Below are 45,437 nucleotides of genomic sequence, written 5' to 3'. Positions count from 1 at the left end.
TTTATCTTCCAAGAAAGTGTAAGTTTTCGTTACGGATATAAAGGCTTATTTCTTAAAAATAAATTGTTCAACGACATGAGCGACGCCGTCTTCCATGTTAGAAAGTGTAACAAAATCAGCAATTTCTTTAATATCTTCAGGCGCATTACCCATGGCAACGCCTAATCCTGCGAATTCAATCATCGCTTGATCGTTGTAACTATCACCAACAGCGATCACTTCTTCACGTTTGATGTCGAGTTGTTTGATCAGAAAATCTAAACTTGTGCCTTTGGTCACTCCTTTTTCAGTGAACTCTAAAAAGTAAGGCTTGGAGCGCACCACACTAAAGCGATCACTTAAAGTACGTTGTAACTTTCGCTCAAGTGATTTTAATATCTCCGGATCTTCTACCATAAGGATTTTTACCGGTTCTTCTGTAACCGCTGCAACAAAATCTTCTACTTCGATTACAGGTAAACCAGTAATGTCAGCTTCAATGGTTGTATAAGGGTTATTTTTCTCAGTCACAATCACATCTCCAACATATGTATGAATATGAACTGATTCTTTTTTGCTGATGTCATATAAGTCTTTAACATCTTTAGAACGCACCGTGCTACTGAAAATCGTTGCATTTGTCTTACAGTTAGTTACTTTGCCACCGTTAAATGATACGATATAACTCCCGAATTGATGGAGTTCTAATTCATTAGCGAGTTCGCGCATGGCATAAGTAGGTCTACCAGATGCTAACACAACGTAGATGCCTTCTTCTTGAGCTTTGATTAATGTTCTTTTCGTTAGTGGTGAGATGGTGTGGTCTTCCATAAGTAATGTGTCATCTAAGTCCAGTACAATCATTTTATAAGTCATCGTTATGCTTTAAAAGCTGCCCCCTTATGTTTATATCTATTTTCTTGAACTACGTTCCATTTTACTTTAAAACACACAAAGAAAGTAGCCTTTTCGACGATTTTCGTTAAATTATTCACTTATTTATCTAGTTTTGTGCCGCAGGCTATGGTTTAATAAAGCTAGTGAATCACATCAAGCTATCTGTGAAGTAGTTGTACGTTAGCTCTTGTTTTGATAGGTAATAAAAGTATATGTAATTGAGGGATGCTAGTATGAAGCCATTTAAAAAATTCTACTTAGAAATAACGAGTGTGTGTAACTTAGCGTGCACATTTTGTCCAGAAACATTGCGCCCTAAAAGCTTCATTTCAGAAGATGACTTTATCAAACGCTTAACTGAAATAAAGCCCTATACGGACTATTTAAATTTTCATGTCAAGGGTGAGCCGTTGTTACATCCAAAGCTTGATCAGTTGCTTAAGCATAGCGATGCGTTTGGTTTTAAGGTGAACATCACTACAAATGGCACCTTGCTTCGAAAAAAGAGACAACAACTATTAAATCAACCTGCACTCAGACAACTAAATATTTCTTTACATAGCTTTGAAGGACAACCGTTTAAAATAGATAAAGCACGGTATTTAGAAGAAATCTTAACCTTTGTTGATGAATTAACTGAGAATCAGAACACGATTGTCTCATTTAGATTATGGAACTTGCAAAGCGAGGGACAACAAACGTTTACTGAAGAAAATCATGATAGTTTGGTGCGTTTATGTTCGCATTTCAATCTTGATTTCAGCGTCTTTGATGACTTATCGCCAGAGTCTGGTGTGAAATTGAAACAGAATGTCTATTTGAACCAAGATTATCAGTTTACCTGGCCGAGTCTTGATGAACAAGAAGATGAGGGCCAAGGCTTTTGTTATGGTCTGAGAAACCAGGCAGCCATTTTAACAGATGGTACTGTTGTTCCTTGTTGCTTAGATGGTGAGGGCGTGATTAATTTAGGAAATATAAAAGAAACAACCTTTCAGTCGATCATCGAAGGGGAGCGTGCTACTGCAATCGTTAATGGGTTCTCAAATCGCACAGCTGTTGAGGAACTCTGTCGAAAGTGCGGCTTTAGAAAGAAATTCGGCTAAAACAATGATGTTTAATTCTTTTAATAACGGTAATACTATATGAGAAGACCAAATCAGAAAGGGTGTTTTCATGAACGTATTAGTTATTGGTGCCAATGGTCAAATTGGGCACAAGTTAGTCGATCGACTCCAAGCTACCGAAGATGCTCATGTTAGGGCAATGGTTAGGAAAGAAGCACAAGTAAAAAGTTTTGAGGACAAAGGTGTAGAAGCAGTGCTTGCTGATTTAGAAGGCGACTTAGATCAATTAGCTAAAGCATTTGAAGACATTGATACGGTTGTGTTCACGGCCGGTTCAGGACCTAATACAGGTTTTGATAAAACGATGGCTGTCGATTTAGATGGGGCGATTAAAACGATGCAAATTGCTGGCGGCCTAAAAGTAAACCGTTATATTTTGATTAGTTCCTTCGACACAAGCAGAATAGCGATTCAAAATGCACCAGAAAGCTTTAGACCTTATGTAATAGCAAAACACTATGCGGATGACTGGTTAAGAAAAAGTAACTTAGCTTATACAATTGTTCATCCTGGTCGGTTAACTGATGATGAAGAGACCGATCAAGTAACCATTAAGGAACAAGTTGAACCTGGTAATATCTCGCGCAGTGATGTCAGCAAGGTACTGTATGAAACAATCTTTGATGACAACTTAAAAGGTAAAGAGTTTCAAGTGGTTGAAGGTAAAACGTCAATTGTTGATGCATTAAAACAGTTATAAAATGAAATATTGCAGTTTAAACATTCAAATCAAACACCCGCCGTTTAATTATTTACTTAAACGGCGGGTGTTTCGTTAGGGAAATCTTTTAGCAACAAGGATCTTCATCATTCATATCTACAAGTGTTGTCTCAAACTGACCAGCTAGAATTTCATCCTTCTTCTGGTTAATAAAACGCTGGAATTTATCTGATTGCTTATCTAATTGACTTAAGGGGAAATAAACAAAACCTTCTACATGATCTAAAATAACGATATCGATATCGTCATCTTTTTGTTTAGTTGTAACAATGTGGCATCTATCTTCTGTGTGTTGCGTTTTAGGTTCCACCAGAATAGCCTCCTTGATATTTTTTTCACAAACTAGTGTAGCATATAAAAAAAGAAAGGTTGCGGATTTTTTTAAAAATAAGAAAAAAGATGCACAATTCAGACGTAAAAAGGGTATATAATGATAACAACTTTTGTTTGACCTCGTTCATTAGCACTATAATTGTCTGATGACTGAAAAAATCATGAACGGAGGCTTAACCCATCATGCGAGCATTTGATTTGCTATTCAATCAACCCTTTTTAATAATTACACTCATCATTTTATTTGTCTTATTTCTTGTTGCGGCTTATCTTTTTGCGCGTTTCCGGAAGATAACGGAGCTACATAGGCTTAAGGTACAACAGCTCCGCAAAGTGAATGACCGTTTTGACTTGTTAACTTCTCGTAGTGATACGTACTTTTGGGAAGTCGATTTAGATGGTAAATATACCTATGTAAGTAAAAGTGTTATTGGATTACTAGGATATAAGCCAGATGAGCTGGTTCAACACCATTATTTCTATGATTTAATTGCGCCCCTTAGTCAACAACAAACAAAAAAATTGGGGCTGCATTACGTGAAGAAGAGTTTACCCATTCGTGATTATGAAAATCCTCAATTGACAAAAGACAATGAGGTGAGATGGTTTATTACCGATGGTCGGCCTGTTTATGATGCAGATAATCGGGTGGTTGGCTATCAAGGTTATGACCGGGATGTTACTAAAGAGCGAACCGAAGAATTAAATCGGTTAACGCAAGTAGCAAGATACCGCACCGTTATTACTGTGTCTAATACTGGTGCATGGGAGTATGACAATGCAAGCGGTGAACTATGGACCAGCCCAGAATATTACGCTATGCTTGGATACAATGATGACCAAATCAAAATGAAAATCAATAACCACGATTTAAATAGTTGGGTCGAATTAATGCATCCAGAAGATCAAACAGAAGCCGTCCTAAAATTTAAAGAATATCTAAATAAACCATCGCAGAAAATGTATGAGAGTCATTTTAGATTGAAGCGTGCGGATGGTAATTATGCATGGATTTGGTCACGGGGGAAAACGATTAAAGATGAATTGAATCAATATTCGACAATAACGGTAGGGACGCATATTGATATCACAGAAATGAAAACGTTGGAAGAAACAATGTATCTCGAACGCGAACACTTTAGAAAAACAATTTTATCGGTTTCAGATGGTGTAATTCTAATAACTAAAGAGGGACAGATTACCTTAATGAATCAAACAATGACCAATTGGTTAAACCATGATTTGGTAGGTGATTATGTTCACGAAGTCTTTACCTTGCTCGACGGATACAATCAAGAACGCCATATCTTTGATCAAGATGATGATGGTGAACTAACTGAAAGAACACTTGTTGTGAATGGTCAAACGCGTCCAATCGAATATACCCTGTCTGCTGTAAGTGACGCTCAAAATGAGATCAATGGATATGTGATGGTTTGCCGTGATATTAGCGACAGACTTGAACGCGAACAAGAGGTTTATGACCTAAGCTATCGTGATCAATTGACTGGGCTATATAACCGACGCTTCTACGATTCGTTAATGCGAAAGTTTAATCACAAGCAGTATTTACCGGTTTCAATTGTGATGGTGGATGCTAATGGTTTAAAATTAATGAACGATGTTTTTGGTCATGATCAAGGTGATGATATGCTCAAGAAAATTGCGAATCATTTGACGGCCGCTGTTGATGAAGAAGGTTATGTGTGTCGAGTGGGTGGCGATGAATTTGTCGTTATGTTACCACATACAAAACAATTAGAGGCGAAAGCTTATATTGAAAAAGTGAATGACACGTTGGAACGCGATCGTACACACTTTTTACCGTTAACAATTTCGTATGGACACAGTACGAAAACAACCGTTGATTTGCCACTGCAACACGTTTACCGTGATGCAGAAGATAAAATGTATGTGTACAAGATGAGCAAAAGATCAGAATTAAGAGAACAAATGGTTGATGCAATCTTGCAAGAGCTTGATCATCTTTACCCTGGAGAAACGGCTCATGCAGGACGTGTAACCAAGATGTCGATTCAAATCGCAGAACATGTGGGATTGAATAAATCAGAAATTTTGCAACTTGAAGCGGCAGCAAAATTCCATGATATCGGCAAGATTGTACTAGGTCCAGAATTATTAACAAAAGACACACCACTACTTCCACAGGAACGTTTAGCAATTAAACGTCATCCAGAAGCAGGTTATAGCATTCTGAGTGCAGTTAATCGCTATGCACATCTGGCTGATTATATTCTATATCATCATGAACATTATGATGGAACAGGCTATCCAAAAGGTCTTAGTAATAGTGAGATCCCTATTTTTTCACGAATTATTCATTTAGCAGAAAGTTATGATCACATGCGGTCACACCATAGCTATCGTCAAGCACTTCCAAGAGAAGAAGTCATTAACATCATTACAGAACAGTGTGCCAAGCAATTTGATCCTCGAGTTGTTGAATCGTTCTTAGCCGATACCATCGAAAAGTACTAAAGGATCACCCGTTATGAAAGACAAATGAAAGGTATATATGGTATAACAAGAGTAGGCATCAATCAATGTTGATGTCTATTTCTTGTTGTATATTAAAAGATCGCTAGTGAACTGAATAATCAAGTGGAGGGAACTATGGTAAATATACTGATTGCAGATGATGATCAACATATTCGAGAATTAATGCGGCTATACCTAAATAAAGAAGGTTTTAATATTGTTGAAGCGAGTCATGGGAATGACGCCATCGAACTGTTAGAGACAGAAGCAATTGATTTAGCTGTGATTGACGTAATGATGCCAGAATTAGATGGGATCGCCTTAACGAAAGCAATCCGACTTTATCATGCTTTACCCATTATCTTGGTAACAGCAAAGGGCGAATCGCATGATAAAGTGTTAGGATTTGAAGCAGGAGCAGATGATTATCTGGTAAAACCCTTTGACCCCGTTGAACTTGTTTTACGCGTGAAGGCACTGCTCAAACGTTACCGTCTGATCGGCAATCATTTGATTGATTTCAACGGGATTATGCTTAATAAAAACACCTTACTCGTAAAGGCAGATAATGAAATAATCGCGTTAAAAAATAAAGAGATGAGCTTGTTGTTTGAGTTAGCAAGTGAACCCGGTCGCATTTTCACTAGACAGCAATTACTTGATAAAGTTTGGAGTTATGACTATGAGGGAGATGAGCGAACGGTCGATGTTCATATTAAACGCTTACGTGAGAAACTAAGAACCATCGAAAGCATTCAGATTACTACCATTCGTGGACTTGGGTATCGACTAGAGGATGCCTTATGATGAAACGCAGTCTCTATTGGAAGTTTGTATTTATTTTTATTATCGGTGTTGGTTTAAGTGTGATTATTTCTTATGCGATTACTACACATTTTTTTCAAAATCAAACAGCATTTAAAGCGGAACTTAACAGTGCCACGCAGGGAGTAACCGCTATTATAGAAACGGTTGACCCTGAAGAACACGAGGAATTGTTACCGATTTTTGAAGATTTAGGGTTAGCGGTTGAGGTGCTGAGCCATGAAGAACTGGTTATTTTTGGCCTGCAACATAAATATTTAGAAGAACCGCTTCATGAAAGTGAAATCAACACATTGACAAGTCGTTCGGCACGTATTATTGACTACACCGATACTGAGCTACGACGCGATATCGTAACCCTTGTTGACGTTGAAGGCGAACCCATGTATGCGAGGATTACTTTAGATTATTATGAGGATATGCAGGCAATTCGACGGCTTATGATTCAAGTTTTGATTTTTGTCTTATTGAGTGGGAGTGTCATTATTTTATTTATTTCACGATACTTTGTTCGTAGTATCCAACAAATAACTCGAGCAGCTGAACAATTAACTCACGGTGATTTTGAAGTGAATTTAAAAACAGAGCGTGAAGATGAACTAGGTCAGTTGATGGAGCAATTCAATCAAATGGCACAAGCGCTCAAAAATGTCGATGAGATGCGAAAAACATTCGTGTCTAATGTTTCTCATGAAATACAATCACCACTCACCTCGATAAAAGGCTACACAAGAGCGATTAAGGACGGTGTTGTTTCAGTTGATCAACAAGATAAATATTTAGGGATTATCTACGATGAAGCTGATCGATTGTCACGCTTGTCAGAGCATTTATTGAAAATGACTAAACTTGATCAAGATGCTTATCCGATAAATAAACAACCGTATCGACTGGATGAACAAATCAGACGAATAGTGTTAAAGACTGAACCACAGTGGCAAGAAAAGCATATTTTGGTAGAGCTTAATCTTGAGCCGCTGACCCTTGCATTGGATGAAGATCTAATGGAACAAGTCTGGTTAAACCTTATCGTTAATGCGATCCGGTATAATAAACCAGGAGGAAGCATTTATATTAACCATTACCAAGAAGAATCAAATCATGTTTTTAGAATCAACGACACTGGTATTGGTATTCCGGATGAGGAAATTCCTTTTGTGTTTGATCGTTTTTATAAAGTAGATAGTTCAAGAACTGGTGTCGATTCTGGTAGCGGCTTAGGTTTATCCATTGTCAAACGGATTGTAATGTTGCATGAGGGACGAACGGACTGTATTAGTCAAGAAGGAGTCGGAACGACATTTTTTGTCCGATTACCAAAAAGTTAACTGAAGTTCACATTCAGTTCATATTGTTGTCGTAAACTAATCTTAACCGATAAGTAAAGGGGACATGATGGATGTGTACGACCGATGAAGCGAGAATCAAACAACATTATTTACACTATTTGAAAAAGGGATACTCGAAAATGACACAAATTAAACAAGCCTTAGAAAAAGAAGGCATTGATGCTGAAGTTATTCAGTTTAATCACTTAAACGAAGGGTGTGACTGTTCATGATTTTTCATGAAATGGATATATTTATTTTTATTGCTTTTGGGGTTGCGATGTGGGCACAATCAAAAGTACAATCTAACTTTGAACGCTATGCAAAAGTAGGAGCCAAAGCGCAAGTAACCGGACTACAAGTTGCTCGCAAATTACTCGATGAGCATGGGCTATATGATGTTAAAGTAGAACTGAGTAAACGCGGGAGTTTATCTGATCACTACGACCCGCTGAAACGCGTCGTTCGTTTATCACAGCCAGTTTATTCACGGGCATCGGTAGCTTCCTTGTCAATTGCGGCACACGAGGTGGGCCATGCAATTCAGCATGCGGAAGGTTATGCAATGCTGAAATTTCGTTCATTATTATTTCCGGCTGCGAACCTCGGTTCACGTTCAGCGCCAATTTTATTGATTTTAGGTTTTGTAATGAAATTTTCGCCACTTATCGGTATTGGTATTGGACTATTTTCTGTTGCAGTTCTCTTTCAACTCGCCACATTACCTGTCGAGTTTGATGCAAGTAACCGGGCGAAGAAAGAATTGTACCGCTTAGGGTTCGTATCAGAGACAGAAAGAACGGGCGTTAATCGTGTTTTAAATGCTGCTGCACTAACGTACGTAGCGTCAGCTGCAATTGCTGCATTACAGCTATTAAAATTTGTGATGATCTTTGCGGGTGGTCGAGATTAAAGAGAAGTCATAATGAAAAGGTACACGTTTTTGCGTGTACTTTTTTTTTGCTTTAACAGGTTGATTTTACGATATCCGGTTACATCGGAGCGAAGGATAAAGAGACGCTATTAAATCGGTATGCGTACCTTTGGCAAGCACCGCTTAAGGGGCATTTTTACAGTGGAACACCCAGTAAAATTAACATGCATCAGAAAATGATGCACGTGCATGTTTATAAAAGAAAAGGATTTGATGACTATATAAATGCACGCTGAAAAGTCAATACGATTCATTGTTTGTTCTAACCTAGATAGGGGAATGAAGGATAGTACTAAGGGATATACAAACGACCTAGGTATTTTCGAATAGACTTTTTAATGAGCGGATACCGTTGATGTCCATGATATACTCGTGATACCTAACAATATTTATAAATAGGGTAGCTTTGAATAGGGTAGTTAATTCCTTAAATGATAGAAGTGGGTGATGAAGATGCAGTCAAAAGAGACACTTAAAGCAGCGTATCAAAAGGCTTTATTAAGTGGGCAGACGAAAGAAGCCTATGCAATTATTCAAGGTGCCTTTGAAGAAGAACGGTCACTCATCGATGTCTACACGGTTATTGCCGACGCGATGTACGGAATTGGAGATCTATGGGAGACAAACGAAATATCGATTGCTCAGGAGCATGCAGCAACTGCAATTACTCAATTTGTCTTAACACAAATCAGTGCACAATCAATGCAGCACTTTAATCCTAGCAGTAAAAAAGCAGCAGTTTTTTCGATTGAATCGAATACACATTATTTAGGTATACAAATGATTAAGAATTTATTTAATGTGCATAACATTTTAACCTATGATTTTGGTCCTAATGTACCTAATAAAGACATTGTTGAACAAATCAGCGCATTAGATATCGACTATGTCGCTTATTCGGTAACGATGGCTAGCCATCTGGAAAAAGCGATTGACTTAAGTGAGCAGTTAGAAGAAATCGATGTGGTGGATCGGCCAATAATTTTTGTTGGTGGTTTTGTCTTTCGGAATAATGAGCAGTTATTAGAGGATATCTATTACGATTATTATTTTGAATCAATCAGTCAAATGAGTGATTGGTTAAATAACGATCAGACTAAGAGCGGTATATTCAACTAGGTAATCGAAAGTGTAGAGGGGGGGAGGTAAGTGATGGCAATTAACTATACTGATTTATTAGCGATGCTCAATGATGTGAATGTCTCCGTTTTTTATGTAAACAAAAGCGGTGAGATACTTTTTCACTCAGGCGAAGATGAAGCGGAACAAAAGAGGATCGGAACCTCAATTTATCAATACGTTGATGACTTTTCGGAAAAACGATTAGAGAACGTTATTGCCGGTAAGACAACACAAACAATTGGAACAACAGATATTTACATGAAAACGAACCAAACATCAGTTGCTTGTTTCCTGAAATATAAACGCGATCAAGTGAATTGTTGGTTGGTCATGATTCCTTACCCTTCAGATTATAATGAAATGGTTGAAAATGTGTTAGGAACTAATGCTGAATTGGCACGTCTATTTGATGAAAAATTAAATTTAGAGATGGAATTAAAACAAAAAATTCATGAATTGAAAATAGCAAGTATAACTGATCCGTTAACAAAATTGTATAATCGCCAGTACTTTTATGAGTATTTGTTTGAGTATCTAACTAAAGACAGTTGGTCAGCGCTTAGTATTATTATGATAGATTTTAATGATTTTAAGCAAGTCAATGACAATTATGGACATAAAGCAGGTGATGAATTGCTCATTCAGTTTGCAGAGATGATTCACCAGCACTGCCATATGGGGTTCCGATTTGGTGGCGATGAATTTGTGATTATCTCCGTTGATCACGATCAATCGTACATAAAAGAGAAGCTAGATACGATTAGCAGAAGCTTTAATACGCAAACATCAATTGTTACTTTATCCTATGGCATGACATTTATTGATCAAGAACAACGAAAGACAATCAATAGTAAAGCGGATATTGATTATTTGCTGAAAGTGGCTGATGAACAGATGTATCGTAATAAACGTCAGGTGAAAAAAAACGAAAGAAAAAAGCAACGGGGTTCTAAAGGTTATGTTAATAAACGATAAGTTAGACAACAAGCAATAGGTGTATGTCGAAGTTCCACATATTTCTAGCCTTTCAGTTGAACTATCTTAACCTAATGGTTAATATAGTTGTTATAGGGGAGTGAAAAACATGTTTAAATTAGCAACGAAGGAAATGGGTTTTTCCAAAGTCAAATATGGTTTAATTGGATTGATTTTATTTTTAATTGCATCACTCGTATTAATTGTGAGTGGTCTAGCTAGGGGTCTATCGAATGATAACATTGCAGCACTTGAAACAATGACAGTCGATGATTTCTATGTGAGCGAGGACAGTGAAAATGTGTTGGATCAATCGGGCTTCCTACTTGAAGACTTAATTGCAGAAGTAGAACGCGGTCAGGGATGGGAACCACTTATTACACAAAGTTTACGGTTGGATCACGCAGAGAATGAATCGAAATTAGCGGTGACTTTAATTCCTGTTCTTCCTAGCGATCAGCTTTATCCTGGGGTAATTGAAGGTGAAGATTTACAGGCGAATGATCAATTAAATGTCGTCATTGATCAAACAATGAAAGCAGATGGTGTCAGCATTGGTGACACCTTGCATGCTGAAGACCTCGAATTATATTTTACAGTGATTGGGTTTACTGAAAATCAAACCTATCGACATGCACCAGTCATCTACATGTCTGAAGAAGCATTCTATGTCGAAGAAATTTCTCCTCATAAAGTGGCAAATGCAGTGGTTTTAACTGAGTCAAATGAAGAAGTGAGAAAGACGATTTCAGCAACCCTTGCCGACGGGGTATGGGTGAATCGATCAGACATTGTTGACGCTGTACCAGGTCATTCTTCTGAGCAAATGTCATTGAATATGATGATTTTTTTCCTTATCGTAATTTCAGTGTTTGTTCTGGGAGCATTTTTCTACATTTTAACCATTCAAAAGTTGAATCAGTTTGGTGTCTTAAAAGCAATTGGAGCTAAAAATAAATTCTTGATTGGCACAACGCTGTTACAAGTGTGTATCTTAACGATTATTAGTTTAACTTTAGCTGTTTTATTTACCTGGTTTACATCAACCATTTTACCTGAGGGTATGCCGTTCGACTTTAATCTATTGAACATTGCTATCTACACTGGGTTGATGTTAATTGTGTCACTGCTAGGTGCTCTTATTTCCAGTCGTCGCATTATTAAAGTAGATCCGCAGCAAGCCATGGGGAGGGCTGAATAATGAGATATCCTTTAGAAACAAAGCAATTAACGAAACGTTTTAAAGATGGTGACGATACGATTGAAGTATTGAACGCTGTTGACTTTCAGTTAGAACAAGGAAGCTTTACAGCGGTAGTCGGACCCTCTGGTTCTGGGAAAAGTACCTTCTTATCTATTGTAGGGGCATTATTATCGGCCGATGAGGGACAATTAATTGTTGATGGTAAAGATATTTCTACGATGAAAGACCAACAATTATCAGATGTGCGTTTGAAGTCAATGGGATTTATATTTCAATCAGCGAATTTAATTCCCTATTTAACAGTAAAAGATCAGTTGCAGCTAGTGGCAACATTAAATAAACAGACTAAGAAGCAAAGTCTTGAGAAAATAAAAGCGATGCTAGATGACGTAGGTTTATCACATCGAATCAATCATTATCCACATCAGCTTTCTGGTGGAGAAAAACAGCGGGTTGCCATTGCGCGTGCTTTTATTAATGACCCCGCAGTTATTCTTGCGGATGAACCGACTGCAAATCTTGACGAAGAACGCAGCAAAGAAATTGTTGCGCTAATTAAACAAGAGGTAAAAGCGAATAATAAAGCTGCAATTATGGTTACCCATGATGAAAGTTTATTAACTTATTGTGATCATGTTTATGAGATGGATCACGGTCATTTGAAGCAACGCTAACGTTGTCGCATACGTTAAGCAATTGACTAGTTTAGAGAGGAAAACTCTTTAAACTAGTTTTTTTTACCTAATTGTACGCAGATTGGTTAAGGTTTAACAATTGTCGTCGATATAAATAGAAAGAGTAGTCAAGAGGAGTTGGCATTTATATGGATGTAAGTCGTGTTTTACAAGGAACAGCCACGCCTGTTCGTTCACCGCAAACAGAGGTAGGAGAAGTTACATCACGAGCACCCATTCATCAAGAATCGAGCCAATTAAATACATCAACCGAAAAAGAACCAGCGCAACGAAAGATATTACCATATTCTAAGGAAGATCGTGCTAAAATGGAAAGTATGGTTGAAGGTTTAAATGAATTTTTAGAACCTGTCGAAACATCGGTGAGGTTTGAATTGCATGATAAGCTCGAACGTTATTATGTTACAGTTGTTGATAAGAATACCGATGAAGTGGTACGAGAAATACCACCAGAAAAAATGTTAGACATGTACGCAGCGATGGCTGAATTTATGGGCATCCTAGTCGACGAAAAAGTATGAGGAAGGTGTAAGATATGAGAATTTCAGGTTTTGCCTCAGGTATGGATATTGATCAAACAGTAAAAGATTTAATGGCAGCTGAACGTATTCCCTTAGATAAAATTGAACAAGATCGAACATCCATCGAGTGGAAGCGTGATGCCTATCGTGAAATGAATGTGAAATTTAAAGAGTTAGATGATGCTTTGTTAAACATGCGGTTAAAAAACACATACACGTCAAAAACGACAACATCATCAAACAATACAGTAACAGCAACGGCATCTTCATCCGCTTCAAACGGTAGTTATAATATGGAAGTTACAGAGCTTGCTTCGGCAGCGATTAATGTGACACAAGGAACTATTTCAGCATCTGCGACAGATAAGGTCAGTCCGTTCGCGTCAATAAAAGATCAGATTACCGCCGGTAAATTTAGCGGTTTGGCTGAAGCTGATTTTGGAGCAGAAGAAACCTTAACGTTCAGTACACATCATAACGGTGAGTTAAAAGAATTTAACTATGCTGTTTCTGCAACAGATACAATAGATACAGTTTTAACACGGTTGACCAATGATGATAATGGTGTGCGTGCTTTTTATGATATAACACAAGATAAAATCATTATGGAAAAAACAAGTGCAGGAGACTATCTTGATGGGCCTGAAATTCAGTTTGCCGATGATTCATTTATGTCGAAGTTGTTTGGCATGAATGCAGATCCCACTGCAGATTCAACAACGGTTACTGAACAAGGTGGTACCGACGCAACCTTCAAATATAACGGTGTTCAGTTAACGTCAAAAACAAATCAAACGACCTTAAATGGAATCACCTTTAACTTTAACAACGTATCAAATGGAACGCCAACTTATGTGAACGTGAACAGTGACACCGATGGTGCTGTTGAGAAAATCATGGACTTTGTTGAACAGTATAACAGCATGGTAGATGAAATTACTTCGCGCACAAGAGAACCACTTTATCGTGACTATCATCCTTTGAATGAGGAACAGATGAGTGATATGAGCGATCGTGAAATTGAAATGTGGGACGAAAAAGCGCGAAGCGGCTTATTGAAAAGCGATCAAATTTTACAAAGTGGCTTAACACAAATGCGTCAAGCTTGGACAAACAGTGTTAATAACGACGGTGCGTTTAAGCATTTAACTGAAGTGGGTATCAATACGACCCGTGACTATATGAATGGTGGTAAGCTTGAAGTTGATGAAGATAAATTGCGAAAAGCGTTGAATGATGACCCTGAATCAGTGAATAAGTTATTTGCGAATAGCACAGCTGGTGAAGAAGGTATCTTTAACAAATTAAATACAGCCATTGACCAGACAGTGAGTCGGATTAATGAACGAGCTGGACGGACAACGAGTCAAGCGCACCAGTATACATTAGGTCGTCAATTATCGAATATGGATGAACGCATTAATAATTTCAATCGTCGCTTGACGCAAGTGGAAGATCGTTACTGGAGTCAGTTTACTGCCATGGAGAAAGCAATCCAAAAAATGAATGAACAATCGAACTACCTGTATTCACAAATGTCAGGTGGCCAACAATAAGCAAGAAAGTAGTAGAAAGGATGTCTTTTGATTATGATGCAGCAGCAACAACAAGCATACAAGACAAATTCAGTAAATACAGCAACACCTGGTGAGTTAACATTAATGTTATACAATGGCTGTCTTAAGTTTATGAAGTATGCGAAAAAGGGAATGGAAGACAAAGATATTCCAATGAAAAACACGAACATACAAAAAGCACAAAACATTATTAGTGAATTAATGATTACGCTTGACCATGATAGTGCAATCGCTAAAGAAATCATGCCACTATACGAATACATTAATCGTCGTCTCTTGGATGCGAACATTAAAAATGACGTAGAAATTCTTATGGAGGCCTATGCGTTAGTTGAAGACTTTAGAAACACCTGGAAAGAAGTTATTAAACAAACGCGTACACAAGCTTATAGTCAAGGTGCTAGAGCCTAATGCGTGAGATTGATCAATTGAATCAAATTACAGATGAGATGGTAGTGCTGCTAACAGAAGCGGTAACCACAAAGACACGCGAAAACCTTATTCAAGTATTCAATCAAAAACTTGATCAGCGTGATCAACTTATCAAGCAATTGCAACCACCTTATAGTGACAGTGATAAAAAAATGTTAGCTGATCTTCTAGAAAAAGATAAAGTCATCAGCGAACGATTAGGTAGCGTGTTTGGTGATTTAAAAAATGAGATACGTCATGCGAAGAAACAAAAAAATTCAAATAAACAGTATTTAGACCCTTATCGTCAGGTTGCAACACTTGATGGGTCCTATTTAGACAAAAAGAAATAAACAATGTAATGAATAGTAAAAGGCTCCTCGCTATCTAAGATTTTCATCGGATAGCGAGGAGCCTTTTAGATAGGGTCTAATCAAACGGCTAGTGCGGGAGGGTTACTCATCAACAAGTAACTGTAAAAAGTCCTGAGTGGCTTCTTTTTCGGGGTTTACAAGAATATTCTCGGCGGGACCTTCTTCAATGATGACCCCATGGTCCATAAAAAGCACGCGGTCGGCAACTTTTTTAGCAAAATGCATCTCATGTGTGACAATGACCATTGTTTGTCCTTCTTTTGCTAAAGTCTCAATGACCTTTAACACTTCACGAACAAGTTGTGGGTCAAGTGCTGAAGTGGGTTCATCAAATAACATCACATCAGGCTCCATCATTAAAGCGCGTGCAATGGCAGCTCGTTGCATCTGTCCACCACTTAATTGATCAGGGTATTTGTTTCGGTGCTCAAGTAAGCCTACTTTATTGAGTAATTCTTCAGCTTGTTTAACTAAAGGTGCACGCTTTTGCTTCTTTACAATTAACGGTGCTTCGATTAAATTTTCTAACACTGTTTTATGGGGGAAAAGGTGAAACCCTTGAAAGACCATTCCTGTGTGTCGGCGCAAGTTGTTGATTGGATATTTTTTTTGTTTATGTGAGAAGGCTATCGAATCACCATTAATAGTAATTCGACCAGACTCAGGAATCTCGAGACCATTTAAGCACCTCAGGAGTGTTGTTTTTCCAGAACCTGATGGACCAATTAGACAAACAACTTCACCTTTATCTACTTCAAAATCAATCCCTGTTAACACAGTCGTGTCAGCGAAGCTTTTTTCAATTGCTTCTAGTTTAATCATTTGATGCACATCCTTTACCTAGTATATAAATAGCGACTATAACGTTTTTCTAAACGTTGTTGGAAGAAGCCGATGATGATACATACTGCCCAATAAATTAGTGCAGCAGCGACATACATGGTCATACTTTCGTAGGTGCGTCCCGCGACAATACGGGCAGAATATAATAATTCATGGACAGTAATAACAGATGCTAATGATGTCCCTTTGACAATATCCATAAAGATATTGAAAATAGGTGGCAATGCGATTCGGGTGGCTTGAGGTAAAATAATACGTCTTAATATCTGAATATAGCTCATTTGTAAAGATTGCGCAGCTTCCCATTGCCCGCGAGAGACGGAGGAAATGGCCGAACGAATAACTTCTGCATTATAAGCAGCAAAGTTTAAACTCATGCCGACGATACCAGCAACAATCGGATTGGTAAACTGAATGCCGATAACAGGAAGTCCATAGTAAAGAATGAAAATAAACACCAAAAGAGGTGTTCCGCGCATAAAAGAGATATAAAGTCGTGCAGGTAAATCAAAGATTTTAAAGCGTGACATCCGCATAATCGCCACAACTAAACCTAGTATTAATGAAAAAAACATACTAGAGAAAGCAATAATTATTGTAATTTGTAATCCTTCCAACAAGAGTGGTAAGGAATCGTAAGCAAGTTCAGGATTAAATAAGTAATGCCACTGTATATTGTCAAATCCTTCTATCATGTTGACCCTCCTAAAAAATCGGAGAGAAATAATTTCTCTCCGACCCAATTAACGATTAAATATCAAACTCTACAACATCAGCACTATCAACAGGTTCAGATGCATCTTCACCTAAGAACTCAACTGATAACCGCTCTAATGTTCCATCTTCTCTTAATGCATTAATTGCTTCATTTAATTTTTCAACTAATTCGTCGTTTCCTTTTAAAGTAGGAATTGCACTGGTTGTCGCATGGTACTTAACTTGATCATGGACAATTAATGCGTCTTCACCAAACTCTTCGACAGTGTGTGCAAGCACGAGTCGATCATTTAGATATGCATCACGATTGCCATTTAAGATGTCACGTAATATAGCTTCTGTTCCGCCATCATAAGCAATGCCGTCAGCACCAATCTCTTCAGCGAAGCGCGCGTAATTACTAGTTAATGATCCTAACGCAACAGGTACACCCTCTAAATCATTGGCATCTTCGTAATTGTCGTAATCTTCTTTTCTTATGATGATAGAACCATAAGAATATTTATAAGGTTCAGTGAAATCGAAAATTTCAAGGCGTTCATCGGTTATCGTAAAGTCATTCGCAGCGATATCGATTTGCTCATTTCTCAAAGCAGGAAGGATGCCATCAAAATCCATGGTTTCAAACTGCACATCAAGTTCTAGATAGTCACCAATTGCTCGAATGACTTCGACATCATAACCCGTGAGTGTGTTCTCTTCGTTATAGTAGGTTACAGGTCGATAAGTACCTGAGGTTCCGACGACGAGCGTGCCTTCTTCAGAAATACGATCCCAAGCAGTTGTTGGCGTATCATCAGTCGTGTCACCAGTGCTGTCTGTAGCTTCATCATTGCCACAAGCGACCAACCCTAGTACAATAATTAAACTTGTAAGTAAACCTATTATCTTTTTCATTTTGTTTTCCCCCTCGGCTTTAATCCTGATTTAATTAATCGGAATAATATGTATTAAAATATCATGAATGAAAGGTAAAGTCAATGAAAAAATTATAAATTAATTTTCGATTTCTTGGTTTACCTGCCGAATACGAGGGGTAATTATCAAATATAGATATAGAAAGGAGGACACTTACATGAAATACAACATTCGAGGAGAAAATATCGAGGTGACTGGCGCAATAAAAAGTTACATTGAGAAAAAGGTTAGTAAGTTAGAGCGCTATTTTGAAACGCCTCCAACATCAGATGTTAATGTCAATTTAAGTGTCTATAATGACGAGCAAGAGATTGAAGTAACCATCCCAATGCCTAATTTACTACTTAGAGCTGAGGACAAGAACACCGACTTATATGCAGCTATTGATTTAGTGGTAGATAAGTTAGAACGTCAAATACGCAAACATAAAACAAAAATTAATCGTAAATCGCGTTCGAAAGGCGCGCCTAAACATATCTTTGCAGAGATGGAAAGAGATTTGTTGGATGATGGCCCGGTTTATGATGATGAAGAAGGCGTTGAGATTGTTCGTACAAAACGATTCGATCTTAAGCCGATGGATTCAGAAGAAGCTGTGTTACAAATGGATATGCTAGGCCATAGTTTCTACGTCTTTACCAATGCAGAATCAGGGGAGACAAATGTAGTATACCGTCGACACGATGGACGTTATGGTTTAATTGAACCGAGCTAAATAAACAAACATGACTAAAGAGGCTGTCCATTTGGACAGCCTCTTTTTTAACGTGAAGCATATAAAAAACTTGTTACGATTAAATGTCTTTTAATTGAGCTAAGAACCGTTCAATCGTAAACGCAGCCATTCCTTTTACCGTTGAAAAGTTCTCGAGTTTCGCAAAATCGACGGTTAAATCTTGTTGGTGAAAGCCAATGGCACGGGAATGGATATAGTGCTCTATAGGAGGAATTAACCATTTTTGTAGGTCGCGTAAACGGTTTCCAATCAAAACAACTTCAGGATTAAAGATATTGATGATGTTTGTTAATCCGATGCCGATATACTCACCAACTTCTTCGAATAATTGAAGCACCTCTTGGTCGTGAGCCTCTGCTTTTTTAATCAGAGTATCCAATGATAAATCTTCATTCGCTTTGATCAAATGCCGTTTAACAGCATGTTCAAGTAGTACCTGCTCTGATGCATAGCGTTCAAAGCAACCTACGTTGCCACAACGACAAGATGTGCCATCTTTGACAATGGTCATGTGGCCAATTTCACCTGAAAATCCGCTTTTTCCTGTGTATAATTTACCATCTAAAATCATGCCTGCCCCAATTCCAATCCCAATACTGGCATATATCATATCCTTAGGTGGTTGCTTAAAGCCAAAGCGCATTTCACCGTATGCACCTGCGTTTGCTTCGTTTTCAATAAGAATAGGCAAATCAAAGACATCTTCTAACGCTTGCTTCAATTGGATGTTTTTCCAGTTTAAGTTGGGCGCAAGTAAAATTTCTCCCTCATGACTAACAACTGCAGGAACACCGACCCCAATTCCTATGACGCCATAACGGGACACAGGCGCATGTTTGATTAACTGCTCAATCAAATGAACGAGCGTTTCAAACACAAGGTCGAAGGTCGACTCTTTGACTTGTTTCTTTTCGACTTGAACAATTTCACCATTAAGATCAGTTAAAGCAGCTTGTATGTACCCAACACCTAAATCAACAGAAACGGTGAAACCTGCTTTTGCGTTAAACAGCAACATCACCGGTCGACGTCCCCCGCTTGAAGCACCGGGTCCTGATTCGGTTACAAACGCTTCATCAATCAATTCACTGACGAGAGAGGACACGGTACCTTTGTTCAATCCAGTGGACTGGGCCACGGCAGCTCTAGAGATTGGGGTATGATTGATAATTGTTGTTAAAACTAATGCTTTATTTTCTTGTTTAACTACATATTGATTCCAAGTCCGACTCATTTTGGCACTCTCTTTCTAAATTTTAGTTATGTTACATTTTACTTTATCATAGTTAGGTGAACAATTCACTACCTTTGTGCAACCTGTGGACAAACTTAAGTGGGGCTGTTATAATTTGGGCTACCTACGATTAACGAACGTGAAAGATTATTTTTTCTCTTCCTTATGCAAATGATGTAACCGCTATCACGCTTGCTGATTAGACTGTGTATGCATAGACAGACAATTAGCGTTTATCGGGATTAGCTGATCACTTAATGTGTGAGGGCTCTATTTTGCCTGCGCTTTTAAGATTTCACCTTTATTACGTTAACGCTGAGTGTAAGTCAGTCAAGAAATAATAGAGGTAGTGAGTACGGATTACATCAGAAAAGTCAGTTGTCTTTAATAAACTTCAATACACGAACCTTATATAGAAAGATAGATTTTTCTATAGTTAAGCCTAGCTGTGTTGAAAAATATTAAGACGATTTCTTCGTGATGAAAAAAGTTTGGTTTTATCGACCATGGTTTATTTTTTGTGTTCATTTTTCCACCATGCACGAAATTAACGAATCTAAAAGTTAACAACACTAAGACAGTGGCTCTATTTCGGAAAAAATGTCACGTTAAAAATGGTTTAGCTGGAAGCTGAATGAAAAAGCTACGTCTAAAATGGCGGTCAAACGATGCGATAGGTTTTTAATAAACGATATCAAAAATATACCTATATGGTATGATTAATGTAACATTACCTTGCGTTTAATGACGAGTTGTTATCTTAAGTTCGAAATGCTCCGACCTGATTTTGAGGAGTACTTTGTAAGACTAGAATTGATGAAATAGAATGCGAATCTTTTTTAGCTGAACAATAACACAGATTGAACAATGTAAATCCCTATCTTTTGAAATGGGATTAAACTAGGGAAGGTGTGAATGATTTTGATGCAATTCGATCCTCCGAAAAAAGGCATTTGGCATGATCAACCGGCAACACGCTGGGAAGAAGGTTTTGTACTTGGAAATGGGGAGATGGGCGCGATTGTTTTTGGCGATCCGAGGCATGATAGGTTAATTGGGAATCATGCGGATTTGTTTTTGCCTACATCGCATCAACAACCGACACCAGATCTGAGTGATTTGCTGCCGAAGGTTAGACAACTAATTGAAACAGATGGCTATCAAGCGGCCGTTGATTTTCAATTTAAAATGGCTACAGAAAGAGGTTATCAGGGCTTACAAATGAGTGATCCGTTTGTTCCTGCTTTTGAATTAGCGATTGATTTTCATATCAATAACGTCGCGCACTATAAGCGAGCTTTAAATTATCAAACTGGAGAAGCGTTGAGCTGCTATCTCGGAGATGGAGAGCAGATTCAAACACAAACCTTTGTCTCCAGACATGATAATCTGATTATCCATCGGATTAGAAACTTTGATGGAGCACTTAACTTAACGCTTTCTCCGCAAATCTATCAAAATGAAGCTCTATCCGGTCACTTTTATTATCAAGATTGTCAATTCAAATGGCATAATAAATACCGCCATAAAGAAGGTGGCTATACGGTAACGGCACAGCTCTTCACTCATCACGGTAAAGTAACAGAAGAAGATGACTTGTTGCATGTTACGGGTACCAAAGAGTTGATTGTTGTTTTTCGGATTGATTTATCTTTAATGGCACCGCCGATTAAGCAACTGACTCATGACTATCAGACCTTGTTTAGTCAACATGTTGTACGCCATCAATCGTTATTTGACCGTGTGCAACTTCATTTAAAACATGATAAAGATCCATCTGAAAACTTTTATACGCTGATGAGTGATGCAACGAATAGAGAGACATTACCGCTCACCTTGGTTGAGAAGATTTATGATGCAGGTAGGTACATGTACATTGCAAGTGCAGGCCATAAGACACCTAATTTACAGGGGATATGGAGTGGTGATTTCCAGCCCGCGTGGAGCGGGGATTATACCTTTGATACGAACGTTCAGTTATCAATTGCTCAAGCACTCTCAGGTAATCTAGAAGAAGGTTTGTTTGGTTTCTTTGACTTGGTTGAGTCGTTATTGCCTGATTTCAAGGAAAATGCAAAACGTTTTTTTAACAGTAGTGGAATCGTGTCATCGATTCATTCAAGCACACATGGTCATCATATTCATTGGAATAAAGATTGGCCATTGCATTACTGGACGTGTGGAGCAGGATGGTTAGGTCACTGGTTCTATCAATATTATCATTATACCGGTGATATTGACTTTTTGAGAGAAAGAACAGTGCCCTATCTAGAAGAGATTATCGCGTTTTACCAAGATTTCTTGACGATAGATGAAAGTGGCCATTATTTATTCCGGCCTTCTTATTCAGCAGAAAATGGGTGTGGAGATAATGCGACACAAGATATTGCTGTATTAAAAGAAGTTATCACAAATTTGATCACAAGTTACCAAGTGCTCGGTATAAAACCAGATCAAATAGCTATCCTTGAGAAAATGAAAGACCAGTTACCGCCCTATATGATTAATGAAGAGGGTGCCTTTAAAGAATGGTTAACACCTAATAAAGGAGAAGCCTATAATCATCGTCATTTTTCTCATCTATACCCGATCTTTCAGTCTCGCGAGTTTACCCAAAAGACTGATCCAATTTGGTTTAACGCATGTCAAGTCGCTTTTGATAAACGTAGGCGCGCATGGTTAGAGAGCGAAGAGGGCGATACCACCTCAACGCACGGTCGCATGCATAGTGCCTTACTTGCTACGCAGTTTCATATGCCGGAATTAGTCAAAGAAGTAATGATGATGGTATTGAAAAATAATTGTTTCTTTCCTTCGCTTATGATGAGCCACTATAATCAATTAGAGGTATTTAATGTTGATGGAAATGGCGCCTTTCCTCAAGTGATACATGAAATGTTGATTGATTATCATCATGATACCCTTTATCTTTTGCAAGCATTACCTGAAGAGATTTCTGCTGGTGAATTGAGTGGTGTGAAGTTACCGAACCAAATTAATGTCCTGCAGTTAAACTGGGATCTTGAGAAAAAATCACTTAGAGTCATGCTGATGAGTCCGGTAGAACAACGTTTAGCGCTTCGGTTTCCGCTATTTAAGCAAGCCAAACTGCACGGTGAGCTTGCAACAGAGCAATGTGTTGACTTGGTACGTGAACAAACGGTTGTGCTAGAATTTGAGCTTTAGTGTGATGTTAATTGAAGCAATAACGGGAGGATAGAGACGATGCGCTGGATAAAAGAGAAACTACTAGATCTGAAAATTAGTTATAAGTTAATGAGCGTTTATCTTCTTGTAACAGCCCTCCCTTTAATTTTAGTGGGTGTTCATCTGAATGTAAGTGTAAGAGATGTAGTAGTAAACAACGCAATTTTTGAAACAGAAGCGAATTTAGAAAAAATCGAACTTCAATTAGAGAATATTGTAAATCGAGTGACGCACATTTCAGATTTGATTTACTTAAATCGTGATTTAGATACTTTACTTCGTGGTGAGTATGAAACGACCTTTGAAATGTATCAGGCCTATGACCGATACCCCATCTTTAATGATTTCTTAAGGTTCTATGATGAACTTGAAAACATTCAATTTTTCATGGTTCGACCCATGATCTCAGATTCCTACTTTATTTCTGCTACTGAAGACATTACGAGTAGTGATTGGTTTGAACAAGCAAAAGCAAAAGAAGGGCGAATCAGTTGGATCATTAAAGAAGAACACTGGACAAGAGAGAAATACTTAACCCTAACCCGTGCTGTCTATGGCCAAAACGAACAATTTTTAGGTGTGTTAAATATATACGTTTCAATGGAGAAGATTAGACAAGTGGTAGATAGTGAGATTCATGAGGTGTATATAACTTTAGATAATCAAGAAATTATTTATTCAACCAATCAGGAGCAACAATTTCAACATCCAACCTTTATGCAGGGCCTTACCGGTGAAGATCGCACGTCAAATCTTATCTATGATGAAACGATTGATGGCGAAGAAGTAAAAGTGAATTTACACCGCTTACGTCCTGAAAAATCTCTTGAAAATGAGTTGCAGATAGCTACGTTAATACCGGTTGAAGTGTTAATGGAAGAACCAAACGCTATTTTTAAGCGGGGTTATTTGATTATGTTTGCTGCGCTAATTGTTTCAATCGTGGCTTTCCAGTTATTTATTAAAACCTTCAATTCCCGTATCAATACCCTGAAAAGTGCAATGGGACGGGTAGCGCGTGGGAAATTTAATATTGAGCCAAGGATAATTGGGAAAGATGAAATTGGGGAAGCATATGATCAACTGTATCAAACATCGCAAAGCTTACAGACGTTAATCGATGAAGTCTATGTTCATAAAATTAAGGAAGAGCGTTGGTATCGTCAGCAAAAAGAATCAGAGTTTAAAATGTTATCATCGCAAATTAATCCGCACTTTTTGTACAACACCTTGGAAATGATTCGAATGAAAGCATTGGTTAATGATGACCGAGAAGTTGCGACACTCATTAAAAAGTTATCTAAAATGATGCGAAGCGCCCTAGAACGTGTGGACCGTCCGGTACCGTTAGAAGATGAATTAGACTTGATCGAAACATATCTTGAAATTCAAGCGATGCGTTTTGGTGAGAAACTTAGTTATCACATGGATGTAAGGGGTTCAACCAAAGACGTTGTCTTGTTCCCGTTGTTGATTCAACCGCTTGTAGAAAATGCGATAATTCATGGGTTAGAGCCTAAGGAAGATCGCGGCCATTTGGTTGTCAACGTCGACATAGATGAACTATTAACGATTCAGGTCATCGATGACGGTGTTGGAATGGATTCAGAACGCTTGCAAAAGGTTAAAGATAATTTATCAGTAACTGATCACCTAGATGGAAAACGCATAGGTATTCGCAATGTTCATCAACGGATTCAACTTTTTTATGGTCAGGCATACGGTCTAACTCTTTCGTCTGAAAAAGGCGTAGGTACGACAATGACGATTCGACTACCGATTCAATAACCATAAACAATTTTCAGTGAAACAATCATAAGTGGAAAGGCGGTGGGACTATTATGTATCAAGTCATGTTGATTGATGATGAACCAATCATTCGCCAAGGGATGCGTTATGTGATCGATTGGGAATCCCAAGGGTTTAAAATCATTGGCGATTATGGTCAAGCAACTGAAGGATTAGAGGCTATCGTTACTAAGCAACCAGATTTGGTTTTTGTCGATATTAAAATGCCACGTTTAAGTGGCATTGATTTAGTGAAACAAGCACAACAAGCAGGGTTTGAAGGGGCATTTGTAATCTTATCCGGCTATTCGAATTTTGATTATGCAAAAGCATCGATTAAGTTGGGGGTACATGCCTACCTTTTAAAACCCATCGATGAAGATGAGTTAATAGGTTGTTTGCGTGATGTAAAACAGTCAATTGAAGAAAAAGCGACCATTACAGACCAATTAACAGCCTATGTCGCCCAAACGGAGCACGAGGCGTGGCGAGCCGTGATTGATGGACGTAAGCATGACTGGATGCGGTCGTCACATTTAGAAAACACGAATGGGCCTTTCTATGTGGCGGGAATCTTTATTAAGAAAGAAGTCAGCCGTTCGTTCATGAAACAAGTTTTTAACGACCATCAATTGTCTCAGGCGCGGGTTATTTTTAAAGAACAACGCATTTATCTTATTTATCAAGAACCGGTGAAAGCATCAGTAAAAGATGAGTTAAAACAAACATTAATCATGATTAAGAAGTTGATCGATCCAGATGCATTTAGTTGCTTAACAGACCAAATTGATACATTAGAGGGGATTCGTGAAGCGATTGAAACAATCGAGAGATTAGCTGATCTGGCTTATAGTCTACCATATCAAACCATTTACACAACGGCTATTACCGAAACGTCTAGCGAAAGCGTGTCATCTCTAAATGTGACTGAATTAGCAACAAAAGTAATTCAGGCGCTTGAATTTAAAGATTCGAGTATTATGTCAACTTTCAAACAAGCATTAACGCGCTACTTTCAATCACACTTAATGATTAAAGACCGTGTTCAAGCTGAAGTACTAGAATTAAGTTTACGCATCACGGATATGATACACAAACAATATCCTGATGTTGAATTACCGGCTAAAGAAGATTGGTTTGGACAGATATATTCAAGTGAGAGTCTCTTCGACTTGGTAGATGTTGTTTCCGGTGAATTTTGGAAAAGCCGATCACAGATTTCTGGTTTCAGTTTAACAAAAGAAAAAGACATGGAGAAAGTCGTAGGTTATATAGAACAGTATTATGCCGAAGATTTGAGTTTGAAATTACTCGCAGATTTATTTAACTACAATAGTTCATATCTAGGGAAAAAGTTTAAGAAACATACGGGTGTTTACTTCCACGTCTTTTTGGAACGCACCCGGATTGAAAAAGCAAAAGCATTACTTGAAAATCCAACCCTTAAAATTTATCAAGTATCAGAACAAGTTGGATATAACAACATGGATTATTTTTATAAGAAATTCAAAAAACATGTGGGAAAGAGTCCGAAAGAATACCAGAAATCAATCACAAGTGAGGGACTATCATGAACAACAATATAACCGATAAATTGGTTTACCAAATAGCGAGTACGATTTACAGCTTTTTCATTACCAATGTGTATTTTATGCTTGTAATCAGTCCGTTTATTTTCGTATTTTACTTTGCGGAATTCACAATTCAAAATATATTACTGTACTACATCACGTTACTTCCCTTTGGGCCAGCCTATAGTGCGTTGTTAAAGACGATGGATAAGTTAGTCACAGATAAACTGATTGCACCAACGAAAGATTTCTGGCGATTTTTTCGCCAGAATTTTAAACAAGCGCTACTCTACTGGTTTGTAAAATCAACAATCATTTTGATTTTACTCGTTGATATATACTATGCATCTCTATTTGCTCCATTTTTACAGTACGTCTTTTTCATCCTACTCTTTTTCATGGTGTTGATTATGATTTATGCCTTTCCAATTTTGACGCGGTTTGAAGTGGGATTAAAAAGTTTATTTGTCGTATCGGTTTACAGTGTCTTTCGTTTTGTTAAAGTGAGCTTATTAAACGTAACAACTGTGATCGCTTTTGGGATAATCTTTTATCAATTTCCAAGCTTTATTAGTTTATTTTTAATGAGTTTAATTAGTTTCTTTATGATGTATAACCTTCAAGGACCTTTAAACCTTTTAAGAGAAAACTTTCAAAAGAATGAAACAAGTCAAAAGGATAAGCAGGTGAAAAAATGATGACAAAAAGACAAGCAACATGGTTAGGAATAAGTGTGATTATACTCTTAGTCATCGTGTTAGCAGTATATAGACTAAGTAATAATGAGCCGGAACCGGAAGACGTAGACGAAGCACATGTCTTGATTGAGTCAATCGAAACCGTTAATAAACTAACAGTTGTGGCAGATCAGGGTTTTGAAATTGAACGGGTGGATGACCAGTGGCAAGTGAATGGTCGCGACGAGGATACACATCAGGCTTATGTCGAAGAAGCTTTAAACCGCCTGGGACAATGGCAGGGAGAAGCGGTAGATGTCATGAAAAAAGATGTAGGTTTAGATTTCCCTATGTTGGCATTGAAGATAGATAAGAGTGACTCAGAACTAAAGGTGTCAATTGGTCAGTTAAATCAATCAGAAACCGACTACTATGTCCATGACAGTGCAACGGATCAAATTTATTTGGTCGAACGTAGTTTAATAGAAAGCTTCCCCTATTACCAAGAAGCATTTTTAGATCAAACGTTACTATCAGACCTTGACCAAATCACTGAAATTGAGATAAGTAATGGAACAGAAATGATTCGTCTAACCAATCAAAATCCCTTTTCAGATCAAGAATCATTGGCGAATTTAACAGGGTGGTATATTAATGAACCCTTTAACTATACACATTTTACATCCTATTCTGTTACAGAGCAGTTGGTTCAACTATTAAATCAATTATCTTTTGAATCAACGACTACACTGTCAAAAGAAGATGAAGAACTAGGTTTGATGGAGACTGATTTTACAGTCCAATTTTCAGATGGCAGCAATGAAAAAAACCTTTTGATTGGTAAACCAGCAACGCCAACGAGTTATTACGGGGCTTTTGTTGAAGACACCGAGGTCTTTACTTTATCAAATGAGGTGGTTCGAATCTTTAGCACCCCTTCAGATGCCTTTCACGATGGGTTTGTTAAAGTAGTTGCGCTTGATACATTGCGTGAACTTTCAGTTAATAAGGACGGGGAGACTTACGCACTTCACGTGTCAAAAGAGGATGAAGCTGTTAGCTTTGAAAGTGATGGCGAATCACTTAATCCGGAAGAGGTGCGTCATGCGTACACAAATCTAGCGGGTATTACAGTAACTGGTGTTGTCAGTCAAGAGGACTTAGCAGAAACAAATCCTGAAATTACGATTATGTATCAGATTGAAACGGAAAATGGCAGTGATGAAGTCGAGGTCAAATTTGTAGATTATGATCCAGAGCATTATGTCGTCTTTATTAATGGTGTGCATGACTTTCTTGTTGAGAAAACAACAACAAATAATGTCGTTGACGCTATGAATCAATTGCTTAATGTGTCTGAATAAGTAAGCGATTTTTTTGAATGATAATAAACGAAGTATTTAAAACAAGTAAAAATAAGAGCTAGCTCTTATTTTTACTTGTTTTTATGTCTAATAAAAACGGCTTAGTAAAGGAATCACTATTTTTGAATGGTTTTTGTAGCTTATTCGCTAGGTTTTTGTTGTAAGCGGTTTCTTATACACTAGAGGTAGTTAATCAGTAGGGAGATTAAACGACCTTAAAATGTAAGGGAGAGAGAAAAATGAGTAAAAATTTGACACCAGTTACTCCAAGGGGAGCGCCGCTTGTACGCGGTAACAAGTCTCATAAGAACACGTATGCACCTCGGAAAAAATCATTTTGGAAACGACTTATGAATCAAAAAGCTTTACTGTTAATGTCGTTGCCATTCGTAATATGGCTCATTGTTTTTAGGTACATTCCTGTTTTAGGTTGGATTATGGCCTTTCAAGATTACAAGCCGCAAAATGGGTTTTTGGGAAACGAATGGGTAGGATTGAAGCATTTTAGAGATTTATTTAATGAACCTATTTTCTACAGAGCGTTAGAGAACACGATCGGAATGGGATTACTTGGTTTAGTATTCGGTACGATTTCAGCGATACTATTTGCCTTGATGTTGAACGAAATGCGATTTATTCGATTCAAAAAAATCACCCAAACAATCTCTTATTTGCCACACTTTGTTTCATGGGTCATTGTAGCAAATATTGTGACGACGATGCTCTCGCTTGAAGGCCCGATTAATGATTTACTGACATCACTAGGCATTTTTGATGGCCCGCTGAATTTCATGGCTCAACCTAATTTATTTTGGGGCATCGTAACATCCGCAGAGGTTTGGAAGTCAACGGGTTGGAACGCTATCATTTACTTTGCGGCAATGGCAGGAATTGATCCACAACTGTATGAAGCGGCAAAAGTTGATGGTGCTTCTCGTGTTAGACAGATGTGGCACATTACTTTACCAAGTATTCGCGCTGTCATCATTGTCCTGCTTATTCTGAGCATTGGAAATTTAATTAACATTGGTTTTGAAAAGCAAATGTTATTAGGTAATAATATTGTAACGGATAAAGCAATTGTTATTGATTTATACGCATTAAATTATGGTATTGGGATGTTCCGCTATTCATTTGGTACAGCCATTGGTATTTTCAAATCCGTTGTCAGTGTCATACTTATATTAATTGCAAATGGATTTGCAAAACGCATTGGTGAAGGACGCGTCTTTTAATTAACTCGATGTCTAACAAATGAGGAGGAGCAGAAAATGAAAAAACAAAAAGTTACTGCATTTGATATTGTCTTATTGGTTTTTATGGTCGGAGTTGTAGTCGTTACACTTTATCCATTTTTAAATATCTTAGCGATTTCTCTAAACGATGCCACAGATACAACAAGAGGTGGTTTACACATTTACCCGAGAGAATTCACTTGGGCAAATTATAGTCAAATATTTGGAGGGAACGACCGGTTGTTATCTGCCTTTGGTATGTCTGTGCTCCGTACAGTCGTTGGTACAATTACCGGAATTTTAGCAAGTACCATGCTTGCTTATACACTTAGTCGTCGGGATTTTGTTTTTAACAATCTTTTCAGTTTCATTCTCGTAATTACCATGTTCATTAGTGGGGGATTAATTCCTGAATTTCTACTGATTCGTGAACTTGGTTTAATGAATAATTTCTTAGTGTATATCTTACCTCTCTTGCTTAATGCCTTTAACGTTATTGTCATTAGGTCCTTCATGGACAACATACCAATGGCATTGACGGAGTCTGCTAAAATAGATGGGGCAAATGATTTCACGATTTTTTGGAAGATCGTCATTCCGTTATCATTGCCCGTTATTGCGACAGTTTCGTTATTCTTAGCTGTAGGGCAGTGGAACAACTGGTTTGATACCTATCTCTATGCGAGAGGAAATGCAAACTTGTCGACATTACAATTTGAGTTGATGAAAATATTAGATAATACGCAATTATCTTCAGGTGATATTACATCAGGAAATGCTGAATATGTTGCAGGTCAAACGAACCCACAATCAATTCAGATGGCGATTACGATTATTGCCACAGTCCCTATTTTAATGGTGTATCCGTTCTTGCAACGCTATTTTGTAACCGGTTTAACACTTGGGGCAGTAAAATCATAGCAAGTCAGTAAGACCGATACGGATATTAATGAAAATTAATATAAATATTTAAAATAATGGAGGGTTATCTTTATGAAAAAGCATTTATCAGTCCTACTCATGTTAGTTTTAGCAAGCATGCTTACCTTAGCGGCTTGTGGCGATGATTCAGCAAGTGACGAAAATGATAGTTCCGGTGAGAACGGCGGATCTGACGAGCCTGTTACGCTTACGTTTTTCAGTTCGGATGGTCAAGAAAAAGCATTTGACGATCCGGTTGCACAAAAAATCACTGAAGAAACAGGTGTTGTCTTAGAAATGGACTACCCTGTCGGGGGCAATGATGAAGCCATTCCACTAATGATTGCGGGTGGTGAGTATCCAGACTTAATCTTTGCTAAAGGTGATTTAGGTAAATTAATTGATGCTGGTGGTGTCATTAAACTTGATGACTTAATCGAGGAACGTGGCGACAACTTAAAAGCATTGTACGGTGATCAAATTGATCGCTTACGTAATTCATTAGATGATCCAAGTATCTATCAAGTTGGGACCTATGGTGTTGAAGATGAACCAATGAAAACATCAGGAACATTCCAAATGCAATTAGAAGTATTAAGAGAACTAGGTTATCCAGAAATCAACACACTAGAAGAGTTCGAAGACGCACTAACAACTTACTATGAGATGTACCCAGAAATTAACGGTCAAAAGACGTTACCTTTATCATTACAAGGATCAGATTGGCGTTGGCTAATTACTGTTGGTAACCCAGCTGGGTTTGCCGGTGGTTTTCCAGATGATGGCCAATGGGTCATAGATAATGATACTGGCGAAACAACCTACAAGTTCATGCTTCCTGAATTCAAAGAATACTTTGAATGGTTAAATGGAATGAATGCAAAAGGTTTGCTTGATCCAGAATCATTTACGCAAACGCAAGATACCTATATTTCTAAATTATCAACGGGTCGTGTACTGTCGGTTGCTGACCAAGATTGGAACATTGGTGATGCACGTAGTGCCTTAATCCAAGATGGTATGGAAAACCGCACCTTTGCACCACTTCCTGTTACGTTAGATGAATCTAAAACCCACCAAGGGCTTAAAGATTATGGTTTTGCCGGTGGCTGGGGGATTGCAATCTCTTCAACATCTGAAAATCAAGAACTTGCTTTTGATTTCTTAGACTGGATGGCTTCAGAAGAAGCGCAGATCTTAGTTAACTGGGGAATTGAAGGAGAGCACTATGAAATGGTTGATGGCGAACGTGTGATGTTCGAGGAGGTACGTGAGAGCTTAAATACGAACAGTGACTATCCACGTGAATCTGGTGTGGGTTACTATATCTATCCATTCCCGCAATGGGGAACGGGTGCTGTAGATTCAAATGGTCAATCGATTACCAGAGATACGCGCGAACAAGTGATTGATGATTTACTTGAACCTGAGCAAGAAGCATTAGATGCTTACGATATTGAACTTTGGGTTGATGGCTTCCCACAACGTGATGAATTAGAAGTTTCTCGTCACGGTGCAGCAGCTAACTTCTCTATTCCGTCAGGTTCTGATATTCAGATCATTCAACAACGTGCGGATGATATTACAGAACAACGTGTGACTGAAGCTGTTCTTGCTGAACCAAGTGAATTTGATCAACTTTGGGATGCAATGATTGCTGAGCTTGAAGAAGCAGGCGTCCAACAATTGAATGAAGAAATGACTGAATTAACTCAAAATGTCCGTGAACTTTGGGGCACGAATTAATTCATGAAAGTAAGATAACTTAAGGGGGTCTAATTCCGAAGGGAATTAGACTCACCTTGTTATACATAGGTGAGCATTCATGTCTGCAAGACGCACTGTTGATGACCGATCATGACTCACCATATTAACATGATTTATCCCAATAAAGCTAAAAACCAATGGCTCAAGGAGGACGATAGCAATGAAATTTACTGATGGAAATTGGCTTGTGAAAGAAGGATATACCATTCATTTTCCGAAGATTGTTTATGATACACAAATAGAAGAGGAAGCAGTCACCTTGTATGCCCCGTGCAAATACATTAATCACCGAGGCGATACGTTAGATGGCCCCCTCTTAACTATTAAATTAACCGCGCCACTGAAAGATGTCATACGCGTTGAAACGTGGCACTACCAAGGTGAACGCGTTAAATATCCTAACTTTGAGCTCAGTGAGCGTTTGGAAAGATTGGTTGTTGATGAGTCGGATGAATTATTAACCTTTAATAGCGGCAGTATGCAGGTGACCATTAATAAAGAAAACTTTGCCATGATTTTTGAAAATGCAGTCGGTGAGTTATCGGTTGCTGACGGAAAATCATTGGCATGGATTGAAGCACCAAACGATACAACGTATATGCGTGGCCAACTGAAATTAGGTGTTGGCGAAACGCTATACGGTTTAGGCGAACGGTTCACCCCGTTTGTTAAGAATGGGCAATCTGTTGACATTTGGAACGAAGATGGTGGTACAAGCTCTGAACAGTCGTATAAGAACATTCCGTTTTTCCTTTCAAATAAAGGGTACGGTGTATTTGTCAATCATCCTGAACGGGTAAGTTTTGAACTGGGATCTGAACTTGTTTCGCGCTCACAATGGAGCGTTAAGGGTGAGAAATTAGATTATTACTTAATAAATGGGCCTACGCCAAAGGAAGTAATTAGCCGATATACAGCTTTAACTGGTCGTCCGGCTTTACCACCGTCATGGTCATTTGGCTTATGGTTATCAACCTCTTTTACAACAGACTACAATGAGGAGACAGTCACACACTTTGTTGATGGGATGGCAGCGCGTGGGATACCACTTAGTGTCTTTCACTTTGATTGCTTTTGGATGGAAGGCTTTGAGTGGACTAACTTTATCTGGGATAAAAAGAATTTTCCAGATCCAGAGGGTATGCTTAAGCGTTTAAAAGAAAAAGACTTGCAAATATGTGTATGGATCAATCCGTATATTGCGCAGAAATCCCCATTGTTTAAAGAGGCGCATGAACAGGGCTATCTCATTAAAAAAACAAATGGGGATACGTGGCAGTGGGATCGTTGGCAAGCCGGGATGGGTATCGTTGATTTCACTAATCCTGAGGCCGTAATTTGGTATCAAAATCATTTACGTCGTTTGGTGGCGATGGGTGTTGATTCATTCAAGACAGACTTTGGTGAACGCATTCCGCTCGATGTTGTCTACCACGATGGCTCAGACCCGGATAAAATGCATAATTATTATGCGCAACTTTATAATCAAGTGGTTTTTGATTTATTAATCGAAGAGAAAGGTGAAAAAGATGCAGTTGTATTTGCCCGCTCTGCAACAGCTGGAGGGCAACAATACCCTGTTCATTGGGGTGGAGACTGTGATTCGACTTATGAAGCGATGGCTGAGAGTCTACGTGGTGGTTTGTCGCTTACGACTTCTGGTTTTGGTTATTGGAGCCATGATATTGGTGGGTTTGAGAACACGGCTTCTCCAGATGTCTTTAAACGCTGGACGCAATTTGGCTTACTTTCGAGTCATAGTCGTTTCCACGGCAGCTCATCTTACCGGGTACCTTGGAACTTTGATGACGAAGCTGTTGAGGTGGCTAAACAATTTACTGAGTTTAAAAATCGGTTAATGCCTTACCTGTATGGTGAAGCGGTCCGAAATAATCAAACGGGTATCCCAGTGATGCGGAGCATGCATGTAGAATTTCCTGGTGATCCGTTATGTGATACGTTAGATCGTCAATACATGCTTGGCTGTGATATCTTAGTTGCACCAATCTTTAATAAAGAAGGATTAGCCTCGTACTATTTACCGAAGGGTAAATGGACACACCTACTGACGGGTGTGGAGAAACAAGGAGGAAGTTGGATTAAGGAGCATTACAGTTATCAGAGTCTGCCATTATTCGTGCGAGAAAACAGTGTGGTTCCTTTTGGTGCGGATGCGTTTAAACCGGCCTACGACTATCTTGATGATGTGACGTTGACGATCTATCATTTGGATGAAGGTATGACTAAAGAAGTACCCATTTATGATCAGAACGGTGAATTAGCAGCTACTTTTAATTTGATAAAAGAAAACGAGAGACTTGCCGTCACAACCACAAGTGACAAACCCTACCACTTGCACTTAATAAGTGCAGAAAACGTAAAAAACTCACCGAATACAGTTGAAAAAACAGCTAGCGGTGTAAAAATTATAGACATAATCGGTGATATGACGTTGGATCTTTAATAACAACTGTGAAAATCATCCCCCTTCGGCCACGGTAATGATTAATACGGCTTGAGGGGGATTTTTTCAGTAAATAAAAGCAACGGTTGTTAATGTATGTATGCTATTATGATGAGTAGAAGAAGGAAGCATCTATTTTTTAAACGTCTTTAGCAGGAGGTGAAAACAATCGGACTAAGAGAAACATTAAAAGGAATGACGAAGAAAGATCAAATCGATTATATTTGGGAATACTATAAGGGGTGGATACTGGGGAGCCTGCTCCTTGGTGTGTTATTGTTTTTGTTTATCGATGGTTTATTGAATAAAGATGACGAACCGTTGGGTGTAACTGTACTATCGGACGCGACAGTTGAAGAAATAAATGGGTTAACGGATGATCTCGATGCATTCGGTGTCGAGGCTTACCTTAATCATATTTATCATGAAGGAGGTAGATTGGAAGATCAAGGTTTACAAATATTAGAGCGCCTCTCGACATCATTAGCTGTTGGCCAAATCGATATTTTTGTACTTGATCAAGCGCTTGCTAGTGAGATGCTTGAAGAGGATATGTTCAAACCATTAGATGAAGTGATCACAAATGCGGCATCCATTCCTGAGGCGGAACGATTTACTGATGCTGGGAACTATTATGGCATCAAGGCGAGTGCATTTAGTCTCTTTGATGCGTATCCTAATTTGAAAGATTTATATCTGTTTGTCCCACAAACTGCGCGTCATCCGGAAGAAATAAATCAGTTTTTTGAAAAATATATAAAAGAGTCAATTTCATAATTTGTTCTTTGTAATCTTTAATAGATGAGCCTTCCTAATATTTACAGCTGTTAAACAAGTATGAAGATGTAGCAAAGCAGGACAATAACCGGTGGAATGATACCAAAAGGTGAAGCATCGATTAAATATGTTGAATTTAATCAATAGACGAAATATAATTTTTATCATTAAAACGTGACTGAGATGCGTTTGGAGCCAAGAGAGAAAATACGAGCTATAAAACTAGGGAAGTCCACCTGTTAGCTAATAATAAACACGACTCGGCAATTTGGCGCGGTCGTGTTTTTACATATTTAATTAAAATAGCTGATTCTTGTCTTTAATATAGACAAATGTTATGATAACACATAGACAATTAGGCTTTTGGCAAGCTATTTTACTGACTAGAGGAGCGTATCAAATGCGTGGAATATTAAAAAAAATGTTTGATGGGAACCAGCGTCAACTGAATCAAATTCAACCGACGGTGGATCAAATTGAGGCGTTAGAACCTCAGTTATTACAACTGACTGATCAACAATTACAAGATAAAACAGCTGAATTTAAGCAACGCTTAGATAAAGGTGAAACGTTAGATGACTTATTGATAGAAGCATATGCAGTGGTTCGTGAAGCATCTAAACGGGTGCTAGGCATGCGACCATTTCCAGTTCAATTAACTGGTGCGATTGTTTTACATGGCGGTAACATTGCTGAAATGAAAACAGGTGAAGGTAAAACATTAGCGTCGACGATGCCGGCATACTTAAATGCACTGTCGGGTGAAGGTGTCCATATTATCACCGTCAATGAATATTTAGCTGACCGTGATGCGAAAGAAATGGGCGAGCTGTTTAAGTTTTTAGGATTAACAGTAGGCTTGAATGTTAATAGCCTCACCAAAGAGCAAAAACGTGAAGCGTATTTAGCTGATGTTACCTACGGAACAAATAATGAGTTTGGTTTTGATTATTTAAGAGATAACATGGTGTTATACAAAGAGAAGATGGTACAACGCCCGCTTAACTTTGCGATTATTGATGAGGTCGATTCAATCTTAATTGATGAAGCGCGAACACCGTTAATTATTTCAGGTTCACAACGAAAATCGGCAAATCTTTATCAACAAGCTAATGGCTTTGTCCGAACTTTAAAGCGTGAGGAAGACTATACCTATGATGAAAAAACAAAAGGTGTGCAGTTAACGGAAGACGGGATTACAAAAGCGGAAAACTATTTTAGTGTGGATAATCTTTTTGATGTCAAGCACGTGACGCTAACGCATCATATTAATCAAGCCTTAAAAGCACATGCGTCAATGCATCGCGATACAGATTATGTCATAGAAGAAAATCAAGTTGTTATCGTTGACCAATTTACTGGACGTCTGATGAAAGGACGTCGCTACAGTGATGGTTTGCACCAGGCGATTGAAGCAAAAGAAGGCCTGGAAATTCAAAATGAAAGCATGACCTTGGCATCGATTACCTTTCAAAACTTCTTCCGTATGTACAACAAGTTGTCAGGGATGACAGGTACAGCTAAAACAGAAGAAGAAGAATTTCGTAATATTTACAACATGGATGTTGTTGCGATTCCAACAAATAAACCGATTGTCAGAGACGATCGCCCGGATTTGATTTTCAAAACCATGGAAGGTAAATTCAAGGCAGTCACTGAAGAAATTAAACACCGCCATGACAACGGTCAACCGGTTCTTGTTGGTACGGTTGCGGTTGAAACGTCGGAGTTAATTTCCCAGTTGTTAAAAAAACGCGGTGTTCCTCACAACGTTTTAAATGCGAAAAATCATTACCGTGAGGCAGACATTATTGAAAATGCTGGTCAGCTCGGATCAGTAACAATTGCGACGAACATGGCTGGCCGTGGGACGGATATTAAACTAGGTGATGGCGTTAAGGCAGTTGGCGGTCTATCAGTAATCGGTACAGAACGTCATGAATCACGCCGGATTGATAATCAATTGCGTGGACGTTCAGGGCGTCAAGGCGATCCTGGTGTGACGCAGTTCTATCTTTCAATGGAAGATGACTTAATGCGTCGTTTTGGTTCAGATAACATGAAAGCGATGATGGATCGCTTTAAAATGGATGATAGTCAACCAATCGAGAGTAAAATGGTTTCAAAAGCTGTTGAATCAGCACAGAAGCGTGTCGAAGGTAATAACTTTGACGCACGTAAGAACGTCTTAAGTTATGATGATGTCCTACGTGAACAACGTGAAATCATCTATGCCCAGCGTTATGAAGTTATTGATTCAGATAACTTGAAAGATATTGCCCTGCGTATGATCGGTTCGGTAGTTGAAAACCAAGTTGCACTTCACACCCAAGAAGATGATGTTGCTAAATGGGAATTAACTGGATTGACCGAATACCTCCATGCAAATCTGATTGAAAGCAATTACTTGACGAAACAAGATTTAGAAGGCAAGTCAGCTGATGAGATGATTGCGTTCATTATGAACCAAGTAAACATAAAGTATGACGCAAAAGAAGCTGACATGGGTGAAGACCGGATGCGTGAATTTGAGAAAGTGATCATGTTGCGAGTCGTTGATACGAAATGGATGGATCATATTGATCAAATGGATCAATTACGTCAAGGCATCCACTTACGGGCTTATGCACAAAATGATCCGTTAAGAGAGTATCAATTAGAGGGATTCAATATGTTTAATGCGATGGTCGAGTCAATTAATGAAGATGCCGCACGTTATATTATGAAAGCTCAAGTACGTGAAAACTTAGAGCGCCAAGAAGTGGCTAAAAATCAGACAGCGGTTTCTGGTAGCGATGGTAAAAAACCGAAGAAAAAGCAGCCATTTGTTAAATCTGACAGTGTCGGACGAAATGATCCTTGTCCGTGTGGAAGTGGTAAGAAATATAAAAACTGTCACGGACGTTAAAGAAAGCAGAGGTGGGCATCCAGCGCGGATGTCCATTTGTATGTGAATCGAAAAACTAGCTGAGACAAATTAGAAAATAATACGATTATAGAGGTGAAGGTTATGGAATTAGTAGAAATTAAACAAGAATTAGAGAAGTTATCAACCCGCTTAGCGGATTTTAGGGGGTCTCTTTGACTTAGATGAAAAACGTACACAAATAGCCGAGCTTGAGAATCAAATGGTTGACCCTAGTTTTTGGGATAACCAAAAAGAAGCACAGAAAGTAATTGATGAATTAAATAGTGTTAAAGATATTGTGCAAGCATTTGATAAGCATAGTGAAAATTTAGAAAATCTAGAAGTTAGTTATGAGCTAGTGAAGGAAGAAGCAGACGAAGAATTACGTCAAGATCTGGAAAAGGAATTATTAACACTAACAGATGCCCTGAATGATTTTGAGTTAATGATGTTGTTGAGTGAACCGTATGATAAAAATAATGCGATTTTAGAGCTGCATCCAGGTGCGGGAGGTACGGAGTCACAAGACTGGGCCAGTATGTTGCTTAGAATGTATACACGCTGGGCTGAAAAAAGAGGATTTAAAGTGGAGACGCTTGATTATTTACCGGGTGAGGAAGCCGGCGTTAAAAGTGTGACCTTACTTATTAAAGGACATAATGCCTATGGCTATTTAAAAGCAGAAAAGGGTGTTCATCGTTTGGTGCGGATTTCACCATTTGATTCACAAAATAGACGGCACACTTCTTTTGCTTCGTGTGATGTGATGCCTGAACTAAGTGATGACATTGATATTGATATTAATACTGAAGACTTAAAAATTGATACTTATCGTGCGAGTGGGGCTGGTGGTCAGCATGTCAACACAACAGATTCGGCAGTGCGGATTACCCATTTACCAACGAATTCGATTGTAACTTGTCAATCTGAACGCTCACAAATAAAAAACAGAGACCAAGCAATGAAAATGTTAAAAGCAAAACTCTATCAACTTGAAATAGACAAACAACAAGAAGAAGTTAACGAACTAAGAGGCGAACAAAAAGAAATTGGTTGGGGAAGCCAAATCCGATCTTATATCTTCCAACCTTACACAATGATTAAAGATCACCGGACGAATATTGAAGTGGGTAATGTTCAGGGCGTTATGGACGGAGATATTGATCAGTTTATCGACGGCTACTTGCGTCAACAAATTAATTAACAGTAACAGTCGTTTCTCTGAATACCTCGGAAATGTTAGTGTGAAAAACTAGCGGTTCCGAGGTGTTTTGTTTTAGTGGATGGAATTAAATGCTCTATATTGGAATTATCTCTGGTTATAGCCCGCGATAGTCAAGCCCTTCTAAGTTCTCGTTGGTTAGGCTTCCCAACCCCAACAGATGACGCACTAAGAAGTGGCACTAACGTCAAGATCTCGCCGCAAGGCAGTGGTTAGGATGGCATAAAAATCAAGAGGCCGTATCGATTAAAACATTATACGTATCGCCTTCGGAATAAATCAGCCCATCTTTTTTGAACAAAATCCACTGTGCCATCTCCCGCTATAATTTTCGATTTAGAGGGAGAGCTTCACCAATCAATGATTAAACCAATAATAACCGTGACAGTAATCACAAGTATAACTTGGTACATTTTTTGAAATTTAGTTACAGAAAGGAAAAATTATGGACACGATTTTACTAAAGCAAGCTACTGTAACCATAGGTTATAAATTTTACGTAGATGATTCTGGAAAAAATAACTCTTTTACTCTTAAAAGTACTTCTCCTCTCGTATTATTAGATCGTTTTATAGGCACTATTGTTGGTGTGCCTTTCACAGCAAACATTTCTCAAAGTAACTCAAATGACGAACTTATTGTAAAAAAGAAACTTGGATTCATATTTGAAAACTATGAGGCTCTAAGAGGAAATATCCAAATTGCATCTATTAAACGCGGGAAAAAAATGACGTCACCCCAAATTGATATTAACTCTATTTATGGGGATTTTATGATCAAAAGTACCGCGATGGCTCGAATGTTTGAAGTTTCAAAAGATGGATTAATAGTAGCTTCTATAAAAAAAGTAACCTTTTCTTTAAAAGATGCCTACGAAATTACAAATTATTCTTTTGAAGATATTCAATTACTTATTGGCATAGCATTTACACTAGACAATATGTTTCATAGCTAGTTGGAAACATACGTTGGAACATTGTAATAACCCTTTTCTTTTCAAAGGAAATCATCAATAAGGTGCGAGTCATATACGCCCACTTCAGCTTGGTGACGAAGCAGTGAGTTAGTTAAGGTTGGCGCATTAGCTTTAGTCTAGTAGTGCAAGAAAAGCTGTTGTTCCATCTTTTTTTACATGATATACTCCTAAAGGTTATAACTGTTAGATAGTGAGACAAAGAATAGAAGAGGTGGAAAGTATGATTCAAAAGTATAGACGTCAAGCGGTACCTCGTCCTTTAGTATTAGGAATTGAATACACATTGGTATTGTTAGGTTCTTTTTTAATTGCAATCGGCTTCAATTTATTTTTACTGCCAAATGAGATTGCTTCAGGCGGTGTTGCTGGTATCAGTACGATTTTAAAATATCTATTTGATTTTACACCATCGATTGTCCAGTGGACGATCAACATTCCGTTATTTTTTGTTGGCACAGCTATTTTAGGAAGAAAATTTGGTTTTAAAACTTTTGTTGGAACATTAGCCGTTCCTTTCTTTGTTGACCTGTCCAGTCAATGGCAAGCAGCTACTCCTGATCCGTTATTGGGTGCGATATTTGGAGGTATGGCTTGCGGTGTGGGTGTAGGTATTGTTTTCAGAGGTAAAGGATCGACTGGTGGCATTGATTTAGCTGCACAGATTCTACATAAATATGTCCCTTTGCCGTTTGGAATTTGCATTGCATTATTTGACGGCGTCATCGTACTTACCGCTATGTTCGTCTTCTCTGTTGAACAAGGCCTTTATGCGTTAATTGGACTGTTTATCACGAGTCGGACAATTGATTTGGTTCAAGTGGGATTAAATAACTCGAAGAGCATGATGATTATTACCAAACATGTTGAAGCTGTCCGAGAAGCATTGTTAGGAGAGATTGATCGTGGTGTGACCGTTTGGGATGCTGAAGGAGGCTATACCAAGGCGTCGCGCAAGATGATTATGTGTGTTGTTAACCAAAACGAATTTAGTCGGACATCGCAAGTGGTTAAGTTGATTGATCCATCGGCATTTATTGTCGTCATGAACGCAAGCGAAGTAATTGGCGAAGGCTTTACCCGTCATTAGCATCAGATGAAAATGAAACGTTTGTATCATAGCCTTTCACTATAGAATCACGTATAGTGTGAGGGGCTGTGATGGAAACGTTTTTTTGTGTGCAAGTGAGTGGTAAGAAATGTTATGAATTGAAATCAAATTGTAATATAAATAACCTAAAAATCTAAGCTAGGAAATGTTATACTGAAAGAGCTTGAGCAGAAATTTACAAAAAAATTACACGGTATTTGTTCAAGATTTACTAAATTCTAATGCAAAGGTGACTCAAATATATGATTAAAATGCAGAATGTCAAGAAAACGTACCCGAATGGTGTGCAAGCTTTAAACGGCATTGACCTTCAAATTGATCCTGGTGAGTTTGTTTACTTGGTTGGTCAGAGTGGGGCAGGTAAATCAACATTTACCAAGTTGATTTTTCGTGAAGAAACAGCAACGAGTGGTGAGATTTATGTAAGTGGAAAAGACCTGACAAAAATGAAACGTCGAGATGTTCCGTATCTTAGGAGAGAGATTGGTGTGGTTTATCAAGACTTCAAATTATTACCGAAAATGACCATTTACGAAAATGTTGCATTTGCTCTTGAGGTGGTTGAAGAAACACCACGTAACATGCGTAAGCGTGTTATGGAAGTGCTAGATCAGGTTGGATTGAAAAATAAAGCGCGATTTATTCCAGATGAACTTTCTGGTGGGGAACAGCAACGGGTGGCGATAGCACGAGCAATAGCTAATTACCCTAAATTGTTGATTGCAGATGAACCGACCGGTAACTTAGATCCTGACACATCTTGGGAAATCATGAAGATATTAGAAGAAATTAATGCATCAGGTACAACCATCATTATGGCTACGCATAGTAAAGAAATTGTTAACACGATTAAACGACGCGTCATTGCTATCGAAGACGGACTAATTGTACGTGACCAACATAGAGGTGATTACGGATATGAAGCTTAGAACACTCAAACGACATTTCAGAGAAGGATTTAAAAATAGCTGGCGTAATAGTTGGATGACGATTGCTTCAATTGGTGCTGTCACCACAACATTAATATTAGTCGCAACGTTTTTAGTTTTATTACTCAATATCAACCACATTGCAGATAGTTTAGAAAATGATGTGGAGATTAAAGTATTAGTTGATTTAACAGCAACTGAAGAAGAAAGAGAAGCCATTGGCGAAGAACTTGAGTCAATGTCGATTATTGAAACAGTCGTGTTTTCATCACGTGAGCAGGAGTTAGAAAATTTGAAATCCAGTCTAGGTGAAGATGGCGATGTGTTTGGTATTTTTGATGACCAAGAGAACCCGTTAGATGATGCCTATATCGTCAAGCTAACCGATCCACAACAAACGGTTCCGGTTGCAGAAGAGATTGCCACCATTCCAAAAGTATCTGAAGTGAATTATGGTGAAGATTTTGTTCAAGATTTGTTTAACTTCAATAATTATGCGCGAAACATTGGCTTAGTTTTGATTATAGCCCTTGTCTTTACGGCAATCTTCTTGATTTCAAACACAATTAAAATTACGATCTTTGCTAGACGAAAAGAAATTGAGATTATGAAATTAGTCGGCGCAACCAACTGGTTTATTCGTTGGCCGTTCTTTGTAGAAGGTTTGTTGCTAGGTATTTTAGGAAGTGTGATTCCAATTGCTGCCTTAGTAACGGGTTACTATTATTTAGATCAAAACATCGAAACAGTCAACCAATTTGATTTTATTACCTTATTACCATTTTCACCGTTTGTTTGGCAAGTATCAGGATTGATATTGCTGATTGGTGCTGTGATTGGGATATGGGGAAGTGTGATGAGTGTACGTAAATTCTTAAAAGTATAAGTCCTTGTAAAAGGGACTTATACCCCTTTTCAAAAACAAAAAATTAAGGAGCTGACATAATGAAAAAAATAGCAACATACATACTTATTTTTGTTTTATTATTAGGTATTTTCCCAGCATTCGCAGAAACCGTATCGGCAGAATCAGTTAGTGATTTAAAAAAAGAGTTGCAAGAACTTAAAGAAGAGCGTGAAAATATAAGTTCTAGTGCAAGTGATGCAGAGCAAAAAATAAAAGAAAATGAAGCACGCCAAAAAGAAGTAGAAAAGAAAATTTCAGAACTTGATGTGCAAATTGATGATACAGAAACTAAGTTAGAGAAAAAACAAGCAGAGATTACGACAACAGCAAATGAAATTGAAACAATTGTAGCGTCGATTACCAAAACAGAAAAAGAAATTGCAGAAACTGAGGCAGAAATTGTAACGTTAAATAATGAAATCGATGAATTAATTATTCGAATTGATGAACGAAATGAAGTGATTAAGTCACGGTTACGTTCTATGCAAAAAAACGGAGGAGATTCTTCGTATTTCCAAGTCTTATTTGGAGCTAGAAGTTTCAGTGATTTTATTAGTCGCTTATCAGCTGTCTCAAAAATATTAGATTCTGATAATAAAATTATGGAACAACAAAAAGAAGATCAGGCATTACTTGAAACAAAACTTACAGATGTGGAAGACAAAAAGGAACAATTAGTGGAGAAAAAGAATGAACTTGATGCAAGTAAACAAAAGCTTGAAACAAAAAAACAGGCACTTGTTAATCAACGACAAGAACTTGCTGAACTCCAAGAAGCTTTGAATATCGAACGTCAGAATCAGACTGCACTAAAAGGTGAACTAGAAGAAGAGCATGCGGATTTAGAAGATTATAAAGTCAGCTTAGCAGACCAACAAGAAATTAAACGGAAAGAGGCAGGCGCTTTACAACAAGCAATCCAAGCTGCGGAAGCTGCAGAACGCGAGAAAAAGAAACAGGAACAACAATTAGCTACAGATTCTGGCGGAACATCAGATACAGCAACACCCTCAGCCCCAGCCGATTCAAGTGGCGGACCTGTGTTACAATGGCCAGCCTCAACCAGACGTGTCACAAGTCCATTTAATTTAAATAGACTGCATCCGGTTTATGGCTATGTTCGACCACACCGTGGCATGGACATCGCAAGCTGGGGTACGCAGAGTATTTATGCAGCAGAAACGGGCGTTGTGGTAGCAACTTATAAAGAACATGATGGTAAGATGAATGGTTATGGTGATGCCATCCTTATTACACATTACATTGATTTAAATGGTAATGGACAGAAGCAACAAGTATCGACATTTTATGCGCATTTACGTGCGGGTTCGACACGTGTTAGCCCAGGACAAACTGTACAACGCGGACAACAAATTGCTTTAATGGGAGCAACAGGCGTTGGGACAGGTCAACACTTACACTTTGAGGTCCACAAAGGTGGTTGGGCACATAGTAATGCAGTAAATCCAGCGAATTATTTATACTAAAGATAAAACATCACATCATTTGATGTGATGTTTTTTTAAGTCCATGATAAACTAAGAAAAGACTATACAAAATTTGAGGTGACAGGTGTGCAAATAAAAAAGAGTGTCATGGCATTGATCATGATAGGAACATTGTTGTTCGGGGCAGGAATGATGTAT

General features: G+C 38.2%; 40 protein-coding genes (1 of these 40 cut by a window edge). 34 read left to right on the top strand and 6 right to left on the bottom strand.

The genetic code is table 11. From position 1 onward, the window contains the following. Positions 1 to 45: 45 nt before the first annotated feature. Positions 46 to 855: a Cof-type HAD-IIB family hydrolase gene (locus DES38_RS06530; RefSeq protein WP_110251299.1), complete on the bottom strand. Its 810-nt coding sequence runs from the start codon at positions 853 to 855 to the stop codon at positions 46 to 48. Between the two features lie 254 nt (positions 856 to 1,109). Here DES38_RS06530 and DES38_RS06525 point away from each other — a divergent pair, with 254 nt between their 5' ends. Continuing rightward, positions 1,110 to 1,982 (top strand): radical SAM/SPASM domain-containing protein, encoded by an 873-nt coding sequence (locus DES38_RS06525; RefSeq protein ID WP_110251298.1) that lies wholly within the window; start codon positions 1,110 to 1,112, stop codon positions 1,980 to 1,982. Positions 1,983 to 2,052: 70 nt separating this feature from the next. Then, positions 2,053 to 2,703 (top strand): SDR family oxidoreductase, encoded by a 651-nt coding sequence (locus DES38_RS06520; protein ID WP_110251297.1) that lies wholly within the window; start codon positions 2,053 to 2,055, stop codon positions 2,701 to 2,703. Between the two features lie 88 nt (positions 2,704 to 2,791). Here DES38_RS06520 and DES38_RS06515 read toward each other — a convergent pair whose 3' ends face one another. Continuing rightward, complete coding sequence (locus tag DES38_RS06515) at positions 2,792 to 3,034, bottom strand: hypothetical protein (protein WP_110251296.1); 243 nt, start codon at positions 3,032 to 3,034, stop codon at positions 2,792 to 2,794. 206 nt (positions 3,035 to 3,240) lie between these two features. On the opposite strand from DES38_RS06515, the gene DES38_RS06510 reads away from it, so the two are divergent. The 13 genes from DES38_RS06510 (at position 3,241) to fliT (ending at position 15,501) form a co-directional block, all read left to right on the top strand. Continuing rightward, positions 3,241 to 5,556 (top strand): sensor domain-containing diguanylate cyclase/phosphohydrolase, encoded by a 2,316-nt coding sequence (locus DES38_RS06510; protein ID WP_110251295.1) that lies wholly within the window; start codon positions 3,241 to 3,243, stop codon positions 5,554 to 5,556. A 135-nt stretch (positions 5,557 to 5,691) separates the two neighbouring features. After that, on the top strand, positions 5,692 to 6,363 hold the full coding sequence (locus DES38_RS06505; RefSeq protein WP_110251294.1) for a response regulator transcription factor: 672 nt from the start codon (positions 5,692 to 5,694) through the stop codon (positions 6,361 to 6,363). Continuing rightward, positions 6,360 to 7,709: a sensor histidine kinase gene (locus tag DES38_RS06500; RefSeq protein ID WP_245881974.1), complete on the top strand. Its 1,350-nt coding sequence runs from the start codon at positions 6,360 to 6,362 to the stop codon at positions 7,707 to 7,709. Before DES38_RS06505 ends, DES38_RS06500 begins: the two co-directional genes overlap by 4 nt. A gap of 71 nt (positions 7,710 to 7,780) precedes the next feature. Then, positions 7,781 to 7,942, top strand: a complete 162-nt coding sequence (locus DES38_RS11990; protein WP_170114352.1) for a hypothetical protein — start codon at positions 7,781 to 7,783, stop codon at positions 7,940 to 7,942. Continuing rightward, on the top strand, positions 7,939 to 8,622 hold the full coding sequence (locus DES38_RS06495) for a zinc metallopeptidase (RefSeq protein ID WP_110251292.1): 684 nt from the start codon (positions 7,939 to 7,941) through the stop codon (positions 8,620 to 8,622). The genes DES38_RS11990 and DES38_RS06495 overlap by 4 nt, the downstream gene beginning before the upstream one ends. 474 nt (positions 8,623 to 9,096) lie before the next feature. Then, positions 9,097 to 9,762 (top strand): cobalamin B12-binding domain-containing protein, encoded by a 666-nt coding sequence (locus tag DES38_RS06490; protein WP_170114351.1) that lies wholly within the window; start codon positions 9,097 to 9,099, stop codon positions 9,760 to 9,762. A 33-nt stretch (positions 9,763 to 9,795) separates the two neighbouring features. Then, positions 9,796 to 10,740 (top strand): GGDEF domain-containing protein, encoded by a 945-nt coding sequence (locus tag DES38_RS06485; RefSeq protein ID WP_110251290.1) that lies wholly within the window; start codon positions 9,796 to 9,798, stop codon positions 10,738 to 10,740. Between the two features lie 109 nt (positions 10,741 to 10,849). After that, positions 10,850 to 11,941 (top strand): ABC transporter permease, encoded by a 1,092-nt coding sequence (locus DES38_RS06480; RefSeq protein ID WP_110251289.1) that lies wholly within the window; start codon positions 10,850 to 10,852, stop codon positions 11,939 to 11,941. After that, a complete protein-coding gene (locus DES38_RS06475; RefSeq protein WP_110251288.1) occupies positions 11,941 to 12,618 on the top strand; it encodes an ABC transporter ATP-binding protein in 678 nt (225 codons plus the stop codon). Before DES38_RS06480 ends, DES38_RS06475 begins: the two co-directional genes overlap by 1 nt. Before the next feature lie 149 nt (positions 12,619 to 12,767). Further along, positions 12,768 to 13,160, top strand: a complete 393-nt coding sequence (gene flaG, locus DES38_RS06470; protein ID WP_110251287.1) for a flagellar protein FlaG — start codon at positions 12,768 to 12,770, stop codon at positions 13,158 to 13,160. Between the two features lie 14 nt (positions 13,161 to 13,174). Further along, positions 13,175 to 14,716, top strand: a complete 1,542-nt coding sequence (locus DES38_RS06465) for a flagellar hook-associated protein 2 (protein ID WP_110251286.1) — start codon at positions 13,175 to 13,177, stop codon at positions 14,714 to 14,716. A 33-nt stretch (positions 14,717 to 14,749) separates the two neighbouring features. Then, positions 14,750 to 15,148: a flagellar export chaperone FliS gene (fliS, locus tag DES38_RS06460; RefSeq protein WP_110251285.1), complete on the top strand. Its 399-nt coding sequence runs from the start codon at positions 14,750 to 14,752 to the stop codon at positions 15,146 to 15,148. Further along, positions 15,148 to 15,501 carry a flagellar protein FliT gene (fliT, locus tag DES38_RS06455; RefSeq protein WP_110251284.1) on the top strand — a complete coding sequence of 118 codons (354 nt, stop codon included), beginning with the start codon at positions 15,148 to 15,150 and terminating at the stop codon, positions 15,499 to 15,501. The genes fliS and fliT overlap by 1 nt, the downstream gene beginning before the upstream one ends. 102 nt (positions 15,502 to 15,603) lie before the next feature. Here fliT and DES38_RS06450 read toward each other — a convergent pair whose 3' ends face one another. From DES38_RS06450 to DES38_RS06440, 3 genes are read right to left on the bottom strand one after another with little or no spacing between them, the layout of a single operon-like run. Beyond that, on the bottom strand, positions 15,604 to 16,344 hold the full coding sequence (locus DES38_RS06450; RefSeq protein ID WP_110251283.1) for an amino acid ABC transporter ATP-binding protein: 741 nt from the start codon (positions 16,342 to 16,344) through the stop codon (positions 15,604 to 15,606). Between the two features lie 14 nt (positions 16,345 to 16,358). Continuing rightward, positions 16,359 to 17,060: an amino acid ABC transporter permease gene (locus tag DES38_RS06445; RefSeq protein ID WP_110251282.1), complete on the bottom strand. Its 702-nt coding sequence runs from the start codon at positions 17,058 to 17,060 to the stop codon at positions 16,359 to 16,361. A 55-nt stretch (positions 17,061 to 17,115) separates the two neighbouring features. Beyond that, positions 17,116 to 17,979, bottom strand: coding sequence for a transporter substrate-binding domain-containing protein (locus DES38_RS06440; protein ID WP_110251281.1), 864 nt, complete (start codon positions 17,977 to 17,979; stop codon positions 17,116 to 17,118). Positions 17,980 to 18,157: 178 nt separating this feature from the next. On the opposite strand from DES38_RS06440, the gene hpf reads away from it, so the two are divergent. Continuing rightward, positions 18,158 to 18,715: a ribosome hibernation-promoting factor, HPF/YfiA family gene (gene hpf / locus DES38_RS06435; RefSeq protein WP_110251280.1), complete on the top strand. Its 558-nt coding sequence runs from the start codon at positions 18,158 to 18,160 to the stop codon at positions 18,713 to 18,715. 79 nt (positions 18,716 to 18,794) lie between these two features. Here the strand turns inward: hpf and DES38_RS06430 are convergent, their stop codons facing one another. After that, positions 18,795 to 19,970 carry an ROK family protein gene (locus tag DES38_RS06430; protein WP_110251279.1) on the bottom strand — a complete coding sequence of 392 codons (1,176 nt, stop codon included), beginning with the start codon at positions 19,968 to 19,970 and terminating at the stop codon, positions 18,795 to 18,797. 924 nt (positions 19,971 to 20,894) lie between these two features. On the opposite strand from DES38_RS06430, the gene DES38_RS06425 reads away from it, so the two are divergent. From DES38_RS06425 to DES38_RS06340, 18 genes are all read left to right on the top strand, one after another. Next, complete coding sequence (locus tag DES38_RS06425) at positions 20,895 to 23,156, top strand: glycosyl hydrolase family 95 catalytic domain-containing protein (protein WP_245881976.1); 2,262 nt, start codon at positions 20,895 to 20,897, stop codon at positions 23,154 to 23,156. Positions 23,157 to 23,195: 39 nt separating this feature from the next. Further along, entirely contained in the window at positions 23,196 to 24,965 is a 1,770-nt protein-coding gene (locus DES38_RS06420) for a cache domain-containing sensor histidine kinase (RefSeq protein ID WP_110251277.1), read from the top strand. 53 nt (positions 24,966 to 25,018) lie between these two features. Continuing rightward, positions 25,019 to 26,539 carry a response regulator gene (locus tag DES38_RS06415; protein ID WP_110251276.1) on the top strand — a complete coding sequence of 507 codons (1,521 nt, stop codon included), beginning with the start codon at positions 25,019 to 25,021 and terminating at the stop codon, positions 26,537 to 26,539. Continuing rightward, complete coding sequence (locus tag DES38_RS06410; protein WP_110251275.1) at positions 26,536 to 27,234, top strand: YesL family protein; 699 nt, start codon at positions 26,536 to 26,538, stop codon at positions 27,232 to 27,234. The genes DES38_RS06415 and DES38_RS06410 overlap by 4 nt, the downstream gene beginning before the upstream one ends. Further along, positions 27,231 to 28,577: a DUF4340 domain-containing protein gene (locus DES38_RS06405; protein WP_110251274.1), complete on the top strand. Its 1,347-nt coding sequence runs from the start codon at positions 27,231 to 27,233 to the stop codon at positions 28,575 to 28,577. The genes DES38_RS06410 and DES38_RS06405 overlap by 4 nt, the downstream gene beginning before the upstream one ends. 239 nt (positions 28,578 to 28,816) lie before the next feature. Continuing rightward, positions 28,817 to 29,812 (top strand): ABC transporter permease, encoded by a 996-nt coding sequence (locus tag DES38_RS06400; protein WP_110251273.1) that lies wholly within the window; start codon positions 28,817 to 28,819, stop codon positions 29,810 to 29,812. A 36-nt stretch (positions 29,813 to 29,848) separates the two neighbouring features. Next, complete coding sequence (locus DES38_RS06395; RefSeq protein WP_110251272.1) at positions 29,849 to 30,733, top strand: carbohydrate ABC transporter permease; 885 nt, start codon at positions 29,849 to 29,851, stop codon at positions 30,731 to 30,733. A gap of 72 nt (positions 30,734 to 30,805) precedes the next feature. Next, complete coding sequence (locus DES38_RS06390) at positions 30,806 to 32,479, top strand: ABC transporter substrate-binding protein (RefSeq protein WP_110251271.1); 1,674 nt, start codon at positions 30,806 to 30,808, stop codon at positions 32,477 to 32,479. Positions 32,480 to 32,660: 181 nt separating this feature from the next. Continuing rightward, entirely contained in the window at positions 32,661 to 34,964 is a 2,304-nt protein-coding gene (gene yicI / locus DES38_RS06385) for an alpha-xylosidase (RefSeq protein ID WP_110251270.1), read from the top strand. Positions 34,965 to 35,123: 159 nt separating this feature from the next. Further along, complete coding sequence (locus DES38_RS06380; RefSeq protein WP_110251269.1) at positions 35,124 to 35,741, top strand: hypothetical protein; 618 nt, start codon at positions 35,124 to 35,126, stop codon at positions 35,739 to 35,741. Positions 35,742 to 36,141: 400 nt separating this feature from the next. Further along, positions 36,142 to 38,649 (top strand): preprotein translocase subunit SecA, encoded by a 2,508-nt coding sequence (gene secA / locus DES38_RS06375; protein ID WP_110251268.1) that lies wholly within the window; start codon positions 36,142 to 36,144, stop codon positions 38,647 to 38,649. A gap of 102 nt (positions 38,650 to 38,751) precedes the next feature. Continuing rightward, positions 38,752 to 39,853 (top strand): peptide chain release factor 2 gene (gene prfB / locus DES38_RS06370; RefSeq protein ID WP_110251267.1). Its coding sequence is split into 2 segments (ribosomal slippage): positions 38,752 to 38,823 and positions 38,825 to 39,853, totalling 1,101 coding nucleotides; the frame shifts between segments, so codons are not numbered across the junction. Positions 39,854 to 40,316: 463 nt separating this feature from the next. After that, positions 40,317 to 40,826 carry an LURP-one-related family protein gene (locus DES38_RS06365; RefSeq protein ID WP_110251266.1) on the top strand — a complete coding sequence of 170 codons (510 nt, stop codon included), beginning with the start codon at positions 40,317 to 40,319 and terminating at the stop codon, positions 40,824 to 40,826. A 241-nt stretch (positions 40,827 to 41,067) separates the two neighbouring features. Next, positions 41,068 to 41,934 carry a YitT family protein gene (locus tag DES38_RS06360; protein ID WP_110251265.1) on the top strand — a complete coding sequence of 289 codons (867 nt, stop codon included), beginning with the start codon at positions 41,068 to 41,070 and terminating at the stop codon, positions 41,932 to 41,934. Positions 41,935 to 42,197: 263 nt separating this feature from the next. Then, positions 42,198 to 42,884 carry a cell division ATP-binding protein FtsE gene (gene ftsE / locus DES38_RS06355; protein WP_110251264.1) on the top strand — a complete coding sequence of 229 codons (687 nt, stop codon included), beginning with the start codon at positions 42,198 to 42,200 and terminating at the stop codon, positions 42,882 to 42,884. Continuing rightward, a complete protein-coding gene (ftsX, locus tag DES38_RS06350; RefSeq protein ID WP_110251263.1) occupies positions 42,874 to 43,770 on the top strand; it encodes a permease-like cell division protein FtsX in 897 nt (298 codons plus the stop codon). The genes ftsE and ftsX overlap by 11 nt, the downstream gene beginning before the upstream one ends. A 59-nt stretch (positions 43,771 to 43,829) precedes the next feature. Further along, positions 43,830 to 45,278 carry a murein hydrolase activator EnvC family protein gene (locus DES38_RS06345; protein ID WP_110251262.1) on the top strand — a complete coding sequence of 483 codons (1,449 nt, stop codon included), beginning with the start codon at positions 43,830 to 43,832 and terminating at the stop codon, positions 45,276 to 45,278. 87 nt (positions 45,279 to 45,365) lie between these two features. Beyond that, positions 45,366 to 45,437, top strand: partial view of a S41 family peptidase gene (locus DES38_RS06340; protein WP_110251261.1) — the 5' end (the start) only. It continues 1,392 nt past the right edge of the window; only the first 72 of its 1,464 coding nucleotides appear in the window; it begins with the start codon at positions 45,366 to 45,368; its stop codon lies off the right edge, out of view.

The organism is Streptohalobacillus salinus, from assembly GCF_003201605.1.
GTDB lineage: Bacteria > Bacillota > Bacilli > Bacillales > Amphibacillaceae > Streptohalobacillus > Streptohalobacillus salinus.
This window is presented reverse-complemented; position numbering and strand designations above follow the sequence as displayed.

Excerpts from the sequence above, each read along its gene's own strand:
- DES38_RS06530 (WP_110251299.1), bottom strand. The coding sequence starts at position 855 with ATGACTTATAAAATGATTGTACTGGACTTAGATGACACATTACTTATG.
- DES38_RS06525 (WP_110251298.1), top strand. The coding sequence starts at position 1,110 with ATGAAGCCATTTAAAAAATTCTACTTAGAAATAACGAGTGTGTGTAAC.
- DES38_RS06520 (WP_110251297.1), top strand. The coding sequence starts at position 2,053 with ATGAACGTATTAGTTATTGGTGCCAATGGTCAAATTGGGCACAAGTTA.
- DES38_RS06510 (WP_110251295.1), top strand. The coding sequence starts at position 3,241 with ATGCGAGCATTTGATTTGCTATTCAATCAACCCTTTTTAATAATTACA.
- DES38_RS06505 (WP_110251294.1), top strand. The coding sequence starts at position 5,692 with ATGGTAAATATACTGATTGCAGATGATGATCAACATATTCGAGAATTA.
- DES38_RS06500 (WP_245881974.1), top strand. The coding sequence starts at position 6,360 with ATGATGAAACGCAGTCTCTATTGGAAGTTTGTATTTATTTTTATTATC.
- DES38_RS11990 (WP_170114352.1), top strand. The coding sequence starts at position 7,781 with ATGTGTACGACCGATGAAGCGAGAATCAAACAACATTATTTACACTAT.
- DES38_RS06495 (WP_110251292.1), top strand. The coding sequence starts at position 7,939 with ATGATTTTTCATGAAATGGATATATTTATTTTTATTGCTTTTGGGGTT.
- DES38_RS06490 (WP_170114351.1), top strand. The coding sequence starts at position 9,097 with ATGCAGTCAAAAGAGACACTTAAAGCAGCGTATCAAAAGGCTTTATTA.
- DES38_RS06485 (WP_110251290.1), top strand. The coding sequence starts at position 9,796 with ATGGCAATTAACTATACTGATTTATTAGCGATGCTCAATGATGTGAAT.
- DES38_RS06480 (WP_110251289.1), top strand. The coding sequence starts at position 10,850 with ATGTTTAAATTAGCAACGAAGGAAATGGGTTTTTCCAAAGTCAAATAT.
- DES38_RS06475 (WP_110251288.1), top strand. The coding sequence starts at position 11,941 with ATGAGATATCCTTTAGAAACAAAGCAATTAACGAAACGTTTTAAAGAT.
- flaG (WP_110251287.1), top strand. The coding sequence starts at position 12,768 with ATGGATGTAAGTCGTGTTTTACAAGGAACAGCCACGCCTGTTCGTTCA.
- DES38_RS06465 (WP_110251286.1), top strand. The coding sequence starts at position 13,175 with ATGAGAATTTCAGGTTTTGCCTCAGGTATGGATATTGATCAAACAGTA.
- fliS (WP_110251285.1), top strand. The coding sequence starts at position 14,750 with ATGATGCAGCAGCAACAACAAGCATACAAGACAAATTCAGTAAATACA.
- fliT (WP_110251284.1), top strand. The coding sequence starts at position 15,148 with ATGCGTGAGATTGATCAATTGAATCAAATTACAGATGAGATGGTAGTG.
- DES38_RS06450 (WP_110251283.1), bottom strand. The coding sequence starts at position 16,344 with ATGATTAAACTAGAAGCAATTGAAAAAAGCTTCGCTGACACGACTGTG.
- DES38_RS06445 (WP_110251282.1), bottom strand. The coding sequence starts at position 17,060 with ATGATAGAAGGATTTGACAATATACAGTGGCATTACTTATTTAATCCT.
- DES38_RS06440 (WP_110251281.1), bottom strand. The coding sequence starts at position 17,979 with ATGAAAAAGATAATAGGTTTACTTACAAGTTTAATTATTGTACTAGGG.
- hpf (WP_110251280.1), top strand. The coding sequence starts at position 18,158 with ATGAAATACAACATTCGAGGAGAAAATATCGAGGTGACTGGCGCAATA.
- DES38_RS06430 (WP_110251279.1), bottom strand. The coding sequence starts at position 19,970 with ATGAGTCGGACTTGGAATCAATATGTAGTTAAACAAGAAAATAAAGCA.
- DES38_RS06425 (WP_245881976.1), top strand. The coding sequence starts at position 20,895 with ATGCAATTCGATCCTCCGAAAAAAGGCATTTGGCATGATCAACCGGCA.
- DES38_RS06420 (WP_110251277.1), top strand. The coding sequence starts at position 23,196 with ATGCGCTGGATAAAAGAGAAACTACTAGATCTGAAAATTAGTTATAAG.
- DES38_RS06415 (WP_110251276.1), top strand. The coding sequence starts at position 25,019 with ATGTATCAAGTCATGTTGATTGATGATGAACCAATCATTCGCCAAGGG.
- DES38_RS06410 (WP_110251275.1), top strand. The coding sequence starts at position 26,536 with ATGAACAACAATATAACCGATAAATTGGTTTACCAAATAGCGAGTACG.
- DES38_RS06405 (WP_110251274.1), top strand. The coding sequence starts at position 27,231 with ATGATGACAAAAAGACAAGCAACATGGTTAGGAATAAGTGTGATTATA.
- DES38_RS06400 (WP_110251273.1), top strand. The coding sequence starts at position 28,817 with ATGAGTAAAAATTTGACACCAGTTACTCCAAGGGGAGCGCCGCTTGTA.
- DES38_RS06395 (WP_110251272.1), top strand. The coding sequence starts at position 29,849 with ATGAAAAAACAAAAAGTTACTGCATTTGATATTGTCTTATTGGTTTTT.
- DES38_RS06390 (WP_110251271.1), top strand. The coding sequence starts at position 30,806 with ATGAAAAAGCATTTATCAGTCCTACTCATGTTAGTTTTAGCAAGCATG.
- yicI (WP_110251270.1), top strand. The coding sequence starts at position 32,661 with ATGAAATTTACTGATGGAAATTGGCTTGTGAAAGAAGGATATACCATT.
- secA (WP_110251268.1), top strand. The coding sequence starts at position 36,142 with ATGCGTGGAATATTAAAAAAAATGTTTGATGGGAACCAGCGTCAACTG.
- DES38_RS06365 (WP_110251266.1), top strand. The coding sequence starts at position 40,317 with ATGGACACGATTTTACTAAAGCAAGCTACTGTAACCATAGGTTATAAA.
- DES38_RS06360 (WP_110251265.1), top strand. The coding sequence starts at position 41,068 with ATGATTCAAAAGTATAGACGTCAAGCGGTACCTCGTCCTTTAGTATTA.
- ftsE (WP_110251264.1), top strand. The coding sequence starts at position 42,198 with ATGATTAAAATGCAGAATGTCAAGAAAACGTACCCGAATGGTGTGCAA.
- ftsX (WP_110251263.1), top strand. The coding sequence starts at position 42,874 with ATGAAGCTTAGAACACTCAAACGACATTTCAGAGAAGGATTTAAAAAT.
- DES38_RS06345 (WP_110251262.1), top strand. The coding sequence starts at position 43,830 with ATGAAAAAAATAGCAACATACATACTTATTTTTGTTTTATTATTAGGT.